The sequence below is a fragment of the Agrobacterium sp. NPDC058088 genome, from assembly GCF_042885035.1.
Lineage (GTDB): Bacteria > Pseudomonadota > Alphaproteobacteria > Rhizobiales > Rhizobiaceae > Agrobacterium.
The window spans coordinates 173,015-230,685 of record NZ_JBHVSU010000007.1 but is presented as its reverse complement, the minus strand read 5'-3'; the positions used below and the strand labels follow the sequence as shown (position 1 = coordinate 230,685).

54 protein-coding genes (2 of these 54 running past the window's edge) are annotated in these 57,671 nt (G+C 59.1%); 37 read left to right on the top strand and 17 right to left on the bottom strand.

The genetic code is table 11. From position 1 onward, the window contains the following. A protein-coding gene (locus ACFVTJ_RS18950; RefSeq protein WP_386910025.1) for a sensor histidine kinase crosses the window boundary here: on the top strand, positions 1–1,802 show its 3' portion. 331 nt of this gene lie to the left of the window's left edge; only the last 1,802 of its 2,133 coding nucleotides appear in the window; its start codon lies off the left edge, out of view; the stop codon is at positions 1,800–1,802. 174 nt (positions 1,803–1,976) lie between these two features. On the opposite strand, the gene ACFVTJ_RS18945 is transcribed toward ACFVTJ_RS18950, so the two are convergent. Then, positions 1,977–3,065, bottom strand: coding sequence for a hypothetical protein (locus tag ACFVTJ_RS18945; RefSeq protein ID WP_386910023.1), 1,089 nt, complete (start codon positions 3,063–3,065; stop codon positions 1,977–1,979). A gap of 116 nt (positions 3,066–3,181) precedes the next feature. Here ACFVTJ_RS18945 and ACFVTJ_RS18940 point away from each other — a divergent pair, with 116 nt between their 5' ends. From ACFVTJ_RS18940 to ACFVTJ_RS18895, 10 genes are all read left to right on the top strand, one after another. Next, positions 3,182–3,397: a hypothetical protein gene (locus ACFVTJ_RS18940; RefSeq protein WP_386910021.1), complete on the top strand. Its 216-nt coding sequence runs from the start codon at positions 3,182–3,184 to the stop codon at positions 3,395–3,397. A gap of 161 nt (positions 3,398–3,558) precedes the next feature. After that, positions 3,559–4,068, top strand: coding sequence for a cytochrome P460 family protein (locus ACFVTJ_RS18935; protein ID WP_386910019.1), 510 nt, complete (start codon positions 3,559–3,561; stop codon positions 4,066–4,068). A gap of 151 nt (positions 4,069–4,219) precedes the next feature. Further along, entirely contained in the window at positions 4,220–5,995 is a 1,776-nt protein-coding gene (locus ACFVTJ_RS18930) for a cytochrome c biogenesis protein DipZ (RefSeq protein WP_386910018.1), read from the top strand. Between the two features lie 45 nt (positions 5,996–6,040). Then, positions 6,041–6,799, top strand: coding sequence for an alpha/beta hydrolase (locus tag ACFVTJ_RS18925; RefSeq protein ID WP_386910016.1), 759 nt, complete (start codon positions 6,041–6,043; stop codon positions 6,797–6,799). Between the two features lie 201 nt (positions 6,800–7,000). Further along, on the top strand, positions 7,001–8,047 hold the full coding sequence (locus tag ACFVTJ_RS18920; protein WP_386910014.1) for an alpha/beta fold hydrolase: 1,047 nt from the start codon (positions 7,001–7,003) through the stop codon (positions 8,045–8,047). 95 nt (positions 8,048–8,142) lie between these two features. Beyond that, positions 8,143–8,883, top strand: coding sequence for a response regulator (locus ACFVTJ_RS18915; protein WP_386910012.1), 741 nt, complete (start codon positions 8,143–8,145; stop codon positions 8,881–8,883). Next, positions 8,880–10,196 carry a sensor histidine kinase gene (locus tag ACFVTJ_RS18910; RefSeq protein ID WP_386910010.1) on the top strand — a complete coding sequence of 439 codons (1,317 nt, stop codon included), beginning with the start codon at positions 8,880–8,882 and terminating at the stop codon, positions 10,194–10,196. Before ACFVTJ_RS18915 ends, ACFVTJ_RS18910 begins: the two co-directional genes overlap by 4 nt. A 140-nt stretch (positions 10,197–10,336) precedes the next feature. Continuing rightward, positions 10,337–10,753 (top strand): organic hydroperoxide resistance protein, encoded by a 417-nt coding sequence (locus ACFVTJ_RS18905; RefSeq protein WP_386910009.1) that lies wholly within the window; start codon positions 10,337–10,339, stop codon positions 10,751–10,753. Between the two features lie 275 nt (positions 10,754–11,028). Further along, entirely contained in the window at positions 11,029–12,447 is a 1,419-nt protein-coding gene (locus ACFVTJ_RS18900) for an aldehyde dehydrogenase family protein (protein ID WP_386910007.1), read from the top strand. Positions 12,448–12,622: 175 nt separating this feature from the next. Further along, entirely contained in the window at positions 12,623–13,945 is a 1,323-nt protein-coding gene (locus tag ACFVTJ_RS18895; RefSeq protein WP_386910005.1) for an epoxide hydrolase family protein, read from the top strand. Between the two features lie 142 nt (positions 13,946–14,087). On the opposite strand, the gene ACFVTJ_RS18890 is transcribed toward ACFVTJ_RS18895, so the two are convergent. The 4 genes from ACFVTJ_RS18890 to ACFVTJ_RS18875 all read right to left on the bottom strand — a co-directional run bounded on the left by ACFVTJ_RS18890 (position 14,088) and on the right by ACFVTJ_RS18875 (position 16,205). Beyond that, positions 14,088–14,294 carry a hypothetical protein gene (locus ACFVTJ_RS18890; protein ID WP_386910003.1) on the bottom strand — a complete coding sequence of 69 codons (207 nt, stop codon included), beginning with the start codon at positions 14,292–14,294 and terminating at the stop codon, positions 14,088–14,090. Positions 14,295–14,417: 123 nt separating this feature from the next. After that, positions 14,418–14,621, bottom strand: a complete 204-nt coding sequence (locus ACFVTJ_RS18885; protein WP_386910001.1) for a hypothetical protein — start codon at positions 14,619–14,621, stop codon at positions 14,418–14,420. A gap of 65 nt (positions 14,622–14,686) precedes the next feature. Beyond that, positions 14,687–15,667, bottom strand: coding sequence for an alpha/beta fold hydrolase (locus ACFVTJ_RS18880; RefSeq protein ID WP_386910000.1), 981 nt, complete (start codon positions 15,665–15,667; stop codon positions 14,687–14,689). Between the two features lie 19 nt (positions 15,668–15,686). After that, a complete protein-coding gene (locus ACFVTJ_RS18875) occupies positions 15,687–16,205 on the bottom strand; it encodes a Dps family protein (RefSeq protein WP_386909998.1) in 519 nt (172 codons plus the stop codon). 416 nt (positions 16,206–16,621) lie between these two features. On the opposite strand from ACFVTJ_RS18875, the gene ACFVTJ_RS18870 reads away from it, so the two are divergent. The 11 genes from ACFVTJ_RS18870 to ACFVTJ_RS18820 all read left to right on the top strand — a co-directional run bounded on the left by ACFVTJ_RS18870 (position 16,622) and on the right by ACFVTJ_RS18820 (position 27,569). Further along, a complete protein-coding gene (locus tag ACFVTJ_RS18870) occupies positions 16,622–18,916 on the top strand; it encodes an FdhF/YdeP family oxidoreductase (protein ID WP_386909996.1) in 2,295 nt (764 codons plus the stop codon). 259 nt (positions 18,917–19,175) lie between these two features. Beyond that, a complete protein-coding gene (locus ACFVTJ_RS18865; RefSeq protein ID WP_386909994.1) occupies positions 19,176–20,756 on the top strand; it encodes a sensor histidine kinase in 1,581 nt (526 codons plus the stop codon). After that, entirely contained in the window at positions 20,749–21,405 is a 657-nt protein-coding gene (locus ACFVTJ_RS18860; protein ID WP_386909992.1) for a response regulator transcription factor, read from the top strand. Before ACFVTJ_RS18865 ends, ACFVTJ_RS18860 begins: the two co-directional genes overlap by 8 nt. 65 nt (positions 21,406–21,470) lie before the next feature. Then, positions 21,471–21,845: a response regulator transcription factor gene (locus ACFVTJ_RS18855; RefSeq protein WP_386909990.1), complete on the top strand. Its 375-nt coding sequence runs from the start codon at positions 21,471–21,473 to the stop codon at positions 21,843–21,845. A gap of 296 nt (positions 21,846–22,141) precedes the next feature. Next, on the top strand, positions 22,142–22,606 hold the full coding sequence (locus ACFVTJ_RS18850; protein WP_386909988.1) for a hypothetical protein: 465 nt from the start codon (positions 22,142–22,144) through the stop codon (positions 22,604–22,606). A 1-nt stretch (position 22,607) separates the two neighbouring features. Beyond that, positions 22,608–23,855 (top strand): oxalate decarboxylase family bicupin, encoded by a 1,248-nt coding sequence (locus ACFVTJ_RS18845; protein WP_386909986.1) that lies wholly within the window; start codon positions 22,608–22,610, stop codon positions 23,853–23,855. 80 nt (positions 23,856–23,935) lie between these two features. Further along, entirely contained in the window at positions 23,936–25,048 is a 1,113-nt protein-coding gene (locus ACFVTJ_RS18840; RefSeq protein ID WP_386909984.1) for an FAD binding domain-containing protein, read from the top strand. A 92-nt stretch (positions 25,049–25,140) separates the two neighbouring features. Further along, positions 25,141–25,950, top strand: coding sequence for a cyclase family protein (locus ACFVTJ_RS18835; protein WP_386909982.1), 810 nt, complete (start codon positions 25,141–25,143; stop codon positions 25,948–25,950). Positions 25,951–26,090: 140 nt separating this feature from the next. Continuing rightward, positions 26,091–26,528 carry a curlin gene (locus ACFVTJ_RS18830; protein ID WP_386909980.1) on the top strand — a complete coding sequence of 146 codons (438 nt, stop codon included), beginning with the start codon at positions 26,091–26,093 and terminating at the stop codon, positions 26,526–26,528. A 63-nt stretch (positions 26,529–26,591) separates the two neighbouring features. After that, positions 26,592–26,990 (top strand): curli-like amyloid fiber formation chaperone CsgH, encoded by a 399-nt coding sequence (csgH, locus tag ACFVTJ_RS18825; RefSeq protein WP_386909978.1) that lies wholly within the window; start codon positions 26,592–26,594, stop codon positions 26,988–26,990. A 165-nt stretch (positions 26,991–27,155) separates the two neighbouring features. Then, positions 27,156–27,569, top strand: coding sequence for a curlin (locus ACFVTJ_RS18820; RefSeq protein WP_386909976.1), 414 nt, complete (start codon positions 27,156–27,158; stop codon positions 27,567–27,569). Between the two features lie 50 nt (positions 27,570–27,619). Here the strand turns inward: ACFVTJ_RS18820 and phrB are convergent, their stop codons facing one another. The 3 genes from phrB to ACFVTJ_RS18805 are packed head-to-tail and all read right to left on the bottom strand — an operon-like array spanning position 27,620 to position 30,281. Beyond that, entirely contained in the window at positions 27,620–29,143 is a 1,524-nt protein-coding gene (gene phrB / locus ACFVTJ_RS18815; RefSeq protein WP_386909975.1) for a (6-4)DNA photolyase, read from the bottom strand. A gap of 49 nt (positions 29,144–29,192) precedes the next feature. Continuing rightward, positions 29,193–29,753, bottom strand: coding sequence for a GNAT family N-acetyltransferase (locus ACFVTJ_RS18810; protein WP_386909973.1), 561 nt, complete (start codon positions 29,751–29,753; stop codon positions 29,193–29,195). Between the two features lie 60 nt (positions 29,754–29,813). Continuing rightward, positions 29,814–30,281, bottom strand: coding sequence for an Lrp/AsnC family transcriptional regulator (locus ACFVTJ_RS18805; protein ID WP_386909971.1), 468 nt, complete (start codon positions 30,279–30,281; stop codon positions 29,814–29,816). Between the two features lie 120 nt (positions 30,282–30,401). Here ACFVTJ_RS18805 and ACFVTJ_RS18800 point away from each other — a divergent pair, with 120 nt between their 5' ends. From ACFVTJ_RS18800 to ehuA, 11 genes are all read left to right on the top strand, one after another. Next, the gene (locus ACFVTJ_RS18800) at positions 30,402–31,880 is read left to right on the top strand and encodes an NAD-dependent succinate-semialdehyde dehydrogenase (RefSeq protein ID WP_386909969.1); all 1,479 of its coding nucleotides are present in this window, start codon (positions 30,402–30,404) and stop codon (positions 31,878–31,880) included. Between the two features lie 13 nt (positions 31,881–31,893). Continuing rightward, entirely contained in the window at positions 31,894–33,297 is a 1,404-nt protein-coding gene (locus ACFVTJ_RS18795) for an aspartate aminotransferase family protein (RefSeq protein ID WP_386909967.1), read from the top strand. Between the two features lie 158 nt (positions 33,298–33,455). Further along, positions 33,456–34,904 carry a PLP-dependent aminotransferase family protein gene (locus ACFVTJ_RS18790; protein ID WP_386909965.1) on the top strand — a complete coding sequence of 483 codons (1,449 nt, stop codon included), beginning with the start codon at positions 33,456–33,458 and terminating at the stop codon, positions 34,902–34,904. A 68-nt stretch (positions 34,905–34,972) separates the two neighbouring features. Continuing rightward, on the top strand, positions 34,973–35,992 hold the full coding sequence (gene eutB, locus ACFVTJ_RS18785) for a hydroxyectoine utilization dehydratase EutB (RefSeq protein ID WP_386909963.1): 1,020 nt from the start codon (positions 34,973–34,975) through the stop codon (positions 35,990–35,992). After that, a complete protein-coding gene (gene eutC, locus ACFVTJ_RS18780; protein WP_386909961.1) occupies positions 35,989–37,002 on the top strand; it encodes an ectoine utilization protein EutC in 1,014 nt (337 codons plus the stop codon). Before eutB ends, eutC begins: the two co-directional genes overlap by 4 nt. Then, complete coding sequence (gene doeA / locus ACFVTJ_RS18775; RefSeq protein ID WP_386909959.1) at positions 36,999–38,177, top strand: ectoine hydrolase DoeA; 1,179 nt, start codon at positions 36,999–37,001, stop codon at positions 38,175–38,177. The genes eutC and doeA overlap by 4 nt, the downstream gene beginning before the upstream one ends. Positions 38,178–38,181: 4 nt before the next feature. Continuing rightward, complete coding sequence (doeB, locus tag ACFVTJ_RS18770) at positions 38,182–39,195, top strand: N(2)-acetyl-L-2,4-diaminobutanoate deacetylase DoeB (RefSeq protein WP_386909957.1); 1,014 nt, start codon at positions 38,182–38,184, stop codon at positions 39,193–39,195. Between the two features lie 61 nt (positions 39,196–39,256). Continuing rightward, complete coding sequence (gene ehuB / locus ACFVTJ_RS18765; RefSeq protein ID WP_386909955.1) at positions 39,257–40,108, top strand: ectoine/hydroxyectoine ABC transporter substrate-binding protein EhuB; 852 nt, start codon at positions 39,257–39,259, stop codon at positions 40,106–40,108. Positions 40,109–40,168: 60 nt separating this feature from the next. Then, complete coding sequence (ehuC, locus tag ACFVTJ_RS18760; RefSeq protein ID WP_386909953.1) at positions 40,169–40,834, top strand: ectoine/hydroxyectoine ABC transporter permease subunit EhuC; 666 nt, start codon at positions 40,169–40,171, stop codon at positions 40,832–40,834. A 12-nt stretch (positions 40,835–40,846) separates the two neighbouring features. Beyond that, on the top strand, positions 40,847–41,539 hold the full coding sequence (gene ehuD, locus ACFVTJ_RS18755; protein ID WP_386909951.1) for an ectoine/hydroxyectoine ABC transporter permease subunit EhuD: 693 nt from the start codon (positions 40,847–40,849) through the stop codon (positions 41,537–41,539). Continuing rightward, positions 41,536–42,315: an ectoine/hydroxyectoine ABC transporter ATP-binding protein EhuA gene (ehuA, locus tag ACFVTJ_RS18750; protein WP_386909949.1), complete on the top strand. Its 780-nt coding sequence runs from the start codon at positions 41,536–41,538 to the stop codon at positions 42,313–42,315. The genes ehuD and ehuA overlap by 4 nt, the downstream gene beginning before the upstream one ends. Positions 42,316–42,343: 28 nt before the next feature. Here ehuA and ACFVTJ_RS18745 read toward each other — a convergent pair whose 3' ends face one another. The 8 genes from ACFVTJ_RS18745 to ACFVTJ_RS18710 form a co-directional block, all read right to left on the bottom strand. After that, positions 42,344–43,339: a hypothetical protein gene (locus ACFVTJ_RS18745; RefSeq protein WP_386909948.1), complete on the bottom strand. Its 996-nt coding sequence runs from the start codon at positions 43,337–43,339 to the stop codon at positions 42,344–42,346. Positions 43,340–43,516: 177 nt separating this feature from the next. Then, entirely contained in the window at positions 43,517–44,386 is an 870-nt protein-coding gene (locus ACFVTJ_RS18740; protein WP_386909946.1) for a sugar phosphate isomerase/epimerase family protein, read from the bottom strand. Between the two features lie 65 nt (positions 44,387–44,451). Then, complete coding sequence (locus ACFVTJ_RS18735; RefSeq protein WP_386909944.1) at positions 44,452–45,117, bottom strand: nucleoside triphosphate hydrolase; 666 nt, start codon at positions 45,115–45,117, stop codon at positions 44,452–44,454. Positions 45,118–45,148: 31 nt separating this feature from the next. After that, on the bottom strand, positions 45,149–46,000 hold the full coding sequence (locus tag ACFVTJ_RS18730; RefSeq protein ID WP_386909942.1) for a sugar phosphate isomerase/epimerase family protein: 852 nt from the start codon (positions 45,998–46,000) through the stop codon (positions 45,149–45,151). Position 46,001: 1 nt separating this feature from the next. After that, a complete protein-coding gene (locus tag ACFVTJ_RS18725; protein ID WP_386909940.1) occupies positions 46,002–46,997 on the bottom strand; it encodes an ABC transporter permease in 996 nt (331 codons plus the stop codon). Beyond that, positions 46,994–48,010, bottom strand: a complete 1,017-nt coding sequence (locus tag ACFVTJ_RS18720; RefSeq protein WP_386909939.1) for an ABC transporter permease — start codon at positions 48,008–48,010, stop codon at positions 46,994–46,996. The genes ACFVTJ_RS18725 and ACFVTJ_RS18720 overlap by 4 nt, the downstream gene beginning before the upstream one ends. Further along, a complete protein-coding gene (locus tag ACFVTJ_RS18715) occupies positions 48,003–49,493 on the bottom strand; it encodes a sugar ABC transporter ATP-binding protein (RefSeq protein ID WP_386909937.1) in 1,491 nt (496 codons plus the stop codon). Before ACFVTJ_RS18715 ends, ACFVTJ_RS18720 begins: the two co-directional genes overlap by 8 nt. Before the next feature lie 115 nt (positions 49,494–49,608). Beyond that, positions 49,609–50,586, bottom strand: coding sequence for a substrate-binding domain-containing protein (locus ACFVTJ_RS18710; RefSeq protein ID WP_386909935.1), 978 nt, complete (start codon positions 50,584–50,586; stop codon positions 49,609–49,611). A gap of 239 nt (positions 50,587–50,825) precedes the next feature. Between ACFVTJ_RS18710 and ACFVTJ_RS18705 the strand changes: the two genes are divergently transcribed. Next, positions 50,826–51,905: a substrate-binding domain-containing protein gene (locus tag ACFVTJ_RS18705; RefSeq protein WP_386909934.1), complete on the top strand. Its 1,080-nt coding sequence runs from the start codon at positions 50,826–50,828 to the stop codon at positions 51,903–51,905. Positions 51,906–51,952: 47 nt separating this feature from the next. On the opposite strand, the gene ACFVTJ_RS18700 is transcribed toward ACFVTJ_RS18705, so the two are convergent. Next, entirely contained in the window at positions 51,953–53,380 is a 1,428-nt protein-coding gene (locus ACFVTJ_RS18700) for a putative bifunctional diguanylate cyclase/phosphodiesterase (RefSeq protein ID WP_386909932.1), read from the bottom strand. A gap of 251 nt (positions 53,381–53,631) precedes the next feature. Here ACFVTJ_RS18700 and ACFVTJ_RS18695 point away from each other — a divergent pair, with 251 nt between their 5' ends. The 3 genes from ACFVTJ_RS18695 to ACFVTJ_RS18685 all read left to right on the top strand — a co-directional run. Further along, positions 53,632–55,515 carry a sigma-54-dependent Fis family transcriptional regulator gene (locus ACFVTJ_RS18695; protein ID WP_386909930.1) on the top strand — a complete coding sequence of 628 codons (1,884 nt, stop codon included), beginning with the start codon at positions 53,632–53,634 and terminating at the stop codon, positions 55,513–55,515. Between the two features lie 156 nt (positions 55,516–55,671). Beyond that, positions 55,672–56,745 (top strand): 2,3-butanediol dehydrogenase, encoded by a 1,074-nt coding sequence (locus tag ACFVTJ_RS18690; RefSeq protein WP_386909928.1) that lies wholly within the window; start codon positions 55,672–55,674, stop codon positions 56,743–56,745. 113 nt (positions 56,746–56,858) lie between these two features. Then, a protein-coding gene (locus tag ACFVTJ_RS18685) for an NAD(P)/FAD-dependent oxidoreductase (protein ID WP_386909926.1) crosses the window boundary here: on the top strand, positions 56,859–57,671 show its start. Its footprint extends 990 nt past the window's final position; 813 of the gene's 1,803 nt are visible here — the first part of the coding sequence; the start codon lies at positions 56,859–56,861; its stop codon lies off the right edge, out of view.

Here is a 57,671-nt window from a genome sequence, read left to right as displayed (position 1 = left end):
ACGCCATTCCAAACGACGATATTGTCGAACTGCTCCAGGCCATTCGCCAACAGACCCTGTCGCTTGCGGCGGATGCGGATGCGGCCCAGCAGCATAAGGCAGAGGCGGCAGCCGCACTCGGCGAAATCGCAACGGGGCAGGCCGTCACCGAAGGGGACCTTCGCCAGCGCCTGAACGCCATCGTGCAGGCTGCGGCCAATTCCGCCAGCCTGTTCCAGCTGGGTGAATTGCAGCGTCGTTTCACAGCGGAAACCGGCTACTTCATGAATGAGCCGGCCGCGATGGATGATGCAGGAGCCGGAGGGCTTGCGCCCTACAAACGTGTGTTCGACGCCCAGACGCAATATCTTCTGGAGATGTTTGCAATACAGTCCTCCGTATCGAAACTCCACGTCGTCTCTCGCAACCTTTCCCATGCAACTGAAACGCAAAGCGAAGCCGTTGCGCATAGATTGACGGAAGGTCTCGCGTCCGCCTCGGCGGCTCTCACCCGGCTGATTGCCATGGTCGCGATCGCCTTTATCGTCGTCGTTATTCTCTCGACCCTCTCGATCCGCTCCGTCATGCGGGTATCGAACGGCATAACGGCACTTTCAGGCGGTATGAATTCCCTCGCCAATGGCGAGCAGAATGTCAGCCTGCCCACCTATCGAGGCTCGGAAACCGAACTCATCCGCCTATCGGACGCATTTCACGCCTTCAAGGACAGCGTCGACCGCGTTTCCCGCCTTCGCCGTACGGCGGAAGCCGCGGCCCGAACTATCCGCTCCACCTTCCGGACAATGAACGAGGGCATCGCGCTGTTTGACGCCACCGGACAACCTATCACGATGAACAGGCGCATCATCGAGCTTGTCGGAAAGCGCGGCGGTTATTCCAGGAAACTGCCATTGCGCGCCTTTGTCGAAACGATACCGGAGATCGATCCGGCCCTCTTGCCCTCTTCCTACGATCCCGGCGGCCTTGGCAGCCGGATCACCGTGCGCCACCGCACACAGGATCAGCAGGTCACGGAGATTGCCGTCTCCCGGCAACCGGACGGTGGCATCGTCCTTCTGGCCCGTGACGTCACCGCCCTCGACCGTCAGGAGGCAGAGGCTGCAAAGGCGCAGCGGCTCGACGGCATCATGCGCATGACCCATCAGCTCAGCCACGAAGTCGGCAACATGATCGGCATCATTACCGGAAGCCTCGGGCTTCTGGAGCGCGAAACAGGCTTCAACGAGCGCCAGCAGCGCAATATCAATCGCATCCGCAAAGCCGCCGATCGCGGCCGCCAGCTTGCCAGCAGCATGCTCTCGATCGGCAGTCAGCAGCCGATCCATCCTGCTTATGTGGATGTCGCCTCGCTGCTGAAGGGAATGGTGGATGTCCTCGAAATTGCGGTCGGTACGCGCAACCAGATCAACCTCCACCTTCAGGATGATCTACCAGTGCTGGCGCTGGACGCCGCCCTGTTCGAACAATCCATTCTCAACCTCTGCCTCAACTCCGCCGCTGCCATGCCGGGCGGGGGCATCATCATTATCGCGGCGCAGAAGTCGGACAATGCGGTTGAGATTTCGGTGGAGGACAACGGACACGGCATGGATCAGGATGCAGTGGACCGCGCTTTCGAACCCTACTTTACCACACGCTCCCAACAGGGCGGCACTGGCCTTGGCCTTGCCATGGTCTACGGTTTCATGCGTCAAAGCGGAGGTGACGCCAAAATCACGTCCCAGCCCGGCTGTGGTGCACGCGTATCGCTAATATTCCCGACCTTCGGCAAGCAGGACCATGGGCCTGATAGCGCGCGATAAGACAGAGTGCTGTCATTGCAGGTACGCTTACGTCTTTATTGCTTGATGCAGCCCCGGAAACAAAAAACCACCATCGCGACGATAGCGGTTGCAGCGGCCAATAAGATAAGCTTGAGCGTCTTGCTTGAGCGGGCCCCCGGTGTCGTGGAGGCCCGCTCTTATCACTTTCACTGGTTATTTGCGGTAGGAAAGTCCACCCCAGATGCGGCCCTCATCTCTATCGCGTCCGCCATGCACTGCACCGATATAGGCGGCAGCAGCTGAGACGAGTGCGGAGGCAGCTAGGAGAAACGCGGTAAGAATGCCGGCAATACGCGCTTTTTCAGCGGCATCGGCAGCTTTGTTCTTGGCGTCTTCAAGCGCTTTCTGCGCTTCTGCCTTCACAGCCTCGACCTGCTTTTGCGCTTCATCCACCTTCTTCTGAGCTTCGGTTCTGACGGCCTGTACGCGTTCAACCGTTTCGTTTACCCGTGCCTGGGCATCGGTCTGGCTGATATTCGTACGGGCAGCGATCTGATTGCTGAGCCAGGTTTTATCCGCATCGGAAATCTGGCCGGTTGCAAGCAGATTACCGAGAATACCGCTGACCTGTCGCGAAAAGTCACCGGCAGTTTGGTCACCCGGCACGGAAGTCGTCGGAGTGTCGGTTCTCAGAAGCGTATCGGTGAAATAATCGACGGGATTGGTCTTCAAGCCTTGCGGAAGCATCTGCTCGACGCTGGGAGCTGCCACTTGACCCGCACCTTGCGCGAGACCGCCAGCAGCGCTGCCAGCACCTGAGATAATGCCGCCTGCCAACTGACCGGCACCCTGAACTACTCCGCCAACGGCGGAACCCGTTGCTTCGACAGCGGTCTGCGCCACGCTTCCTACAGCTTTCGCGCCACCGGACAAGACGCCGAGCGCAAGGAATGCGGACACAACCGTTCCGAGACCCCAGACAACCAAACCATTGACGCCGTCACGGACGGTGAGTTCGTTCCTGTCGGCAGCACCGGCAGGGCGACGCATGCGGCCGGCAATGTAACCGCCAAGCATGTAGGAGCCAACCATCGAGAGAATGACAAAAAGAGCGGTGAGGATCAGCCACACGGTGCTGACTTCACCACCATTGTCGGCCGAAATGGAACTGAGTCCCAGACCACCCGCGAATGCGGTGAGGATCGCCATGGCGCCAGAGGAGATAACAGCACCGGCGAAAATAGCAGGCCAATCGACATAGCTGCGGTTAGGATTTGTTTCGATACCTATTGGATCAACCATCAACGTAGCCCCAGCAATGAGAGAATGAACAGGACGACAACGACTAGACCGACTAGATAGATAATAGAATTCATGTGGTATCTCCTCCGAAAGGACGATCATCCTCCGCGTAGCGGATGATTATTGGCAGCGAGAAATGCGAGCTGATTGCTCCCTCACCAAACTCGTCGCGCTCGAAAAAGTTTCACGATTGTTCATTGCAGGAGAAAGATACTGCAAAAATATCGAACAGCGGGATGGCTATAGGGAAATACCGCCGCCAGGAAGGTCATCGGGGACGAGATCCAGAAGGCGATCAGGCCGCGATGGAAGCCCCCAAGGACATGACCTGAGCGTGCCCTCGCCGGCAACTGAAGACGATGTGGCCCGCCCGAAGCGGAGCGGCAACGGGCCGTGATACGATCTGATACATAAATGCGGGTTTCACGACATATGCCGGATACCTGCGGCGCAGATCAATGCCTGGTCATTTTCGGATCAGGCAGGATTTGTCATGAAAACCCAGATTTTTTTCGCCGTCGCTCTCTCCGTTGCGGGAGCAGGCTTTGGGGCCGCTTATTCGAGCTACGCGGACACGCGGCCGGAAAACGCCTCTCCCATCTATGGCGTCACGCTTCCCGAAGGATATCGTGACTGGCGGTTCATCGCACCCGCCCAGGAAGCGCCGCCACTCGACGAGCTTCGTGCGGTTCTTGCAAACGATATCGCCCTCGATGCCTATAAGAGTGGAACCCTGCCCTTTCCCGATGGCTCGATATTGGTGAAGCTTGCTTACAAGCGGCAGCAATCGACGGAATTTCCCCCGGCCACGGTGCCTGGCGCAGCGACCACCGTGCAGGTGATGGTCAAGAACTCCAAAAAATATCCCGACAGCCATGGCTGGGGTTTCGGGCGGTTCGTCAACGGCAAACCGGTCGATGTCGCGCAGCACGAGACTTGTCTCTCCTGCCACGTGGGCAACGTCAAGGACCACGATTTTGTGTTCACGCGCTATGCGCCCTGACGAATGACGAAGCCCCGCGGCCAACTTTTACACTCGAATACAATCCAGGGAAATCCCGACATATCAGGGATACGCGAGGCCGGGAGAGTGGCTTCGTTACCGGGCGCCTTTACCCCCCGCGGCCCGAACTCCCATCTGAAAGGAAAAGATGATGACGCTGCTGGTCATTGCCTATCTCGGAGGGGTGCTGACAATTCTCAGCCCCTGTATCCTACCCATTCTGCCCTTCGTTTTTGCGCGGGCGGGGCAACCGTTCGTACGCAGTAAACTCCCCCTCCTCGTCGGCATGGCGGCAACCTTTTCCGCGATCGCGACGCTCGCCGCAGTGGGCGGCAGCTGGGCCATCAACGCCAACGAATATGGCCGGCTTGCCGCTCTCGCGCTGCTCGCCGTCTTCGGCTTAGGGCTGATCTCGACGCGTGCTGCCAGCGTCATCAGCCGCCCGGTCGTCAAACTCGGCGACCGCCTTGCCAATGCCGCCGGGAAGCCGGGAGCTGTGCCGACTATCCTGGGTTCCCTGATGCTCGGCATCGCCACCGGCCTCTTATGGGCGCCCTGCGCCGGACCGATCCTTGGATTGGTGCTAACCGGTGCGGCCCTGAAGGGCGCCAATCTTGGGACCTACCTGCTGCTTGCCGCTTATGCCGCGGGTGCTGCGACCTCGCTTGCCGTCGCCATGGTCGTCGGAGGCCGGGTATTTGCGGCCATGAAGCGGTCCCTCGGTTTCAGCGAGCGGATCCGGCAAGGGCTTGGTACGGCGGTTCTTGCCGGGGTCGCCGTCATCGCGCTCGGGCTCGATACGGGCTTCCTGTCGCAGCTTTCCTACGCGAGCACAGCATCCTTCGAACAGCAGGTCCTCGATCGGCTACATACCGCCAAAGCCCCTGAGCAGAAGATCGCGAAGGCGGGCAAAGCCGACGCCCCGGCCACAGGCGCCAGCGCTGCGCCGTTCAGGTCGGAACTACCGGTTGAAGGCCGGGCCCCATCCCTCGATGGCGCCGTCGAATGGCTGAATTCACCTCCGCTCACGCGTGAACAACTACGCGGCAAGGTCGTGCTCATCGACTTTTGGACCTATTCCTGCATCAATTGCATCCGCACTATTCCTTATGTGCGTGCCTGGGCGGAGAAATACAGGGATCAGGGCCTCGTCGTCATCGGCGTCCACGCGCCCGAATTCGCCTTCGAAAAGAAAATCGACAATGTCAGGCAGGCCGTCGCCGGCTTCAAGATCGACTATCCGGTGGCAATCGACAATGATTACAAAATCTGGCGCGCCTTCGATAACAGCTATTGGCCGGCACATTACCTAATCGATGCCATGGGTCAGATCCGCTACCACCATTTCGGCGAGGGCAACTACCGGGAGACCGAGGAGGCGATCCAGGATCTGCTGCGCGAGGCCGGCAGCAGCGCTCCCGCCAGCGACACCGTGAGCCCCGAGGCAAACGGTGCTGAAGCCGGCGCGGATATCAGGCACATGCTCTCGGGTGAAACCTATATTGGTTACCGGCAGGCACAGAGCTTTGCGTCAAACGAGGCGATGCGTGCAGACACGCCCCGCGATTACTCCGTCGCGGCACCGGCCCTGAATGAATGGGGACTTTCCGGAAAATGGACCGTTGGCGCGGAAGCGGCTTCCCTTGATGTGGCAGATGGCGGCATAGTCTACCGTTTCAGCGCCCGTGACCTGCATCTGGTGCTTGGGTCTGATCGTGCCGGAAAACCGGTCCGTTTCCAGGTGAGCATCGACGGCCACCCGCCGGGTGCGGACCATGGAGACGATACGGATGCCGATGGCAATGGCGTCGTCACGTCAACCCGCCTTTACCAGCTCGTCCGCCAGTCCGGCACCGTTGAAGCCAGAACTTTCGCCATTCGCTTTCTGGATCCCGGCGTGCAGGCCTATGCCTTCACCTTCGGCTGACCCCGATTTTCTTTCCACCCACAGGAACACCAAAGGAGAAACATGATGCACCACCGTCTTATGCCAAAATTTGCAATCGCCGTCGCAACCGCCCTGATCGCTTTTGCCGCACAGGCAGCAGAGGTGAAGAATATCGTCATAGTTCATGGCGCGCTCGCCGATGGCTCGGGCTGGCGCAAGGCGACGGACATCCTCGAAAGCCGAGGCTTCAACGTCACGATCGTGCAGGAGCCCATTACCTCCCTTGCCGATGACGTCGCGGCAACAAACCGCGTCCTCGATCTTCAACAAGGCCCAAGCCTGCTGGTCGGGCACAGCTACAGCAGAATAGTGATTTCAGAAGCCGGTAACCGAGCGGACGTGGCAGGTCTCGTTTATGTCGCCGCCTTCCAGCCGGAGAAGGGCGAGAGCCTTCTCGACCTCGCCGGATCGAAACCACCGGCTGGCAACGGCATCAAGCAGACGAGTGATGGCGCATTCCTTTATCTCGATCCGGCCGCCTTTGCGCAGGATTTCGCAGCCGACCTGCCTCGTGAGGAAGCGGCTTTTATGTCAAAAAGCCAGGTCTTCGCTGCCAAGGGCGCCTTTGCCGCCAAGGTCGACGAACCAGCTTGGAAAACAAAGAAGAGCTGGTCGATCGTCGCAACGCAGGACAGGTCGATCAACCCTGATCTCGAGCGCGACATGGCAAAGCGCGCCGGCAGTACGGTGACCCAGATTGCGGCGAGCCACGCGGTCTTCGCCTCCCAGCCCGAAAAGGTCGCGGATGTCATCGAACAGGCCGCCCGGCAATCCTCAAAGTAAGCGCACCTCCGTAAGATCAAATGCAGTCGCCCCAGACACCGGGGCGGCTGTTTGCGTTGGAAGGGCGAGCCAAATGTATCAGTCTGTATCCGGAATGCGCCCTGCTACAAAACCATTCACATTCGCCTTCCTTGGGACACATCGAGGATACACGGACCCCGTTACCTGTCCGGCATCCAACACGGACAGGAGAGATATCAAATGACTTCCGAGATCAATTTCCAACGCCGCCGCTTCTTCGGCATTGCTGCAATGACGGTTGCCGCCATCGAATTCGGGGCCACAGGCCTTGCTCATGCCAAGGGCGAACCGCCTGCGCCTCAGCCGTCAACCGGACGCGACGGAGCGAACTCCTTTGGCGCCCTTAAGCAGGTTGAAGCGGGTGTACTCAGCGTCGGTTACGCAGAAGCCGGCCCCGCAGACGGCCCAGTCGTGCTGCTGTTGCACGGATGGCCTTATGACATCTACAGCTATGTTGATGTCGCACCTATCCTTGCTTCGGCAGGATATCGGGTACTCATCCCCTATCTGCGCGGATATGGCACGACCCGTTTTCTCTCGGACGAAACCGCCCGTAACGGGCAGCAGGCAGCACTTGCGGTCGACATGATCGCCTTTCTGGACGCGCTCGGCGTCAAACAGGCCATAGTGGCTGGATATGACTGGGGCGCACGCACTGCCGACATCATGGCGGCACTCTGGCCAGAGCGTTGCACGGGCCTCGTGTCGGTGAGCGGTTACCTTATCGGCAGTCAGGAGATTAACAGGAAGCCGCTTCCGCCCAAGGCGGAACTCTCGTGGTGGTACCAGTTCTATTTCGCGACTGAACGCGGCCGTGCGGGCTATGCCGCAAACACCCGCGACTTCGTTCGCCTGATCTGGCAGACGGCATCTCCGACCTGGAAATTCAGCGACGAGACCTTTGATCGTTCCGCTCCCGCATTCGACAACCCCGACCATGTGGCGATCACTATCCATAATTACCGCTGGAGGCTGGCACTGGCCGAAGGCGAAGCCAAATATGACGATTACGAGCGCCAGCTTGCAAAATTTCCGGTCATCACCGTTCCGACGATAACGCTGGAAGGTGACGCCAATGGCGCGCCGCATCCGGACCCTTCCGCCTATGCGTCGAAGTTTTCTGGCAAGTACCAGCACCGCAATATCAGCGGCGGCATCGGTCATAACCTTGCGCAGGAGGCGCCGGAGGCATTTGCCAAGGCGGTTCTTGACCTCGCAAAGCTTTAGGCTTGCCGAAGCCCGCGAACCGTTGTCTTACTTCCTGTGACAGAGGATGACGCGGTAGCGGGCCACTCGAATTGTCCGGACGACGAAGGCACCCAATGGAACATATCGATCACATTCTTGTTGTCGACGACGACAGGGAAATCCGGGAACTGGTCTCCAGCTACCTGAAGAAGAACGGCTTGCGCACTACAGTTGCGGCCGACGGACGACAGATGAGAAGTTTTCTCGATGGTAACGCCGTCGATCTGATCGTGCTCGACGTGATGATGCCCGGCGATGACGGGCTGGTTCTCTGCCGAGAGTTGCGGGCCAGCAAGCACAAGGCCACGCCGGTGCTGATGCTGACCGCACGCGATGACGAGATGGATCGGATCATCGGGCTCGAAATGGGCGCCGACGACTATCTGTCGAAACCCTTTGCGGCCCGGGAGCTTCTCGCACGCATCAAGGCCATCCTGCGCCGCACCCGAATGCTGCCTCCCAATCTGCAGATCAGCGAGGCGGGACAGCTCCTGACCTTTGGTGATTGGCGTCTCGACACGATGGGCCGCCACCTGCTCGACAGGGAGGGCACCACAGTGGCCCTGAGCGGCGCTGAATACCGGCTTCTCAGGGTCTTCATCGATCATCCCCAGCGCGTCCTCAACCGCGACCAGCTCTTGAATCTCACCCAAGGACGCGATGCCGAGATCTTCGACCGGTCGATCGATCTTCTCGTGAGCCGCGTGCGCCAGCGGCTGGGGGATGATGCGCGGGAACCAACCTACATCAAGACGGTGCGAGCGGAGGGTTATGTCTTTTCGGTACCGGTGGAGATTTCGGAGCCAAGGACATGAACGGTCGGCACCTGCTTGTCGGCTGGTGGCCACGCTCGTTGCGAGCGAGACTCTTTCTCATCCTGTTCGCCGGCCTCGCCGTTGCCTATGGCCTGTCATTCAGCATCCTTTTTGCCGAACGATACATGTCGGCCAAGGCGGTCATGCTCGGCACGCTGGAGCAAGACCTTGCGGTATCGATTGCCATCGTCGACCGCCTGCCTGCGGGTGAGCGGGCCGACTGGGTCAATCGTCTCAGCCGCAGCAACTATCAAATCGTCCTTGGGCCCGGCCTTCCCGGCGTTTCCGACTTGTCCGGACGCGGCGCGGAAATCGCTCAGAGGATCGAGGAAGCGGTGGGACACAGGTTTCCCGTCAGGGTCGAGTCCATTCCCGGTGACGGCAAGAGGCTTCAGGCACATCTGACGTTATCTGACGGTTCGCCGTTGACGATCGATGTTACCCCACGCGGCGTGATGCCTTTGGCGGAATGGCTGCCTTATGTCTTCGCTGCGCAAATGGTGGTTCTCCTGCAGCTCACCTGGCTTGCGGTGCGGCAAACGACCCGGCCCCTCAGCGCGCTTGCTGCGGCAGCGGAAGCGCTCGATCCGGCCGAGAAGGGTTTGCCGATGAGCGAGAACGGCCCAAGCGAAGTTGCCCATGCCGCCCGCGCTTTCAACGCCATGCGTGATCGCGTCGCGCAATATCTCGAAGAACGCGTCCAGATTCTGGCGGCGATCTCGCACGACCTGCAGACACCCATTACCCGCATGCGATTGCGGGCCGATATGGCCGACGAAACGCCGGAAAAGGAAAAACTGGTCAGTGACCTGCGTGAAATCGAACGTCTGGTGCAGGACGGAATCGCTTATGCGCGCAGCGCTCACGGCAATGGCGAGAAAGCATCGCGTATCGACCTGGCTTCCTTCCTCGACAGCATCGCATACGACTATCAGGATACCGGAAAGGCCGTCACGGTCTCCGGCATCGTTCGCGGCACGGCGTCGACCAAGCCGCATGCATTGCGCAGAATATTGACGAACTTCATAGATAACGCCCTCAAATTTGCCGGTGGCGCCGAAATCACGGTGGACCGGCGCGCTGACGGCCGCGTGGTCATAACCGTGCTGGATCGCGGACCGGGTATTCCTGACCAGATGCTGCAAAATGCCATGCAACCCTTCTTCCGAATTGAAACGTCGAGGAATCGCGATACCGGCGGAACAGGTCTCGGACTTGCGATTGCGCAACAGCTCGCCGGAACGATCGGCGGCTCGGTGCGCCTCTATAACAGGCAGGGTGGCGGGCTCGCGGCCGAAGTGACCTTTCCCTGAGGAAGGCAGCCGGTGATACTGTCGGCCGCTACGTTTCGATACAGTTTCGCAATTTCCAGAAACATGCCGGATACGCTGATCCGTCACAACGCTCCTATCAGAAGACGCCGCAGCAGCGGCATAATGAAAAGGAGCCTCCCATGACCAAGATCGAGACTGTTCTTTATACCGGCAAGACCCACACGACCGGTGGCCGTGACGGATCGGCGCAAAGCGAGGACGGTGCGCTCGGCATCAAGCTCTCGCCTCCGGGCAGCGGCAAGCCGGGCACGAATCCCGAGCAGCTTTTTGCCGCCGGCTGGTCGGCATGTTTTATCGGCGCCATGACAAAGGCGGCGGCAAGACACCAGCTCCGGCTTCCGGCCGATACCGCCGTCGATGCGGAAGTCGATCTCGGCACGACGGGCGGTGAGTTCTTCCTGCAGGCTCGTCTGTCGATCAGTCTGCCCGGCATCGACCGCGCCGCCGCGCAGGCCATCATCGAGGATGCTCACCAAATCTGCCCATATTCGAAGGCAACCAGAGGCAATATCGATGTTTCGCTCAAGCTCGCTTAAGCCTGTTGTTTCCGCCCGTGCGTTCGTCATCGCCGTCGTGTTCGCGGCGATATTTGCGGCGCCGTGCATCTATGACGCAACATCCAATGAAGCCTCGCCGCTTGCAGGGTTTCTAAGCGTCGTTTCAGCAATGTAGAGCGCACGGAAACGGCTCGGGCCTGCCATAGCCGTTTCCGCCTTTGCCCGTTCTCACCCCAAGCGGAGCATACGAGACGTGCCCCGGCGGTGACCGGCTTCACCAAATCTCCTTTCCAATCTTGATTGAGGTCAGATCCATGCGATCGATTGAACACATCTATGTCGACGGTAAATTTGTAATGCCTGACGGCAACGAACGTCTGGAACTTTTCAATCCGGCGACGGAACAGAAAATCGGCGATGTGCGGCTTGGCAACGCTGATGACGTCAATGCTGCGGTGGCCGCCGCAAAACAGGCGTTTCCCGCAATGGCTTCATCCAGCAAGGCAGAGCGCATCGATATGCTGCGGAGCTTGCGCGACGCAATTTCAGCGCAACCGGACCCCCTCGCCCAAGCCATGACCGAGGAATACGGAGCACCGGCCTATTTTACGGCCTTCTCAGTTCAGAACACCGCGTCGATTTTCGATGTGATGGCTGAAACCGTGGCAAAGTATGACTTCGACCGGGTTGCAGGCAAAAGCATGGTCAATATGCTGCCGCGCGGCGTTATGGCAGCGATAACCCCGTGGAACAGCAATTTCGGATTCATCGCCACGAAGCTTGCACATGCGATCGGATCCGGTTCGACCCTTGTCATCAAGCCAGCCGAGCAGAGCGCGTGCCAGACGGATATCCTCGTCAGAAGACTGCATCAGGCCGGGCTGCCGGCAGGGATCCTCAACGTCGTCAACGGCACGGGTCCGGTGGTCGGCGCGGCACTGACGCAACATCCCGACGTGGCAACCATCAGCTTTACGGGTTCGACCCAGGCAGCGAAAATCATTCAGCGTGCTGCAATCGACGGCATGAAGAGAGTGATACTGGAACTAGGAGGTAAAGCGCCCACTATCATTCTGCCGGATGCCGATCTCGACAAGGCAATCCCTGTCGCCCTAATGTCAGGCTTTGCAAACAGCGGCCAGGCCTGCGTCGCGGGCACCCGCATCCTCGCACCACGCTCCCGACTCAGCGAGATTTCCGAGCGACTGAGGACGCAGACTGAAAAATTAAAGGTCGGGGACGGCCGTGATCCGGAGGTTCAGATCGGGCCACTCGCCAGCCTTGCCCAGTGGGAGAGGATTCAGGCCTATATCCGGCTTGGTATCGAAGAAGGCGCCACGCTTCTGACAGGCGGAGCGGGGCGACCGGCTGGATTTGAAAAAGGATGGTTCGCCCGCCCGACAATCTTTGCCGATGTAAGGAACGACATGCGCATCGCGCGTGAAGAAATCTTCGGTCCTGTCCTATGCCTTCTCGCCTATGACGATGAAGATGAGGCCGTCGAGATCGCCAATGACAGCGATTATGGACTGCAGGCCTATGTGCTGGGATCCGACCTCCGGCATGCCGAGCGAATAGCCGCAAGGCTGTTGGTTGGTCGTGTCGTGATCAACAGCGCTCCCCATGATCCCCGCGCGCCCTTCGGAGGCTTCAAACAATCCGGTATCGGCAGGGAAATCGGCACCTTCGGCCTCGACGGCATGCTCGAACCGCGCGCCGTTCTGACGCCATAAGCCCAAAGGTCCAGCGCGTCGCCAACGTCCGAGGGCTTTGTATCCGCAGGTGTCAGCTGGGCGAAATGCAACGTTGGGTGACGCAAAAGCGGGCCAAAGGAAACAGCCGGGATACGATCAACACATACCAGTTCCGGCCCGAAATGGGCGCGAAACCCATCAGATGGAGATAAATATGACCGACATCATCACCCCTGCAAAAAGAGGCCCCACAACCGCCATCGCCCTTGGGTCTGCCATGGCTATCCTCATCGCCTTCACGCCAGCTATTGCTGTCGAGAGCGGCAAACCACATCAATCCGACACTGCACCCGACGATGACGGCATCCGGCCGTTCCAGATCCGTGTTGAGCAATCACAGCTTGACGACCTAAAGACCAGGATCAGGAATTCACGCTGGCCGGACAAGGAAACCGTGGGCGATATCTCCCAGGGCATTCAGCTGGCGCGGGTTCAGGACCTCGTTCAATATTGGGGCGGCGATTATGACTGGCGGAAAGCCGAGAAAGAACTGAACGCGTTCCCGCAGTTCATCACCAGGATCGATGGCGTCGACATTCACTTCATTCACGTCCGCTCGCGCCATCCCAACTCCCTGCCTGTCATCCTCACCCATGGCTGGCCAGGTTCAATCTTCGAATTCACGAAGGTTATCGGCCCACTGACGGATCCGACCGCTTACGGCGGCAAGGCAGAAGACGCATTCGACGTGATCATTCCCTCCATCCCCGGTTATGGTTTTTCAGGCCACCCGACCGATCTCGGCTGGGGACCGGAGCGCGTCGCTCACGCATGGGATACCCTTGTGAAACGACTGGGCTACACTCGTTATGTCTCCCAGGGCGGCGACCATGGTTCGGTCATTTCAGATGCGCTCGCACGCCAGGCTCCAAAGGGTCTGCTTGGCATTCACCTTAATATGCCGGCCACCGTTCCCGGAGCGCTGATGAAGGGTATCAACAGCGGTGATCCGGCACCGGCCGATCTTTCGACACCCGAACTAAATGCCTATAATGCGCTGCAGGAGTTTTTCGGCCGGAACGCGGCCTATGGCGCCATGATGGTGACACGACCTCAGACGATCGGATATTCGCTCTCCGATTCCCCCAGCGGCCTTGCATCGTTCATCTATGAGAAGTTCGTGCAGTGGAGCGACAGCAATGGTGAGCCCGAAAACGTGCTTTCCAGAGACGAAATGCTCAATGACATCACGCTCTACTGGTTGACCAGCAGCGGCGCGTCCGGCGCGCGCTTCTACTGGGAAAACAACAATAACAACTTCAGCGCGGACGCCCAGAAGACCCGGGACATCAAAATCCCCGTCGGCATCACGGTTTTCCCGAAAGAGATTTATCAGGCACCCGAGAGCTGGAGCAGGCAGGCCTATCCGTCACTCACCTATTATCATCAGGTGGATCACGGCGGACACTTCGCAGCCTGGGAGCAGCCCGATATTTTCTCGCGTGAGGTTCGGGACGCTTTCAGGAAGCTGCGCTAAGAGCCGTTACGTTAGAAGCGCGTCCCCCGGGCCGCGCTTCATCGCTATATTGCCCGGTTTAGCCCTAGGCATTTCAGCAGGAAAAAAGCCGTCCCTCGACAGACATCGAGGAACGGCTTTCCCTATATGAGGCAGAGACGTTTCAGGCCGCGACGGCGATCCGTCCGGCCATCCATTGATCCAGCGACGATCGGAGCATCGATCTGGGAACGGCGTCAGTGGATGCAATCGAGATCAGGTGTTTTGCCGCGTCGATTGCCATCGCGCTTCCGATCGGCAGGCGATTATCTTCGCAGAACTCGTTCAAAACCTTGCGGATCGACAGAAGCGATACTGCTTCGTTGGTCATATCGGATCTCCACCTTGATAGCGACGCTACGCCAATAGATGGAGAGGTGTTATGTCCGGAGTTTTCCAAAGAGGCCTGGAAATGGTACCGGCATGTAGCTTGACCGGTTTCAGATACAATAGGCTACTGCTGACGACGGCGACCGAATGGTCCGGTCGGCAATTCGGTTTCGTGACGTGACTGAGCTGTCCCCCGCCCTGCGTCGACCCGATTTTCCGCATCGGCCTGGCGGGGGAGAGGAAGCTCAAGCTGAATATTCTCCATCTCGGGCAGGCTTGCGATGCCGTCCCGAAGGGCAAGGTCTTCATAAGATGGCTTGAACGGCATCGAAATCTCCTACTTACGAGAAATTGGCCGCCACCCGCTTCTGCAGGTAGGGGCCGTTTACACGATCAGCCCTTCACGTAGGCCAGCAGATCGGGATTGATGATGTCGGCATGGGTTGTCAGCATGCCATGCGGATAACCCTTGTAAACCTTCAGCGTGCCGTTTTTCAGAAGCTTGACTGACAATTCGGCCGAATCCGCGATCGGCACGACCTGGTCGTCATCGCCGTGGAGAACGAGCGTCGGCACCGTGATCGCCTTCAGGTCCTCGGTCTGATCGGTTTCGGAAAAGGCCTTCACGCCGTCATAATGGGCCTTTGCGCCACCCATCATGCCCTGACGCCACCAGTTCTGGATGACACCGGGATAGATTTTGGCGTCCGGACGGTTGAAACCGTAGAACGGACCGGTCGGCACGTCGAGGAAGAACTGGGCGCGGTTCTCGGCCACGCCCTTGCGGAAGCTGTCGAAGACTTCGATCGGCAGGCCACCGGGATTGGAAGGCGTCTTCAGCATCAGCGGCGGAACGGCGGAGACGAAGATGGCCTTGGCGACCCGGCCCTGCGGTTCGCCGAATTTGGCGACATAACGTGCGACTTCACCGCCGCCCGTCGAGTGACCGATATGAACCGCATTCCTGAGATCGAGGTGTTCGGCAACGGCGGATGCGTCGGCGGCATAATGATCCATGTCGTGGCCGTCGCTAACCTGTTGCGAACGGCCGTGGCCGCGGCGGTCATGCGCCACCACGCGGTAACCGTTCTGAACGAAGAACAGCATCTGTGCATCCCAGTCGTCGGAGGACAGCGGCCAGCCGTGATGGAACACGATCGGCTGGGCATCCTTCGGACCCCAGTCCTTGAAATAGATTTCGACGCCGTCCTTGGTCTTTACGAATGATTCGGTCATTGGAAATGTTCCTTCGTTGCGGGATGGGATGGTTTTTGAAAATGCGGGCGACGGCACGGCCATCGCGGTGGAAAGCACGGCGCCGGCCAGCAGGACATGCCGTCTGGAAATCGCGAGCTCGATGGGATTGTCGGTCATTTCGTTTTCCTGCCCGGCTTCAGCGCGCGCGGCGGGTGGTTTCGAACAGGAACCAGGTGCGGCGCTCCGTTTCGTCGATCCAGTTTTCGATCAGGCTGGTGGTGGCGTGGTCATTGAGGTCGGAGGTCAGGCTGTGCGTCTGCCGCAGGATGGCGGTCAGCTGCTGGTTGTCCTCGCGCAGTTCGGCCAGCATATCCTCCGGCGTGACGAAGTCGGCGTCATTATCGAGGAGACGCTTGACGCGGGCGATATGGCCTATGGAGCGGATGGTTGTGCCGCCGATCTTGCGCGCCCTTTCGGCAATGTCGTCGGTCATTGTAAAGATCTGAGCGCCCTGTTCGTCCAGCAGCGTGTGATAGTCCCGGAAATGCGGTCCGGAAACGTGCCAGTGGAAGTTCTTGGTCTTGATGTAGAGCGTGAATACATCCGCTAGAAGCGCGGTCAGCGCAGCGGCGATGTCGCGGCTCGCCTCCGCTCCGAGATCGGTCGGCGTTGCGAGTGGAAGCTTGCGGTTCTTGGCAGCTGTGGTCGTGTCCATGATCGTTCTCCTTTGGCAATCGACCGCTCGTTGTTGAGCGCCCCTGTTGCGGCTGTCTGATCGGCACGGAGAATAGGAAGAAGAATGGGTCCGGAGAAATCGGCTGCTTGTACAGTCCAGCCGATACCTAAGTGTAGTTACGGCCAAGCCGGGCCTGCGATAGTTTCTGCCTGTCGCCCCCGCCCCAGGGCGATCGGCTCGCAGAAGCCAGAAACTCCGGTGTCCCCCTCCCCCGGAGCGCGGATCTCCCTCCCGATCCGCCAAGGCCGCCCCTGTTGCAGGAGGCGGCTTTTTTTCGTTCCAGTCGCGCGTCTGGAGGCAACCTATGCCTGAGTATTATGTTTACGCCCTCGCAGTTGCGTTAGCGTCACTCAACATGAGTATCGTCAATTCGCACAATCGAAGGAATCTCCAACATGGCAGAAGAACGACCGGAAGGTATTGAACGATACGATCATCCCGCCGGTGGCTGGGATGCATTGAAGGCCGTCGCGAAGACGCTCGCACATCAGCAGATCATTGCGCAGGGCACCATGACGCTGCTCAAGGCCAATCAGCCGGAGGGTTTCGACTGTCCCGGCTGCGCCTGGCCCGATCCCAAACACACCTCATCCTTCGAATTCTGCGAAAACGGCGCCAAGGCCATCACCTGGGAATCGACCGCGAAACGATCCGGGCCGGAGTTCTTCGCGCAGCATACGGTTTCCGAACTGTGGCAATGGACGGATCACAAGCTTGAGGATGCCGGCCGGCTAACCCTCCCCCTGCATTACAATGCCGCGAGCGATCGCTATGAGCCAATAGCCTGGGACGATGCCTTCCTTCTGATCGCGCAGGAACTCAACAGGCTCGATGATCCCAACAAGGCGGAATTCTACACCTCCGGCCGGGCGTCCAACGAGGCTGCGTTTCTCTATCAGCTTTTCGTTCGTGCCTATGGGACGAATAATTTTCCTGACTGTTCCAACATGTGCCACGAGGCCACCAGCGTTGGCCTTCCGCAGTCCATCGGCGTGGGCAAAGGCACGGTGACGCTGGAGGATTTCGATCATGCCGACGCGATCTTCAGCTTCGGCCACAATCCCGGCACCAACCATCCCCGGATGATGACGACGCTGCATAATGCCGCCAAACGCGGCGTACCGATCGTCGTCTTCAACCCGCTGAAGGAACGGGCGCTGGAACGCTTCGCCGCACCGCAGGACCCGATCGAAATGGCGACGCTGTCCTCGACGCCCATCGCCTCTGCCTACCATCAGCTCCGCACCGGCGGCGATCTCGCCGCGCTCAAGGGCATCATGAAAGCGGTTTTCGAGCTGGATGGCGAAAACCTTGATGCAGGTGGCGGCGGCGTGCTCGACCGAGCTTTCATCGAGGAACACACGACCGGTCTCGACGCGCTGCGCGCCGACATCGACGCGACCCCCTGGGACATCATCTGTTCCGTCAGCGGATTGACGAAAGAGGCGATTGAAAGCGCTGCCCGGATTTACGTGAACGCCTCTAATGTCATCATCTGTTACGGCATGGGCATCACGCAGCACGCCAAGGGTACCGGCAATGTGCAGCAGATCGCAAACCTGTTGCTGCTGCGCGGTAATATGGGCCGCCCCGGTGCCGGAATTGCGCCCATTCGCGGTCACTCCAACGTGCAGGGAGACCGCACTGTCGGCATCACCGAAATCCCGAACAAGGCGCTGCTCGACGGCATGGAGCGCGCTTTCGGTTTTCGCCCGCCCGCGGAGAAGGGCCATAATGCTATCGAAGCCATCGAGGCGATCATTGCCGGAAAATCCCGGGCGCTCGTCTGCCTTGGCGGAAACCTCGCCGTGGCCATGTCGGATACCGGCGCAACCTTCGAGGGCATGCGCAAACTCGATCTTGCCGTCCACATTGCAACAAAACTCAATCGTTCGCATCTTCTGACGGCAAAGACATCGCTGATCCTGCCCTGTTTCGGTCGCACCGATCTGGATACGCAGGCTTCTGGTGCGCAGGCCGTGACCGTCGAAGATTCGATGTCGATGGTGCATGCCTCGCGCGGCTTTCTCAACCCGCCAGGAGAGCTTGTTAGATCGGAGCCGGCCATCATTGCCGGCATTGCCAAGGCGACCATTGGAAACCGTTACGGAATTGACTGGGACGGGCTGATTGCCGATTACGACCGCGTCCGTGACAAGATCGAAGTGGTCTTTCCCGATTTTCGGGATTTCAACAGCCGCGTACGGGTGAAGGGCGGTTTCCGCCTTGATGTCGCGGCGTCCTTCCGTCGCTGGAATACGGAGAGTGGCAAGGCGAACTTCCTCGTCGCCGCTGGGCTTGAGGAAGATCCGCTCATCTCCAATCCGGACGCCCTCGTCCTGACCACCATCCGCAGCCACGACCAGTACAATACGACGATCTATGGCATGGATGACCGCTATCGCGGTGTCTTCGGTCGTAGGGACGTCATCTTCATGAACCGGCAGGATCTTGCCGAGCGCGGCCTGAAGGATGGCGATCGCATCGACATTCACGGCATCGGCGTAGAAAGCGCAGACAGACATCTCGTGCGGGGCTTTACCGCCGTCGAATACAATATCCCCAAGGGTTCGGCGGCCGGTTATTATCCGGAGATGAATGCGGTGGTGGCGCTTGGCCATTATGATCGCCTGTCCGGAACGCCCTCCTACAAGGGGGTTCCGATCACCATAAGCCCGGCGTCGACCTGACAAGCGCGAGACAGGCGCGCAAGGCGGCGGTCGCTGCGCGCTTTTCTTGCCGCTACCGGTGTCAACATCACGGAAACGTCGCCACTGGCCATCTTGCTTGGCCTGTGGATGCCGGTTCGTCTATGCAGATTTTTCGATTTAGCGCCGCACTGTTTTCCCGCTATCCTGATGCTTCGACGACGGGGCGACCAAGACCTATGTATAGGTCAGGTTGTGCTTAAAAACCCGTATTGTCTTCAAAAATCGCATCGGGGGAACAATGTCGATTGCATCAATGATGTTTCGTGCTCGCGAGCCGGAAGGCGGAGCGCATCATCTCGCCTTTGGCCTTGGGGCGCTGGCGCTGGCGGCCGCGGTATTTTACGTCGATACATATACCGACATAGAAGGCGCGATCGCGGTGCTTTATGTGATCACGGTCCTTTTGGCCGCACAGGCTCTGAGCTGGTCGGGACTGATCGCAATCTCCTGCATCTGTGCCATTCTTTCCCTTTTGTCCTATGCCGCGACGCACGCAGAGGACGCGGATTTTCAATCGGCCCTTCGATTGGTCGTCGCCCTTGCCGCACTTGCCGTCACGACCATTCTGCTTCTGAAAACGGAAACCGCGCGGCTGGCGATGTTGTCTGCCAACGCAGCGCTGAAGGAAAGCGAGGAACGCTATCGATCGATTTTTGATCGCACGCGCGTTGCACTCTGGGAGCGGGACTATTCGAAGCTCCACACCCTGTTGATGGGCCTCAAGCAGCAGGGCATCACCGACATGCACGCCCATGCACGCGCCAATCCGGGTTTTGCGCAGAAATGCATCGATCTCATCACGGTCGTTGCTTCCAACGAAGCCGGCAAGGAAATGCTCGGCTACGACTCCTCGATCCGCGGCACCCTCCAGCAATCGATCGTTTCATCCGCCGGCAAGTTCGTTGATGTGTTGCAGGCGATTATCGACAACCGGCGTGTCTTTGAAGACAAGGTTATGGTGCGCACCGAAAGCGGCGAAGACAAGCTGGTTCTTCTTTCCATCAGTTTCCCTGCGGAAGCGGCGTCCTTCAACCGCGTCGTGGTCAGCATGGTGGATATCACCCAACGCGAAATGGAGCTGAAGGCGCTGGCAGAAGCACAGGCGGAACTGACAAAGGCTTCCAAGGCGGCGGCTGTCGGCGCCATGTCTGCATCGCTCTCCCACGAGTTGAACCAGCCGCTCGGCGCCATCATCGTCAATGCCCAGACATTGCTGCGCTGGCTCGATCGCGATCCGCCCGATCTCGCGGCCGCCCGCCGCTCAGCCGAACGCATGATCCGCGACGGCCAGAGGGCCAGTGACATCATCCAGAACACGCGTAGCCTGCTCGCCCATACGAGCGGCAAAGTGGAGACCTTCGACCTCGATGAATTCATCGATGAAACACTCAGCCTTCTCGAACATGAGCTGGAACGCAGCGGGACCACGGTCCATGTGGAAAAACAGCCCACACCGCCGATAACGGCCGTCAGGATCGAATTGCAGCAGGTTCTCATCAACCTCTTCACCAATGCCATTCAGGCCATGGACGAGGCAGGCATCGGCAATCGCACCATCACGGTACTGAAGGAACGTAAAGACAGCGACAATATTCGGATTGCGGTTCGCGACAATGGGCCTGGTTTCCCGCTTCAGATGAAAGACAAGCTGTTTTCACCCTTTTTCACGACGAAGGAGACGGGAATGGGCATGGGGCTTTCCATATGCCGCACCACATTGGAAGCACGGGGCGGCAGGCTCACCGGTGACAATCACCCTCTCGGCGGGGCGGTCTTTACCATTTCCATGCCGATCAGCCAGGAGATGGAACATGCCTGAACCACGCAAGACAACGAAGGAGCCGCCCTCACCCGTCGTCTTCATCGTCGATGACGACGTGTCGATGCGGGAAGCCCTGACCGATCTTTTCCGCTCCATGAAATTCGACGTCGAAGCCTTCGACAGCGCCGCCGCTTTCCTAGAAAAAGCCAATCTGAACCGGCACGGCTGCCTGCTGCTGGACGTGCGGCTTCCGGGCACAAGCGGTCTTGATTTCCAGATGCAGCTGGAACGCGTGGGTAACAGGATGCCGATCATTTTCATGACCGGCTTCGGTGATATTCCAATGAGCGTGCGAGCAATGAAAGCGGGAGCCGTCGATTTTCTGACCAAGCCGTTCAAGGAACAGGACATTCTGGATGCCGTCGCGCAGGCGATGGAGCGGGATGCGTCACGACGACGCGAAAGCGCCCAGAACGAGGCTGTCAGCTCTCTTGCCGATCAGCTGACCCCAAGGGAGCGCGAGGTCATGGGCGCTGTTGTCCGCGGCCTGATGAACAAACAGATCGCTTATGAACTCGGTATCAGCGAGGTCACCGTGAAATTGCACCGGGGCAATGTCATGCGCAAAATGGAGGCCAGATCGGTCGCCGACCTCGTGCGTAAAGCGGAACTGATCGGCGAGAAGCTCCGACCACCTGTATCTTAGTATGGTATCTTTCAAAGGGGCCTGAGGGCATAGAGGAAGAAAGATAACAGAAAAGGTCGCTTTCATTGCCCCCCGTTCCCGTCATTGCCGTCGTCGACGACGATCCAGCCATCCGTGAAGCGATGGATGATCTCATCATATCCTTCGGTTACGAATGCCGCCTGTTTGCTTCTGCCGAAGAATTCCTGGAATCGAAGCAGCAGGCGGGCATCGACTGTATCGTCGTGGATGTAAAAATGCCCGGTCTGTCCGGCATCGAACTGCAGAGCGAGCTGAACCGACGCGGCAGCCATCCGCCGATGATCTTCGTAACCTCCTACGAGGATGAGCGAACCCGGAATGCTGCCCTGAGCGGTGGCGCTCTGGCCTTTCTTCGCAAGCCGGTCAATATCGGCAAGCTGATCGGATGCCTGGAATCCGTTCTCAATCCGCAGCCCTGACCGCAGCGTGCCGCTCGGCCGCAATAGGGCGACTGGACCACCTTCCATCGCGCTGACCGCTCCCGCCTGACGAACATCCGTGACGACTTCATGCTCAGACGCCCTGCCGTCCGAGCATATTTTGCCGTTGAGCAAATGCCTTTCGGCAGTTGTCCTGCCGCCAACACCTTCCGCTATACGAACTAGACCTCAGTATAGATGCTGGCGCCGTCATCCCGCCGTAGCCTTTGTCCCAGTCAAGCGCCTCCCTACCGGACGGCCCTTGCGACACCATCACCCATTTTGTGGAGCAGGGTATGACCTCCATCAGTCAGAATGCAGACAGGCGCGAACCTCATCATCTCAAAGTCGCAATGGTGCTGGCATTGGGTGCGGTCGCGGTGCTCGGTGGCAATGCTCTCCTGATCAGGAATACCGAACCGGTGCTTGCAGCCTCCGAAGAGGTCGCATTGGCGAGCGGCTTCCGCATCTTCACGCCGCAGACGATTGGCGGGCTCGCCGGACTTTCCGCCCCCGTGGCGGCCGACAGCAATGCGCGTGAAGGCGTGGCTGTTCCGGCGATTGACAGGACGTCCTGCGTCGCCACTCGCGCCGCCCAGAAGACGGACCGGCACGACACGTTCGATCCCAGAGCCTTCTGTCAGTTGCAGCACCGCCTCTTCAATGCCGAGCTGATCGACCGCATCGCGGTGCTCCAGCTCGCATCACAACTCCACCCTATCGACACCTCGTCCCAACTCGCCATGAACAAGGAGTTCTGAAATGGAAACGTTGACCAGACGCGCAGTCCTCGCAATCGGCGCTGTCGGCGGCACCGCCCTTGCCGCCAGCACGGCAGGAGCAGCATCGTTCGGCAATCCCGATCAGCCCGCCGAGGGAGCAATCAATGCCAATGCCGCCGGCCTTAGCGATCCCGGCCCGAAGAACCCTGCAATCAACGACCAGTTCCCTTCTTTCCAGAGCCCACCGGCGACCGATGTCGGCGACATGCAGCTTTTCTGGGGCTCGTTCAACAACGCCGCCAAACGTATCCAGAACGGCGGCTGGGCCCGCCAGGTGACCAAGTCGGATTTCGCGATTTCGGATGCCGTCTCGGGCGTCAACATGCGGCTGGGACCGGGCGGCATTCGCGAGATGCACTGGCACCGGGCGGCAGAATGGGCGATCGTGACCAACGGGCGTTGCCGCATCACCGTGCTCGATACGCAGGGTCGCGCCTATGTGCAGGACGTCGAGGCTGGTGATCTTTGGTATTTTCCTGCCGGCTATCCCCATTCGCTGCAAGGGCTTGGGCCTGACGGATGCGAATTCGTCATCGTGTTCGATGAGGGCGACCAGTCCGAATACGGCACCTTGCTGCTGACCGACTGGCTGGCGCATACCTCACCCGAACTGCTGGCCAAGAATTTCGGGGTCGCGCCGGACGTCTTCCGCAACATTCCGCTGCAGAATCTCTGGATCTTTCAGGGCAAGGAGCCGGGACCGCTCTCCAGTGATCAGGAAGCCGTTGCCGGAGCCGGTCTCCCTCCTTTCCCCTTCACCTACAAACTCGGGACATCAAAACCGCTGAAGGAAAACGCAGCCGGCGTCATTCGCCTTGCGGATAGCAGCGCCTTCACCGTTTCCAAAACCATTGCCGCCGCCATCGAAACCATCAGGCCGGGCGGCGTGCGTGAAATGCACTGGCACCCCAATGCGGACGAATGGCAATACTGGATCAAGGGTGAAGGCCGGATGACCGTGTTCGACGCGGGGCCACGCAGCCAGACCGCCGATTTCCGTGCCGGCGATATTGGTTACGTGAAAAGAAGCCAGGGCCACATCATCGAAAACACCGGGAAGACCGATCTGCAATTCGTCGCGGTCTTCAAGGCTGCCGAATACCAGGAGGTCAGCCTCTCATCCTGGCTAACGCACACCCCGCCGGCGCTGGTGGCGCAGCACCTGAACGTTAGCATTGAGGATGTGGCGAAATTTCCCGCCAACCAGCCTGCGATCATGCCCGGCTGAAAATATTGACCGGCGTTTCGGCAGACCCGATCCGCCGGGAGTTCCGCACCAATACAAAACTCGAAAGACAGGAACGGGCCATGAAACCATTGACAATCCGGATCGCCGGCGGCTCGCTTGCCGGCATCTTTACGGCAATATTGCTTCAGGAGGACGGGCACGATGTAAGAGTGTACGAACGCTCATCCTCCGGCCTTGCCGGGCGTGGCGCGGGACTGGTGCCTCAGCAGGACCTGTTTGAGGTTCTCGGCCAGATCGGCTGCGAAGACGTCGCCCATGTCGGTGTGGTCGCGAAGGAACGCATCTACCTCGATGCTGGTGGCCGCGTGGCCCAGCGCCAATACACGCCGCAGATGCAGGTATCGTGGGACTACCTCTTTGAGCGCGTATCCTCGCGCCTCCTTGCCGGCACCTATCGTCTCGGCCATCATGTCAACGCGGTTCTTGAACGTCCCGAAGGGGTGATACTGTCCTTCGCCGACGGCACGGACGAGCGCGCCGATCTGGTAATCGGCGCGGATGGTTTGGGTTCGGCAATCCGGAGTGCCGTCAACCGTCATTCGGAAAATGCCTATGCAGGCTATGTCGCCTGGCGAGGGCTGATCCCCGAAACGAAATTGCCTGCCGATGCAGCCCTGCTGCTGGAACGTTTCGCCTTCTACATCGCCCCTGGAATTCATGTTCTCGGTTATCTTGTGCCCGGGCCACTTGGCGAAACGCGGCAGGAACAGCGGCGCTACAACTGGGTCTGGTATCGCCCGACAGCGACGGATGAGCTTGCTCGAACCTTCACCGGCCGTGACGGCAGGCTTTTCCAACATTCCTTGCCGCGCGGCGAACTGTCGGAGAACCGCCGAAAGCAATTGCGCGAAGACGCCTTTTCGCTTCTGCCGCCACAATTGGCGCTCGCGGTGGAAGCGGAGGAAAACCCATCCATCCAGGGTATCTTTGACTATGAAGCCGAACAGATGGTGTCGCAGCGTATCGCGCTGGTCGGAGATGCCGCCTTTGTCGTCCGTCCTCACACGGCCATGGGCGTCTCCAAGGCCGCGGGCGACGCAATGGCGCTGCGCGATGCCCTGCGGCAAACGGGGAATCTGCCCGGTGCCCTCTCTCACTATCAGAGAGCCCGCCTGCCGGTGGGCAGGTCCATTGCCGCCTATGGACGGCGGCTCGCCGAAACCGCGATGTAAACACGGGTCAAAAATCAGCAACACTCCCGCCTTGCTTCACTCCACCTTTGCGCTACGCTTGCACAGGGATTTTTCAATGGAGGGACTGAGGCATGTGCAATAGCTGCGTGATCGAGAACGTGAAACGAAACATGCTGTCACGGCGTCTGCTGTTCAAGGGCGCTGTCGCCGGCGTGACGGCCATGGCGGCGGGCAGCCTCGCGGCCCCGGTGCTGGCACAATCACCCCGGCAGATCATCGATCTCACCCATAGCTACGATTCCACCTTTCCCACATTCGACGGCAAACCGGGAATAGAGTTCGAGTGGGCGGAAGAGATCGCCAAGAGCGGATATCAGCTTCACAAGCTCACGATCTACGAACATACGGGCACACATATCGATGCACCGTTCCACTTCAGCGCCAGCGGCGCGAGCGTCGATCAGCTGGAACCGCAGAAACTTGTCGCGCCGCTGGTCATCATCGACATCACCGACCGCGCGAAGGATGATGCCAATTCCACGGTTGAAGCCAAAGATATCGAGCGCTGGATTTCTGCAAATGGCGACATACCGGCAGGTGCAATCGTGGCTTTGCGCTCCGGCTGGGCCGCGAAAGTGAAGTCCCCGTCATTCCGAAATGACGACGCCGGAAAATTCGCCTTCCCCGGTTTCGGCAAATCCGCAACCGACCTTCTGCTTGAGCGCGATACGGTCGCTATCGGCGTCGACACGCTTTCGCTGGACCCCGGCAACTCCGCGGATTTCGCCGTGCATAATTCCTGGCTCCCGGCGGGTCGATACGGGATCGAAGGCCTGAACAACCTCGAGGCTCTGCCGGTCAAGGGCGCGACCATAATCGTCGGCGCACCGAAACATCGCGGCGGAACGGGTGGGCCGGCGCGTATCCTGGCTCTGGTCTGATAGCTGCACATCCGACAAGAGCAACCGGTGGGTGCCGGCGCATGAACTCCGACTGAATAGTCTCTTCAGCTTCCGTTCCAACGGGACCGTCTAAAACAAAGACGTTCAACCGCGGTCCCATCCGCCTGAGGAGACAAGTCATGATCCGGAAGTCTTTCATTGCAAGCGCACTCGTTGCTCTCGTTGGCCTCTCTGCCGCAGTGCCCGCCATGGCCAATGATGTGCGCATCGAACAATATGGCTGGTCCAACTCTGCCGGCGGCGCACAGGAAGGTTATGGCAACCGGATCCGCACCTACCAGAACGGCGGCTACAACCGGATCGTCGGACACCAGTATGGTCGTCACAACCTTTCGGCTGTCGGTCAGGAAGGGCATGACAATTATGGCTCCACCTACCAGAACGGCAGCCGCAACGTGGCCGGCATCGGGCAGTTCGGCTCCAATCACACCACCATCCTGACCCAGGACGGCAACGGCAACATTGCGGCCGGTGTTCAGGTTGGCCGCGGCTGCAGCGCCAATGTGAACCAGGGCGGTAACGACAATGTCGCAGCCTTCGTGCAGGCCTGCCCATAAGCGGCTGCGCGATGACGTGAAACTGGCCTAGATCGGAACATCAGATCATCAGGGAGACAAGCCATGCCCCATAATGCCAGACATCCACGCCGCCTGGCGACAATCCTTGCAGCTGCCCTGCTTCCTTTCGGCGCCGTTGCGGCCATATCGACCGCAAAGGAACCGGCCGACGGGCAGTTCTGCGAGATCAAGGCAACACCGCAAGCGGGCATGGTCAAGCTGGAGGCCGTTGCCAAGGGTGATGCCAGTGCCGGCGGGACTTACGCTTTCCACGTCGAAAAATCAGGCGGCGCCGGTAGTTCCGTCATCAACCAGGGTGGCGACTTCAACGCCGCGGCCGGACGATCGCAGCTGTTAAGTTCGGTGACGCTCGATGCGAAGGGAGCCCGCTACAAGGCGGTGCTCGATCTCGTGATCGATGGCAGGAACTATAGCTGCACGAAGCAGATCGGCAGTGACTAAGTTACCGCACGCCTCCGACTTTACCAAGAGGGCGCCCGTTCAGGCGCCCTTTTCTTTTGCGCGCACCGAGTGACTGAACGCGATGTGAATGGGTAATTCCGATCGGGTTCAGTTGCGGGATGCGATTATGGATCATCGGCAAGGCGCTGACAGATGGAGATAAGAATGACCCGCAACATATTGAAACTTCTTACCGTTATCCTGCTTGTCGGTGGCCTTACGCCGCTCGGATTTGCAGCGCCCGCCCATGCCGGCGGCCGTATCTCCTTCGATCTTGCACCCGGCAACAGCGCTGATGGCGACCTGCTTTCGACCGGGCTGCGCGCCTATTCGCTTTACCGCAACTTTAGGGATGCCGACATAAAGCAGTTGGGCCGTGGCAATGCGGCGGGCATCGCCCAGAATGGCGGCGGCAATCTCGGCTTTATCCGGCAACGCGGCAACGGCCATTCCGCGACGCTGCAGCAGAATGGCAACAACAATGCCTATGGCATTTTCCAGTATGGGCGCAACACAGAAACCAATGTGGTTCAGGATGGGGATAATGGCAGCGGGCTGACATTCAGTTACGGCTGGTAAATAGCAACGATGCGCGCGCGGCCTGATCCGGCATGTACTTCCCCCAAGCGTCAGTCCAGCCTTCGCAGGAAAGCGGCAGCCTTCGCCCTCAGATCGTGGCGAATGTCCTCGCTCATGCGGGCCCAGGTGGCGTAGGGTTGCGCCAGACGGTGATTGGATTTCAGCCTGTCACGATTGCGCGCAAGAAAATCCCAATAGAGAGCGTTAAATGGACAGGCTTTCTCTCCCAGCCGCTCCTTGGGATCGTAACGGCAGGCACCGCAATAATCTGACATGCGGTTGATGTAGTTTCCGCTGGCAGCGTAGGGTTTAGTGCCGAGAAAGCCACCATCGGCGAACTGGCTCATGCCGATGACGTTTGGCAGTTCAACCCATTCATAGGCGTCGGCATAAACTTCGAGATACCATTGATGGACGGCCTTCGGATCGATGCCAGCCAGAAGCGCGAAATTACCTGTGATCATCAGACGCTGGATATGGTGAGCATAGGCGTGCTCGATGGTTTCCGTGATAACGGTGGCCATACAGTTCATGTGCGTCTTGCCGGACCAGTAAAAACCCGGCAGCGGCCTGTCGTTTCCGAAGAAGTTGCTGTCGACATAGTCCGGCCCGGCAAACCAGTAGATACCGCGCATATATTCCCGCCAGCCTATGATCTGTCGAATAAAGCCTTCTGCGGCATTGAGAGGCGCCCCGCCGTCAAGATAGGCCCGCTCGACCCGCTGGCAGACCTCCAGCGCATCAAGCAATCCGCAATTGATGTAGAACGATAAAAGCGAGTGATTGAGAAAAGGATCGTCCTGCAACATGGCGTCCTGCGTTGCGCCAAAATTTGGAAGGAAATCGTCGATAAAGGACGCCAGGACGCGCTCGGCTTCTTTATGAGTGACCGCAAAGCCGAAGTTTTTCAGCGTGCCGAAATTGTTGGGAAACATCCGCGCGACAGTATCAATCACTTCCCTCGTCACCTCGTCCGGCTCGAAGACGGGATGTCTGGGTCTCAACAGGTCGGGCTTTGCCGGATTGCGGTTCTCCGCATCAAAATTCCAGCGACCACCGACCGGTTCGTCACCCTGCATCAGCAGCCTGGTCTTTCGCCGCATCTCACGATAGAAATATTCCATCGTCAGGCTTTTCCGGCCTTCGGCCCAGCGCTGAAACTCCTCGTGGGTGGCAAGGAAGCGCCTGTCGGGTCTGATATCGACCGGAAGGTCGAAGGCGGCTGCGAGCGCCTCTAGTTCCGACTTGACGCGCCATTCGCCTGCTTGCGTGACGCATATCCCTGACGGACTTAACTCGGCAATGGCCCGCGCGATCTCACCGGTGAACGATCCCGCATTGCACTCGTCATCAATCCTCGTGTAACGCACCCTGTATCCAGCATCGCGCAACTCGAACGCGAAATGGCGCATGGCGGAAAAAATGAAGGCGATCTTCTTTTTGTGGTGCCCGACATAGGTGGCCTCGGCCATCACCTCACAGAGCAGAATTGTATCAAGCGCCGTGTCCGCCCCCTCCAGCGACGAGATCGTGTGGGACAATTGATCGCCGAGGATCAGGATCAGTCGGGACAATGGCGGTTTCCTTCAAACGGACGCCGCTGCGACGTCATTGGCGAACATATCAAGACCCGGACGCCCACTCCCTGTTCAGCACCGCGTAGATGAACTCGTCACCCCATACGCCGTCGAACCGGTCGTTCTCGATCAGATGCGCTTCCTTGCGCATGCCCAAACGTTCAACGACGCCGATTGATCCACGGTTAAACGCATCAAGACGCGCAAAAATGCGGTGATAACCAAGCGCCCTGAAACCAAAGCTTATCATCGCCCTCACTGCTTCCGTGGCGTAACCTTTTCCGGAAAACGCCGGGTTGAAGATGTATCCGACTTCAGCCTGCAAGGCACCGGCGCTGGCAATTTTGAGGAGCACCTCGCCAACAAGCGCCGCATCCTCGTCTCGGAAGACGGCAAGTCGCAGGGTATCGCCGTCTTTTTCAAACGCAGCCGCAAGCACGCCTGAGAACTGCGCTTCCAGCACTTCGGCCGATGGGGGCGAGGCGTACAGGAAGCGATAGACGTCGCTGCGCGTGTGATACGCGGCGTAGGCGGCGAAATCGTCGGGCTGGAAACGGCGAAGGGTTAGCCGCCCGGTCTGGATGGGTAGAGAGGTCTCAGGAAACATTCATCAGGCCTTTTCAACGATCCCGGACATCTGGTGGCGCGACATGTGAACCGCAAGTCATCAAACCTCGATCGGAAAGGAAAAACCGGCTTTTACCCGGTCCATGACGACCATGGTCTTGAAGCCTTTGATATCGTGGTTCTCATAAAAGAACCGGCGGGTGAAAGCCTCGTAGTCCTCCATGTCCTTGGCGGTAATGACCAGAATGAAATCCGCGTCGCCCGTGACGTAATAACCGATCATCACCTCGCGGGTCGCGCGGATGGCCGCCTTGAAGCGGTCGACAATGTCGGCGCGCTCGCGCTCGAGTGAAACGAGTACGATCATGGTAATGCCTCGCCCCACCGCCTTCGGCGAGACGATGGCGACATCTGCTTCAATGACGCCTTCTTCACGCAGGCGTTTGAGGCGCCGTTGGCACGCGGTTGGCGAGAGGTTGACGATCTTCGCCAACTCCTCCGAGGTCAGTCGGTTGTTCTTCTGAACGGCCTCGAGCAACGCCCGGTCGGCTCTATCGATATCGGTCATGCACAATTCCTGCGTGGTTACCCCATAAAGAGCACGATTCCTGCATGAAAGCGTAAGGAAACGCCGCCGATCGATCATGCCCTGCCGGTAAGCTTCCCGCAATGGAAAAGGAGCCTGCCCATGAAAGCCATCGCCGGCGTTGCGCTTAAAAGCCTGAAAAGGCCTGACCTCGTTGAGCATCGCGCATTGCTGGATGGGCAATGGATAGAACGGCGGGAAACGCTTCTCGTCACCGATCCGGCAAATGGCGAGCCTCTGCTCGATGTTTGCGCGTGCACCGAAGATGACGTTGACGTTGCCGTGGAAGCTGCTGGCAGGGCGTTTGTGACGTGGCGGGACATGCTGCCGGTCGAACGCGGTGACATTCTACGGACGTGGGGCGGGCTGATGCGCGACAACGCCCGCGATCTAGCGACCATTATCAGCGCCGAACAGGGAAAGCCGCTATCTGAATCGCTCGGCGAAATTTCCTACGCCGCCGCCTTTCTCGACTGGTTTGCGAGCGAAGGTGAGAGATCCTACGGCGAAACAATTCCAAGCCACCTCAAAGGCGGTAATCTTTCCGTGCGGATGCAGCCGATCGGTGTGACGGTGGCCATCACCCCCTGGAACTTTCCCTCGGCGATGATCGCTCGCAAGGCGGGCGCTGCCCTTGCTGCCGGCTGCACGATGATTGTCAAACCGGCGCCTGAAACACCGCTTTCGGCACTGGCCCTGGCGAAGCTCGCGCAGGAGGCGGGCATGCCGGCCGGCGTATTGCAGGTTTTGCCGGGAGAAGCCGCGCCACTTGCGCGCCGCCTGCTGGAGCACACGGAGGTAAGGGCGTTTTCCTTCACCGGGTCGACTGAAGTGGGACGGCTTCTCCTCACGCAATCGGCAGCGACTATCAAGAAAGCTTCGCTGGAACTTGGCGGCCACGCACCCTTCATCGTCTTCGCTGATGCGGACTTGCCCCAGACCGTGACGGGCTGCCTCGCCGCCAAATTCGCCACATCGGGACAGGACTGCCTTGCGGCAAATCGCATCTATGTTCAACGCGGGCTTTATGACCGCTTCATTGAACGGTTTGCCGACGCGACCTCCCGACTGACCGTTGGCCACGGCCTTGAACCGGGCATCGACATCGGGCCGATGACACGGCCGTCCGTCGCCGAAAAGTGCCGTCAGCAGATCGCGCAGGCGCTGTCTGCCGGCGCACGCCTCGTCTGCGGCGGGCAGGACAGCCCGCTCGGCGGCAATTTCGTCACCCCCACCGTGCTCGCCGATGTGACGGACGACATGCTGATTTCGCGCGAAGAAACATTCGGGCCGGTCGCCGCCATCTTGCCCTTCGATGATGAGCGGGAGGTGGTTCGCCGCGCCAATGCCACGGAGATGGGGCTTGCGGCCTATGTCTACACCAACGATCTCGGCCGGGCGATGCGACTGACCGACCAGCTGGAATACGGCATGGTTGCCGTCAACACACCTAAATTTACCGGCGCGCCGATCCCCTTCGGCGGCTGGAAACAATCCGGCCTAGGTCGCGAGGGCTCGCGTCACGGCCTAATGGAATATCTCGAACCCAAATATGTCTGCTTCGGCAATCTGGCTGCCTGAAAGGAACCCGCCTATGACCATCGACATCAAAAACATCGCGGAAATGGATCGAAATGCGGTTCTGCATCCCTTCACGCAGCTGAAGGACTTCGCCAGCGGCAAGCTCGGGGAGCCGACCATCGTTGAAACCGGTAAGGGCATCCGCATTCAGGACGCGCACGGTAATCAGTTGATCGATGGCTTTGCCGGGCTTTATTGCGTCAATGTCGGCTACGGTCGCACCGAGGTGGCGGAAGCCATTTCCCGTCAGGCCTATCGGCTCGCCTACTATCACTCCTACGCCGCCCACACGACAGACGAATTGGCGATGCTCTCTGACCGGCTGGTGAAGATGGCACCCGGCAAGATGAGCAAGGTGTTTTACGGCATGTCGGGCTCGGACGCCAACGAGACCCAGGCCAAGCTCGTTTGGTATTACAACAATCTGCGAGGCAAGCCGCAGAAGAAGAAGATCATTTCCCGTGAGCGGGGATATCACGGCTGCAGCGTGGTTTCCGGCTCCATGACCGGCATGAGCTTTTATCATGACCACATGGACCTGCCGCGCGCTGGCGTGCTGCACACTGGCGTACCGCACCATTATTGGGGCGCGGAAACCGGTGAAACAGAGCTGGAATTCTCAAAACGGCGCGCTGACGAACTGGAGGCGCTCATTCTAAGCGAAGGCCCCGACACAATCGGCGCCTTTATTGCCGAACCGGTGCTCGGCACGGGCGGCATCACGCCGCCGCCAGAAGGCTACTGGTCGGCGATACAGGACGTTCTCAAAAAATATGATGTCCTGTTGATAGCCGATGAGGTCATCACCGGCTTTGGCCGCACGGGCTCGATGTTCGGTTGCCAGCATTATGGCATCGAACCGGACCTCATCACCGTCGCCAAGGGTCTGACCTCAGCCTATTTCCCGCTCTCAGGTGCCATCGTGGGGGAAAAAGTCTACAAGGTCATGGAAGAAGGTGCTGACCGCGTCGGCGCCTTCTCCCACGGCTATACCTATTCCGGCCACCCGATCGGCGCGGCGGCTGCAAACGCCGTGCTCGACATTGTGGAAAAGGAAGATCTGCCCGGCAACGCGCGCGCCGTCGGCAACTATTTCCAGGAACAGTTGAAGGCGAAGTTCGCCCAACTTCCAATCGTCGGCGAAGTACGAGGCGTGGGTCTGATGGGCGCCATCGAATTCGTGGCGGACCGGGAAAAGAAGACGCGATTTTCCCCGGGTCTTGCGGTTGGCGCACGCGTTTCGAAGGCGGCACGCAACGGGGGACTTATTGCGCGTGCCATGCCACATGGCGATATTCTGGGCTTTGCACCGCCGCTCGTCACAACGAAGGCGGAGGTGGACGAGATCATCGCCATCGCCGAATCCGCCGTCCGCAGCGTTATGGACGATTTGGTGAGGGCGGGAGAAAAAATCTGACGCAGCATCGGCGTCGAACAACCGCAACTGCTGCTCATTCCGACGGCAACTGCGCCTCTTTGCAGCGCAGTTGCCGTCTGCGCTGCATAAGGCTTCATCTTTTCACCAAACCGTGCATAATGTCATGAAATAATCTTCGTCTAAAACGAGACAATTTCATGCGCCGTCAAGCCAATCCGATGAACTCCGATCCGGTTTCCGCAACCAAACCGGTGGCGTGGCGCCCGTCGCTCACCAAGCAGAAAGGCGAAACCAAACATTCGGCACTGACAGAGCGCATCATCGCCGATATCGACGCCGGCGTTCTGAAGCCGATGGACCGCATGCCGACCCACCGCGATCTGGCCCGCGAACTCGGACTGTCTGTCCAGACCGTCAGCCTGTCCTACAAGGAGGCTGAACGGCTGGGTTATCTCAGTGGCGAGATCGGCCGAGGCACCTTCGTGAAGACACGGGTCACGGACCGCGCGGGCCGTATGATGCTCGACCACAGTCCGACCGAGATACTTGATCTCTCCATTATCAGGGGCGTCTATCTCGACGAGCATGAAAACGCTTCACGCGCCATTCTGCGGGAGATGGCAGACGGCGACAATTCCGGCTTCATGCGCCCATGCCGCCCTGTCGCAGGCCTCGAGAGCCACCGGGAAACCGCGCGCACCTGGCTTGGAATGATGGGTGTTAGCGCAGGGGCGGAACGTATCCTCGTCACCAATGGCGCAGCTCACGGTATTTTCCTCGCTCTGAGCTGCATCATTCGCTCGAACGACGTGGTTCTCTGCGAAAACCTGACGGACCATGGCATTATCGGCCTGTCGAACATCCTCGGCTTCAGCCTCAAGGGCCTGCCCACGGATGACGAGGGCATATTGCCGGATGCGCTTGAAGCTGCCTGCGCAGCCGGAGGCGTGCGAGCGCTGGTACTTATTCCGACCTTGAACAATCCCACTGGACATGTGTCGGGCGCGGCGCGACGGCAGGCGATCGCCGCGATCGCTGAACGTTATGGCATCTTCGTCATTGAAGACGAAGTCTATCGGCCGATCATCGAAGATGATCTGCCATCCATCACTGAAATGCTGCCTGATCTGGGCTTTTTCGTCACCAGCTTTACCAAGACGGTCCTGACCGGGCTGCGCGTCGGTTATCTCGTCGTGCCGCCGGCCTACTCCATCCGCGCCGCCTCTATCCTGCGTGTATCGAGCTGGAGCGGAACCTATCTCACGGCCGAAATCGCCACGCGCTGGGTCGAAAACGGCACTGCCTTGCGGCTGCTGGATGTGCAGCGCGCAGAAGCGAGGGCGCGGCAGAAAATTGCCGTGGATATCTTAGGTCAGCATATCGCTTCGACCCATCCCCTTTCTTTCTGCGCCTGGCTGAAAGTCCCGACGCGCTGGACGGAGGACGGCCTGGTGCGCGCGCTGACGACCCAGAATGTCGCGGTGACGCCATCGGAACCCTTCATCGCCGGTCCCGGCCATGGCGGCGGCATCCGCATTTGCCTCGGCGGCCGCCTCAATCATGCAACCCTCATCAAAGCTTTGACCACGGTGCGGCAGACCTTCGAACAACTGCCGCCCGTCTACGATATCGGTTCGATCGGCTGAGGCTGTCGATCGAAAATCATTGAATCATTACAATATAATAATTGACATGATTTTACTTCGCTCACAACATGACAATCATGAAGAGCGAAAACCTGTCCATATCGGTGTACAAGAACCCGCTGCCAGTCTCACTGGAAGCGATAGAGCAGGCTGCGGTGCGGCTTGAGGGAAGGATTGAGCGAACACCGTTGGTTCGCTCGGACAATCTTTCGAAACGCGTTGGATATCCCGTTCATCTGAAGCTTGAAACCCTTCAGCCTATCGGCGCCTTCAAGCTGCGCGGCGCTATGAACGCCATTCTCTCTCTTGACGACGAGAAGCGCCAGCGGGGCCTCGTCACCGCCTCCACCGGCAATCATGGCCGGGCGGTGGCCTATGCGGCAGAGAAACTGGGTATTCCTGCCACGATCTGCATGTCGTCGCTGGTGCCGGCAAACAAGGTGGAAGCGATCCGGGCGCTGGGCGCAGAGATCCGGATCGTGGGCAGGTCGCAGGATGACGCGCAGGAGGAAGTGGAGCGGCTGACCAAAAGCGGCGGGCTCACCGCTATCCCGCCGTTCGATCATGCCGACGTCGTGGCTGGCCAGGGCACGATTGCCCTCGAAGTCATTGAAGACATGCCAGACCTCAAGACAATTCTCATTCCTCTCTCGGGCGGCGGTCTCGCGGGCGGTATCGCCGTCGCGGTGAAAGCGCTAAACCCAAGCGCGCGGGTCATCGGCATTTCCATGGAGCGAGGTGCGGCCATGCATGCGTCGGTCAAAGCCGGCCGGCCCGTCTCGGTCCGTGAGGAAGAAACGCTGGCAGATTCGCTCGGCGGCGGGATCGGACTGGCAAACCGCGTGACATTTTCCCTTTGCCAGCAACTCCTCGATGAGATCGTGCTGGTTTCCGAAGATGAAATCGCGAACGGTATCCGTCATGCGGCACGCGAAGAGGGGCTGATAGTTGAAGGCGCTGGCGCCGTTGGTTTTGCGGCAATTCTCTCCGGCAAGGTCAACATCAGCGGCCCGACCGCCATCATCGTATCGGGCGGAAACATCGACCGAGCAATCCACAAGAGTATCGTCGACGGAGGCGTCGCATGAGCCGTATTACCATTCTCACGGAGAAAGACCTGCGCGCCGTCGTGAAGCTCGACCTTTCCGCGGTCGACTGTGTCGAGCAGGGCTTTGCCGCCCTTGCAACGCAAGCTGTTGCCATGCCGCCGATCATGCGGCTCGATATTCCCGAATTTCACGGCGAAGTGGATGTGAAAACTGCCTATGTACCGGGCTTCGACGGCTTTGCCATCAAGGTCAGTCCTGGCTTCTTCGACAATCCGAAGCTTGGTCTGCCAAGCCTCAACGGTCTCATGATCCTTTTCAGCGCAAAGACGGGACTGGTAGAGGCCCTGCATCTCGACAACGGTTACCTAACCGACGTGCGCACCGCTGCGGCCGGTGCAGTCGCGGCGCGGCATCTGGCGCGAAAGGACGCGTCCGTCGCGACGATTTTCGGGGCGGGCATGCAGGCGCGCCTGCAGCTCGAGGCCCTGATGCTGGTGCGCCCAATCAGATCTGCGCGGATCTGGGCACGAAACCATGACAAGGCTGAGAAACTCGCTAGCGATTTTGCGAGCGAGCACGGCATCGAAGTTTCCGCCGTGGCTGATCCACAGGCAGCGGTGCGAAACGCTGACATCATCGTCACCACGACACCGGCCGAAAAGCCAATCCTGCAAGCCGACTGGCTGCAACAAGGCCAGCATCTGACCGCAATGGGATCGGATGCCGAACACAAGAACGAGATCGATCCGGCCGTATTTGCCGGAGCGCGCTATGTCGCGGACCGGCTGTCGCAGACCCGCATTCTCGGGGAGCTGCATCACGCCATTGCCGCCGGTCGCATTGCGGCAGATCAGTCTTTCGCCGAGCTTGGGGACGTGATTGCAGGCAAGGCGCAGGGCCGTCTGTCGGCCAACGACATCACCTTTGCCGATCTGACCGGCACCGGCGTGCAGGACACAGCCATCGCCAATCTCGCCTTTGCCCGCGCTAAAGACGTGGGCAGCGGCCAAGTCATCGAAAACAGCGTAAAAATGGGAGACGCAGCGTGAGTGTAACGCTGAACTTTACGCGCGAGGAATATGCCGCGCGCCTGGCTAAAACCCGTAAAGCCATGGAAAGTGCCGGTATCGACCTGCTTGTCGTCACCGACCCGTCCAACATGCATTGGCTGACGGGTTATGACGGCTGGTCCTTTTACGTCCACCAATGCGTGCTGGTGCCGCCGGATGGCGAGCCGATCTGGTATGGCCGCAAGCAGGATGCCAATGGCGCCAAGCGCACGGCTTACCTGGCACATGACAATATCATCGGTTACCCCGATCACTATGTTCAATCGACCGAACGGCACCCGATGGATCTGTTGTCGCAGATCATCGAGGAACGGGGCTGGTCCGGCCTCACGGTCGGTGTCGAGATGGACAACTATTATTTCTCGGCAGCAGCCTTTGCATCGCTGCACAAACATCTGCCAAATGCGCGCTTCAAGGACGCCGCCGGTCTCGTAAACTGGCAACGCGCGGTGAAAAGCCCGACCGAGCTCGACTATATGCGCAAGGCCGGCAAGATCGTCGAACTGATGCACAAGCGTATTGTCGACGTTGTTGAGCCGGGCATGCGCAAATGCGATCTCGTGGCCGAAATATACGATGCCGGCATTCGTGGCACCGCCGAATTCGGCGGCGACTATCCTGCGATCGTGCCGCTCCTTCCTTCCGGTGCCGACGCCTCCGCGCCGCATCTGACATGGGACGACAAGCCAATGCGCTCGGGCGAAGGCACCTTCTTCGAAATCGCCGGTGCTTACAGGCGTTATCATTGCCCGCTGTCGCGCACGGTCTTTCTCGGCAAGCCGACACAAGCATTCCTTGACGCGGAAAAAGCAACGCTCGAGGGCATGGAAGCCGGTCTTTCCGCAGCCAAGCCGGGCAATACCTGCGAGGACATCGCCAATGCCTTTTTTGCCGTGTTGAAAAAATACGGGATCATCAAGGACAACCGCACCGGCTATCCGATCGGTCTTTCCTATCCGCCTGATTGGGGCGAGCGCACCATGAGCCTCCGGCCCGGCGACTGCACGGAGCTGAAGCCAGGCATGACGTTCCATTTCATGACCGGCCTCTGGTTGGAAGACATGGGGCTCGAGATCACCGAAAGCATCGCCATCACCGAAACGGGTGTCGAATGCCTGTCCAACGTGCCGCGGCAACTCTTCGTGAAAGGCTGAGGTGATGTTGACGACTGCGCTTCGCCCCTCCCCGATCATGCCCTCCGTCGATTTCGACGCCAAGGGCGTGCAACACGGTCATTTGCGGCTGCCCTACAGCCGCGATGACAGTGCCTGGGGCTCGGTGATGATCCCGATCTGCGTTATCGCCAATGGTGAGGGGCCGACCGCCCTTTTGACCGGCGCCAATCACGGCGATGAATATGAGGGGCCAGCAGCGCTTTTCGAACTCGCCCAGACGCTCGATTCGGCCGAAGTCAAAGGCCGCATCATCATTGTTCCAGCGCTCAACTACCCGGCCTTTCGTGCGGGGACGCGCACCTCGCCCATCGACCGGGGAAACCTCAACCGCAGCTTTCCCGGCCGACCTGACGGCACCGTGACGGAGAAGATCGCCGATTACGTCACCCGTCATTTGATACCGCTTGCGGATATCGTTCTCGATTTCCATTCCGGCGGGAGGACGCTTGATTTCCTGCCCTATGCAGCGGCTCACGAGTTGCCCGACAAGACGCAGGAGGCCCGGTGTTTTGATGCCGTGGCCGCTTTTGCCGCCCCTTATTCGATGAAGATGCTGGAAATCGACGCCGTCGGCATGCTGGACACGACCGTCGAGGAAATGGGCAAGGTCTTTGTCACCACCGAACTCGGCGGGGCCGGCACGGCGAGCGCCAAATCGGTCGATATCGCCCGGAAAGGCATCGTCAATCTGCTGCGCCATGCGAGTATATTGGCCGGTTCGCCCGTTTCCGCACCAAGCCGCTGGCTGGATATGCCCTCCAGTGATTGCTTCACTTTTGCTGAAGACGACGGTCTCGTTGTCTTCGTTCGCGATCTGGGAGACGCGGTCACGGCAGGTGAAACAATTGCCCGGGTTTACCCTATAGGCAAAACCGGCCTCGCGCCTGTCGATTACCGCGCCTCCATCAGTGGCGTGCTCGCTGCACGCCACGTGCCTGGCCTCATCAAGGCCGGAGACTGCCTTTCCGTCATCGCCACGGTCACGGAGAACACCTAGCCAGAAGAAACACCGTGAGATCCGAAAACGGACCACGCAACCCAACCAGAGGAGTTAGAACATGCGTATGACAAAACTTGCCGGCCTTTCCGCCCTCGCCCTCACCATCGGCGTGACATCAGCCAGCGCGCTGACCGTCGAGGAAGTCAAAAGCCAGGGCTACGTTCGCGCCGCCACGGCCAATGAGGTGCCCTATTCCTACATGCAGCCGGATGGAACCTCCGCCGGCATCGGCCCGGATGTGGCCAATGCGGTTCTGAAATCGATGGGCATCGAAGAGGTCAACTGGACGGTGACGCCATTTGGCACGCTGATCCCCGGCCTCAAGGCCCGTCGCTTTGATTTTGCCGCCGCCGAACAGAATATCTCGCCCGAGCGCTGCAAACAGGTGGCCTTCACCGAGCCGAACTCGTCCTATGGCGAAGGCCTGCTGGTGAAGAAGGGTAATCCGAAAAAGCTCACCACCTATGCCGACATCGCCAAGGACCCTTCGTTGAAGGTGGCCGTCGTGTCGGGTGCGAACAATGTCGACTTCCTGCGCGCCGTTGGCGTCAAGGAAGAACAGATCGTCTTCATCCCAGCCAATGCCGATGCCATCCCAACCGTTCAGAGCCGCGCCGACGCCTATGCGGCCACGGAGTTGACGGTTTCTGAACTCGCCAAGGGTCAGGCGAACGTCGAGCAGGTGAAGCCTTTCACCGATCCGGTCGTGAAGGGTGCGCCGGTGCGAAACTATGGCGGTTTCGCTTTCCGCCCGGAGGACAAAGAGCTGCGCGACGCCTTCAACGCCGCCCTCGTCGAATTCCGCAAGACGGATGACTACAAGAAAATCCTCGCCAAATACGGCCTCTCCGAACAGAGCATCGCGGCAGCGGCCGAAAAGAAGGTCGCCGATCTCTGCGCCGGCAAATAATGCCAGCCGGCGCCCGGGCATAACCGGGCGCCGTTCCTCAGGAATTCGGGAAAACTCCAGATGGACATGACTGCCTATCTGCCGATGTTGTGGCAAGGCGCCGTCGTCACGATGACGATTACGGTGGCAGCCCTTGTTGTCGGCACGGTACTCGCCTTCTTCTTCGGCATTCTGCGCGTCGAGGGCGGACCCATTCTGTCGGCAATCGCGCTCTGTTATACGGAAGTGTTCCGCGGCACTTCGCTGCTGGTGCAGCTATTCTGGTTCTATTATGCCCTGCCCCTGGTCGGGTTGAGCTTTGATCCGGTAACGACGGGGGTGCTGGTGCTTGCCGCCCACGCCGGCGGTTACGGCGCGGAAATCGTTCGCGGCGCGCTGTCCTCCGTCTCGGTGCAGCAGCTGGAAGCCGCACGCGCGCTGAACTTCACGCGGATGCAGACGCTGTTTCGCATCTCGCTGCCGCAGGCGGTCGTGGAAATGATGCCAGCCTTCGGTAATCTCGCCATCGAAACGCTGAAGCTTTCGTCGCTCGTCTCGCTGATCTCGATTGCCGACCTCACCTTCGCGGCGCAGTCGATCCGCAACCTCACGCTCGATAGCGCCAGCATCTATTCGGTCACGCTGCTTTGTTACTTCGCGATGTCGTTGATCCTGATGGTCCTCATCCGGGTGATCGAACGCTTCGTGCGGCGCGGCAATGTCTTCCCACGCACGCGTCATTCGTAAGGATATCTTCTCATGATGTATGGTTACGAATGGGACACCACTACCTGGCTCACCTACACGACCTCCATCCTGCCCATCATTCTGATTGGGCTTACGGTAACACTGAAGGCGGCCACCGCCGGTTTTGCCATTGCGCTGGTGCTAGGTCTCGTTTTCGCCCTTCTGCGCCGCAGCCGGGTGAAGATGATCGCCTGGCCGACCGCGCTTGTTGTCGAATTCCTGCGGGATACGCCGCTTCTGGTGCAGCTGTTCTTTCTTTACTACGTGCTTCCGGATTTCGGCATCGTCCTGCCCGCGTTTCTGACCGGCGCGCTGGCGCTTGGGCTGCAATATGCGGCTTACACTTCCGAGGTCTATCGCGGCGGCATTGAGGCGGTGCATCACGGGCAATGGGAGGCAGCGACGGCGCTTAATCTCACGCACATGCAGACCTACAGGGACATCATCATCCCGCAGGCCATTCCGCGCATCGTTCCGGCCATGGGCAATTATCTCGTCGCCATGATCAAGGAGACGCCGGTGCTTTCAGTCGTCACGGTTCTTGAAATGATGGGGCTTGCCAACATGATCGGCGAACGCACCTTCGAATATCTGGTGCCGCTGACGCTTGTCGGCCTGATCTTCCTCCTTCTGACCATAATCTGCTCGGCAGGCCTCAGCCGCCTGCAAAGGGCGCTTCCAAAAGCAGGAATACCCTTGCGATGACCAACAACACCAATCAGCCACTGATCGAATTTTCCGATGTCACGAAACGCTTCGGCATCCTGACGGTGCTCGACCAATTCAATTTCAACGTCGCGAAGGGTGAAAAAGTCACCCTCATCGGTCCTTCCGGCTCCGGCAAATCAACGGTTCTGCGCATTCTGATGACGCTGGAGCCATTCCAGGAGGGAAAGCTGACCCTTTCGGACATGTCCTACCACGAGCCGGGAGGCAAAGGACCTTTCAAGGCCTCGGAAAAACATCTACGCCAGATCAGGAACCACGTCGGCATGGTTTTCCAGAGCTTCAATCTCTTCCCTCATATGACCGTGCTGCGCAACATCGTGGAAGCGCCGGTACGGGTTCTGGGCATCAGCCGGGGAGAGGCGGAATCGCGCGCAATCGAATTGCTGAAGATGGTCGGGCTGGCGGATAAAAAGGATCATTATCCGGTGCAGCTTTCCGGTGGCCAACAGCAGCGTGTCGCCATTGCCCGCTCGCTTGCGATGCGTCCGCGTGTTCTGCTTTTTGACGAGCCCACTTCGGCGCTGGACCCGCAACTGGTTGGCGAGGTGCTTTCCGTCATCCGCGACCTGGCGCATGAGCACGACCTGACCATGCTCCTCGTTACTCACGAAATGCGGTTTGCCCGCGAAGTCTCTGATCGCGTCTGCTTCTTCGACAAGGGCCGTATCTGCGAACAGGGAAAGCCGGACGAGATTTTCGGCCAGCCTAAGGAAGAACGGACGCGCGAGTTTCTGTCATCTGTTTTACGGTGAGTTTGCAGCGTTCGCAGATAACCCGCGTTTAGTCACTGAGGGTCGCCAGAACCTCGCCATGACGGCTCAGCACGATTGACTGTCTTGAACCCGACGGAGACTGAGTATCGTCGGAGGGCTGCCTCATCCACCAGGCACCAGGATAATCGTCACGAATATGCCGGGAATTCAGGCGGATTTCCGTGCCGGGCGGATAAGGATATTTCCCGACCATTTTTTCTTCAGAAAGCCTCGCTCTCCGGATTTCGTAAAGGTTTCGCTCGCCATCAAGCGCAAGTGTCACGTCCTGAAGATCGAAATCGTCGATACGGACGACCCGGCCTTCCGGCGTATCGAGAACCCATCTGTCCGAATCCACAAAACCATCGGTATAGACATTGCCGGTGGAGGAACGAAGCGACGTGCCTTTCGGCAAACGGATACCATCAACGACATTGCCATCGGCAAGAACGCATGTGCTGAAAGCGGATATGCCGCCATCGGACTTCAGGTCGAATTGTACAGGCTGTGTCGCGTCACAGCGCCAGCCACTCTGGCTGGTCACGCCGTTGCCGATTATCCGCATATTGTCGGGCGTAAAGCCGATCGTCTCGTAGTTCTCGTTGGTTTTGATCGAAATATAACGGGTAATCTCCACGGCATCGATATCCGCAACGGACACGGGATGCGGAAAAAGGGCGCGATTGAAGGATTCCGGTGTGTTGGCGACCGCCAGTTCCAATTTCGTGCCCTTGGGCATATCGATCTGGCCAAGGCGTGCCGGCGCCGATAGCTCCGGCCGATAGCTTGCCGCCCTCTCGTTTTCATAGGCATTCATCTGGAGATAAAAATCGCCGATCTGCCACAAGGTGAAGAGAGCGACAGTGGTTACCAGCCCATAGGGCAGGATCAACGGGCGCTTCCAGCGTCCTGCAGCATATCGAACGAGAAGACTTAAGGTCCAGACGACCCAGACGAAGGTCGTGGCGAGAAGGAAGGCGAGGAGAAGCAAAGCTTCTACAGATGGGAGTGCAACAGGGATCATAAAAACCAGCGGCCTTGGGCGGATCGTCCTGATCCTGAAGAGACGCTGGAGCTTTAGCCCCAAGCGATCGTCTGTTCAACTCGCCCATGACGGCTGGGACGGCAATCCGCCCATAGCGATGACTGCCTGGACCGGGCGATGGCGGATGCGACCGCCCGGCCAAAATATTTTCGCAAATCAGCCACCAAGGACGAAGCGGGAGAATGCCAGCGAATTGCGGGCATCCTCGTCCATTTTCGCGATGTCGGCGCCTTCACTGAGGTCACGCCAGACCTTGATATCCGAGCCGATGGTGCCACCGGTCTTCACGAACGGCTCCATGATGACCGCGCCGGTGTAATTGATTTCACGCAGCGCAAGGCCGATTTCGTGCCACGGCATTCTGCCCTTGCCCGGCACGCGGCGATTGCTCTCGCCGGTATGGAAATGCCCGAGCAGTGGGCCGGCGGTGCGGATGGCCTCGCCGAAACTGTCTTCCTCGATGTTCATGTGGAACGTATCCAGCATGACTTTCACATTGTTCTTGCCGACATCCTTCACGAAAGCGACGCCTTCGGCCGCCGTGTTGAGGACGTGGTTTTCAAAGCGGTTGAGGACTTCGATGCACAGGTTGATACCGAGATCATTGGCGAAATCGGCTATGCCGTTGATGCCCTCGACGCCGCGCGCATAATCACCTGCCTTGTCGACGGGCTGCGAATAATCGATCGGCCAATAGGAATGCAACGCGCCGCCAATGGTGTGAATGTCAAGCTTGGCAACATTGGAAAGGGTGCGTTCGAAGAATGCCTTGCCGGCAGCACGCACCGAAGCATCCTCTGACGAAAGGTTCTTCGTTTTCGACGGACCGATGCCGGCGGTGAGAATGATGCCGTTATCCCTAGCGCTCTGCCTGATGGTCGCAAGTTCGGCGTCACTATATTCGTTGATATGATGCGCAGCGACTTCGATGATATCGAAACCAAGCTTGGCGACCTTTTCGATATAGGGGCCAAACTTGGCGCTCCACTCATGTTCCCAGTAGGAATAATAGATGCCGTGTTTCATGGTGTCTCTTTCGCTTTTCTGTTTCGCTTGACTTTGGACAGGGAGGCGCAATCGTTCCGGCGGGCTCAGAACCCGGCGCTTTTTCCCGGATTTCTGACGCGGAGATCGGGCTCCGCGCTTGTGGAGATAATGAAGCGGCCATTGGGGAGATCGTTCTCCTCCACCTTCCTCATGATCTCATCTTCGCCGAGGCCGAAGCTCAGCCAGCGGTCTCGCAGACGCGCACGCAGATCGTCCTCGTCGACATCGACGAAGACAGTGAGATCGAAGATCGGTTTGAGACGATCCCATGGTGACTGGCTGGCGAGGAGATAATTGCCTTCGCAGACGATGATATCGACGGATTGCGGGATAAGACGGCCGCCGGCGCGGGCGATCTCGATCGCGCGATCAAAGACCGGAACCGCAACGACATCATCCTCATTGTCTTTCAGACGCTTCAGCATATGGCGCAGTCCGTGAGCGTCGAAGGTATCGATGGCGCCTTTGAAGGGCCGGCGGTTCATCTCCTCAAGCACCGCATCGTCATAGTGAAAACCGTCCATCGGAAACAGCGCGGCGGACACGCCTTCGCCCGCGTTCAACGCATCGACCACACACTCGGCGATGGTTGATTTTCCCGAGCCGGGGGCACCGGCAATCGCGATCATGACGCGCCGACCATTCGAGCCGGCAAAACGCTCCAGCGTTAGGCCTGCAATTTCACCGGAAATATCATCAATTTTACTCAAGGTGTTCCTCGCCTCGAAGAGTGATTATCGGCTACTGGAAAATCCGGTACTGATTTGCCTTGTCGCGTAGAAAGGCCAGTCCCTTTGCGAGGGACTCTTCGGCGCTGGCCGCGACGGGCCGCCACGTCGAAATCGCGCCCGCCATCTCTTCCGGCATCGCGGCAAAGCCCTCAAGTGCAAGGACGCCATTGAACCTTATGGCTGCGAGAGCCGAAAACACCTCGTCCCAGGCGACGTTGCCGAAACCCGGCGTACCGCGGTCGCTTTCCGACATATGCATGTATTTCAAGTGATTGCGGGCAGTGATGATGCCGTTGGCGATGCCCTTTTCCTCCATGTTCATATGGAAGGTATCGAGATGGATAAAAACGTTGTCGGCACCCATACGCTCCACCAGCGCTACCGCCTGTTCGGCGGAATTGAGCAGATGGCTTTCATAGCGGTTGACGGTCTCGATGCCGAATTGCAGGCCGAGTGTTTTCGCGTGGCGCGCAGCCGCGGAAAGCGCCCTCGTCAGATTGTCATATTCGCCCTGCGTCGGCGGAAAACCGGTCCGCTCATTGGTGCCGCCATAGGTGACGCCTGTCAGCGCCTTCGCCCCCATCGCGGCGGCCTTGTCGAGTGCCGCCTTGAGATGTTCGACGGCGGCTTCGGGACGAACCGACGCCCAGGCCGGCTCCGGAAGCACGAGCGAACAGACCGCGCTGCGATCATGCCGTTCCAGCAGGATGCGCGTATGTTCCGCATCAACTGAGGCGATATCGACAAGCGGAATTTCGATGAAATCCTGTCCATAAGCAGCGGCACCGGCTATGGCGCGGGCGGCGTTTTCGTGGCCCCATTTCAGAGACCACATCATTGCGTGAACACCGAAGCCTTTCACGTCATACCTTCTTTCTGAGAGATGCGAAGTAACTCGAAAACAGGCCGCGCGCCGCCATGACGACGATCATCAGCACCCCCCAGAGGGCCGTGGCGAGATGCTGGTTGGCGCCGAGAAGATTAAGGCCGGACGACAGGAGCTGCAGGACGATGAGCGCGACAAAAACGGGAAGCACACGACCGAAACCGCCAAAGGGATTGATACCGCCGAGAAAGGCCGCGAGCACCGTGATCAGCAGATAGGACTCCCCGTGACCGACACGCACGGAGTTGAAACGGGCGAGCATGATGATGCCGGCGACCGCACACATAAGACCCGAGAGCGTGTAGACGAGCACCTGTATCCTGCGCGTATTGAGGCCGGAATAACGCGCGGCTTCGATGTTCGAGCCGATCATCAACAGGCCGAAGCCGAGTTTGGTGCGCGTCAACAGCACATGCCAGAGGCCGACGCAGACGATGAAAATCAGAAGCGGGATCGGCAGGCCGCCAATCGTGCCGTGACCGAGCGGCGCCATATAGGCCGGAAAACCGGAGACATCGCCACCGCGCGTCAGAAATTCGCCTAGGCCGCGCAAAAAGATCATCATCGACAGCGTCACGAGAATGGGATGTGCCCGGGTGTAGGCGATCGCCGCTCCCGTCATCGCTCCGGCAGCCCCGCCGGTGATAAGTGCGGCAATGCAGGCAAACAGGAATGCACTCGGCGGCGCATCCACCCCGCCATGGGCCTGCAGCACCCAGGCTGCCGCAAGCCCCGACAGATTGGCAGCAAAGGTGACGGAAAGATTGATCCCACCCGTCAGCAGCGGCAGCAGCATTGCCAGCGTGAGCAAACCAAGCTCAGGCAACTGAAAGGCAACCGATCCGAAAGTCGCAAGCGACAGGTAGTTGTCCGCAAAGATACCGAAAATGAGCATGACGGCGATGAAGGCAATCACCGGGCCCGCCATGTCGGCCCCGAAGATCGCATTGAATTTCCTGACGAGGCTGCTCATCGCTGGGCGCTCCCCTTTTTCGTGGATGTGCGAAGCGCACTCGGCAAAAGCTTGTCGAACCGGGTGGAAGAGAGCGTGATGGCGATGAGAATGATGGCACCGACGATCATCTTGAAGGCAAAGGGTGACACGCCCATCAGGTTGAGACCGTTCTGGGTGATCGACACCATAAGCACGCCGAGGACGCAGCCGATGACAGAGCCTTTGCCGCCGCCAAGCCGCGCGCCGCCGAGGACCGTTGCTGCAAGTACATCCAGCTCGCGGCCATAAAGCGCGTTGGGCACCACTTCCTGCGCATAATGCGCCTGCATGAGACCCGCAATGCCGGCCATCAGGCCGAGCCAGCCGAAGGAAATGTAATGCATGGCGCCGATATTGATGCCGAAGCGGCGAGCCCCCTCAGGATTGTCACCAAACGCATAAAGCTTGCGACCGACCGTGGTGCGCGAGATCATGAACCAGGTGGCGATGCAGCAGAGGATCATCACCACGACGGGCAGCGTCAGTTCCACCCAGGAACCATCCGGCATTTCACGCTCGTAAAAGACCACGCGCGTCGAGAGCCATTCCGGCAGATCGTAAATCGACACGCCCTTGGTGAAGAACATCAACAGCCCGAAGAAGATGTTGAAGGTGGAGATGGTCGCAACGATGGAAATGATGTTGAGCCGCCAGACGAGGAAGGCGTTGACGAAGCCGAGACCAAGGCCAACGGCACCGGCAATAATGAAACCCTCCGCCCAATTGCCACCGCCGAGCGCCATGAGCGCTAGAACCGTGACATATTGAACGACGGAAGCGGCGACCGCGAAGGAAATGTCGATGCCGCCGGAGATCAGCACAACGAGCAGGCCGACCGCAAAGATGATGTTGACCGCCGAGACATTCAGCACATCGAAAGCGTTCGAAATGGTGAGGAACCGATCAGTGGCGAAAGAAAGCCCCGTGCAGAGCAGGACCATGACCACAAGCAGCGTGAATTCGGTCGTATGTCCGAGAATGAGCCTACGCATAGATGGCGGACTCCAGTTCGCTCAGGGACAGGCGTCGCGGATCATAGGTCGCCTGGAACCGACCTTCGACCATGTGGATGACCCTGTCTGTGTTGAAATAGACTTCCGGCGGCTCGTCGGAGATGACGATGATCGACAGCCCTTCTGCGGCAAGCTTGCGGACGATCTCGAAAATGCCGGCGCGGGCGCCGACATCGACGCCCACGGTCGGCGCATCGAGGATGAGAATCTTCGGACCGATCGCGAGCCACTTGGCAATTGCCACACGCTGCTGGTTTCCGCCTGAAAGGGTACGGATCGGGTCTTCCGGCTGGCCGATCTTGACGCCGAGTGCTGAAATCCAGCGGGAAACGACATCCGCCTTTTTAGAGGGCGAGATGAGGCCACCGCTCAACAGCCGGTCGAGCGAGGCCATGACGAGATTGTCGGCAATCGACTGTGGCTGGTTTAGACCAAGCGAAAGCCGGTCTTCGGAAAGATAGGCGACGCCTGCCCGGATCGCATCCCGGTTGGAATGAAAATCCATTTTCTTTCCATCGATCACGATTTCCCCCGATTGCGGCCGATGCATGCCGAACAGCGTCAAAGCCAGTTCCGTGCGGCCGGCTCCCAAGAGGCCGGTTATGCCAAGCGTTTCGCCCCGCCGCAGATCGAACGAAACATCCTCGAACTCGCCGACGCGGGCCAACCCGCGCACGGACAGAACCACAGGCTTGTCATCGTGATCGGCGGCGATCACGGCGCTATCGAAATTGCGGCCGGTCATCAGCTCGGTCACCCGTGACTGGGTCATGCCTTCGACGGGGAAAACGCCGACAAGCGACCCATCCCGCAGCACGGTTATGCGATCCGAAATCTCGAGCACTTCCGCAAGGCGATGCGAGACGAAGACAACCGCGACACCCGAGGCCGACAGGTTGCGGACGATATCGATCAGATAATCAGTCTCGGACTGCGTGAGCGACGCGGTCGGTTCATCCATGAAAACAAGCCGTGCCTCACCAACCAGAGCGCGGGCAATCGCCACGATCTGACGCTGGGCAATCGGCAATTCCTTGAGCGGCCTGTCGAGATCGATTGAGACGCCGAGCCGCGCCAGCGCCTTTTCAGCGGCAGTTTCGATGGCTCGTTTATCGACAAGCCCATATTTTCCATTTACCGCGTATTGGAAACCGATGTTTTCGGCTACCGTCATTTCATCAAACAGCGCCAGATCCTGCCAGATCACCTGAATGCCCAGCGATTGCGCAAGTGTGGGGGTCATCGCGGTGATCGGCTTGCCATCGAAATAGAGTTCGGCGTCGCTTTCGGGCGTATAGACACCCGTAATGACTTTGATCAGCGTGCTCTTGCCACAGCCGTTTTCGCCGGCAAGGCAATGCACTTCACCCGGATTGACCTCGAAGGAAACACCCTTCAGGGCGCGCACGCCACCGAAGGTGACTTTGACGTTTTTAAGGGACAGGAGCGGTTCTGCGCTCATGATAGCGTATCTCTCCTTTCGCCGCGAAAGCATCGCAGACGTGGCGCTCGGCATACATTTTCGGATAGACGTCGCGCGGGCAGTTCCCGCGCGACGCCTTCGGCCTCGGGGAGGATCAGAGGCCCATGGAAACGAGCTTGTCGATGCTTTCCTTGTCGATCTTCAAAAGCTGGTCGACAACGATGGTGTTACCCTCAGGATTGATCGCGCCGAGACCTTCAATATTGTCTCCGGCCTTGGGTGTCTCACCCTTGGCAATACGGTCCGCGAGCGTGATGAAGACTTCACCGGCCTGCTTGGGGTTCCACATGAAGCCGCCCGTCAAAGCGCCCGACTTGATGAGCTTGGCACCCTGTCCCGGCGAGAACGGGCCGATGACGAAGACCTTGCCATCCTTGCGGCGCTCTTCAACCGCGCGTCCCGCACCGATCGGCCCCTGCGAGCCGAAGGCCAGAAAGCCCTTGAGGTCGGCATTGGCGGACATCAGGTCAAGTGCCGTTGAACGGCTCTTGTCGAGGTCTTCAGCGACGCCGTAGCGATCACCAACCAGCTTCATGTCAGGGTAGTTCGCCTTGATATAGGCGATGGCGGCATCGGCCCAGGCATTGTGAAGCGGAACGGTGAGAGAACCGACGAAGACGGCATAGGAGCCCTTGCCGCCCATCTTTTCCGCCAGCAGTTTGCCATGCGCTTCACCAAAGCCCTTGGCGGAGGCGAGTTCGAAATCCCAGTCGGCACCGAGCTGCTTCGGGGATTCATGGGTGATGACCTTGATGCCGGCGGCCTGGGCCTTTTTCAGCACGGGCTCCAGCACCTTGGCATCATTCGGCACCACGCCGATAAAATCGACCTTCTGGGCGATCAGGTCTTCGATGGCGCGAACCTGCAGGGCCGGATCGGCACTGGTGGGGCCAACCATGAAACCATCAACGCCGAGCTTCTTGCTCTGCTCCTTGATGCCGGCCTCCATGGCGTTGAACCACGGAATGCCGCCGATCTTGACGACGACGCCAACCTTCGGCCCTTCGGCGAAGGCCGTGGATGAAAGCAGTGCAAGCGACAGGCCGACCGCCGCAGCAAGAATTTTCTTCATTGAAATTCCTCCTCAAAAATTCGGCAAATGAAATCCGCCCGCAGCCCGTTTTTCCCGGACGCGTTCAAAATCTCTCATCTCGATTATTCGAGACTCTCCCTTGCCACTCCCATAGCAACCACCATGCACAATCGATATTGCTAATTTGCACAATCGATGGTGCAATAACCATATCATGAAGCGCCCTTCCGTCAAGAGGATGCGTGCTCTAATAATCGGAATCAGTTGGGGAGATAACAGTGCCGGGCATAAGTTCGAAAAAAGCCACCATTTATGACTTGTCGATATTGTCGGGCGCTTCCGCGTCAACGGTCAGTGCTGTGTTGAACGGATCGTGGCGCAAGCGGCGGATTTCAGAAGAAACCGCAGAAAAGATACTCTCCCTCGCCAAGGCCCAGCGCTACACCACCAACCTGCAGGCGCGAGGCCTTAGAAGTTCGAAATCCGGCCTCGTCGGGCTTTTGGTGCCGGTCTATGACAACCGGTTCTTTTCATCGATGGCGCAAACCTTCGAGGGGCAGGCCCGCAAACGCGGCCTGTCGCCCATGGTCGTCTCCGGGCGGCGCGACCCCGAGGAAGAGCGACGCACCGTCGAAACCCTGATCGCCTATTCCATTGACGCTCTCTTCATCGCCGGCGTGACCGACCCCGATGGCGTTCACCAGGTCTGCGCGCGCGCGGCCCTTCCGCATGTAAACATCGACCTGCCAGGCAAATTTGCATCCTCCGTCATTTCCGACAACCGGCATGGCGCGGAAATGCTGACAGGGGCAATCCTTGCTCACGCGGCAAAAGGCGGCCCTCTCGGCCCTGAGGATGTCATCCTGTTCGGCGGCCATGACGATCATGCCAGCCGCGAGCGTATCGACGGCTTTCATGCCGCGAAAGCAGATTATTTCGGCGTTGAGAGCGCTGACGACATCGAGATCACCGGTTATTCGCCGCACATGACGGAACTGGCTTTCGAACGTTTCTTCGCCCGCAGGGGCCACCTTCCGCGCTGTTTCTTCGTCAATTCCTCGATCAATTTCGAGGGGCTGCTGCGTTTCATGGGGCGCCATGACGGCGAGGTCTTCGGCGACATCGTCGTCGGCTGCTTCGACTACGATCCTTTCGCGTCATTCCTTCCCTTCCCGGTCTATATGATCAAGCCCGACATCGCGCAGATGCTCGAAAAAGGCTTCGACCTGCTGGAGGAGAACCGTACTGAGCCCGAAGTTTCCATCATCGAACCACAGCTCATTCCCCCACGAACCGCACTCAAGGGGCCGCTGGACGACATATGGGATCCGGTTGCATTGCGGCACATCGCGAAGTGAAATGCCGTCTCTCAGGTCAGAGGCTTATTGTCACGGATCGATATGTCTCAGGCTGAACCAGGCTCGGCTGCATATTGCTCGAACTCCTCAAGAGGGGTCGGTCGCGCAAAAAAATAGCCTTGAAAAAGCTCGCAGCCATAGGACAGCATCATGCGCAACTCCGCCTCTGTCTCCACGCCTTCGGCGAGGACCTCCAGAGAGAGGTCGTGTCCCATCCGCACGATGTTCTTGGTGATTGCCGAAAGACGCCCGCTTTCGCTCACGCCCTTTACGAAGCTGCGATCAATCTTGAGCTGTTTCAATGGCAATTGACGGAGATAGCTTAAAGACGAATAACCGGTTCCGAAATCATCCAGCGAGATCGTAAATCCAGCACGGTGCAGGAGCTTCATCTTGGCAATGGCAGCTTCGATATCTGAAAGAAAAACACTTTCAGTCAGTTCCAGCTTAAGCAGCCGCGATTCAACGTCGTGGGAGGAGACGGCTTCGAGAAGCTGAGCGGAAAATTCACCATCCAGGAAATGGTCAGCGGTAACGTTGACCGATAAGGTGAGATGACGGGTTGAGGCATTTTCCTGCCACCTTGCCAGCGTCCTGCAAGCCTCCACGATCACCCATGCACCGATCGTCGGCATAAAACCGGTGCGTTGCGCAAGCGGAATGAACTCCGCTGGCGATATATAACCCCTTTTCGGATGGTTCCACCGCAAAAGGGCTTCCGCCCCGACCAGGGAACCATCGGAACGCACCTGCGCCTGATAAAAAAGCTCAAACTGCCCGTTGGAAAGCGCAGACCGCAGCTCCAACGCATTTTTCGTCTGGCTGCGAAACTGCGCTTGCATGGCCGCAACGCCTCCGCACAGCATGCCCGTTGCAAAGATGCCGTTGAACCATGCGCTGACGCTTCGCACATCCTGCGATAGCGGACTACTGAACGGCAAGCTTGTAGCGGACGCACAGAGAAAAACGAAAGCCATAAGGCCGGCTGAAATGACCAAAAATTGTAGTAACGATTGCTGGCGTTGAAAATTCATGTAGCCGACGAAGACGATGACAAGCAGATAGAGGTGCGTCGTTCTCGGCACCACAGCGTCCTGCACGTCGATAAAAAGCGAATACCAGCAGACAAACACGGTGCAGGCGATCTGCGCGAGGATAAGACCGCACGAAAAATGGCCCTTCAGGCAAATCAACCAGCACGGAATGACCGCCACGCCAAGCACAAGAAGGCTGATCGCGATATTCCACCGTTCCGTCAGAGCGAAGAACACGAACCAGCCCGTCGCTAGCGCGAGGCCGAGCCATGCTGCGATGCGGCACAGGAGAAGAAGGTGCTGCGAATATTCCTCTCGGTCTTTGTTTTTTTGAAACGGCATGCTGGCCTTGCTTTGGTGAAGAGCGGCGAACTCGCTCCATGCGGGAAACGCCGGAAGGAAGCTAGGCTGACAGACACGAACCTTCGACTTTTCAGGCAATGCGGTTAAACAAAGCCGAATCGAATGCGATAAGTTCTCATCAATACTCTTTGTCGTTGCAGAGCCCTTTGGTCTCCGGAAAGGAATCGTTCATCTCACGCGCAAAGCCGGTAGACCTCAACCACTCTTGAAGTCGTATCCCATGGCCTTGGCCATCTGCCAAAAAATCGCCGGAAGATTAGCCAGGTTTCATAAAACTGGTTATGATCGCTGAAAAATCACGGGAGGCGGCTGTCCAGAGCCGGTGGTTTATGGGTTTTTCGGATCACATCAAGGAAATCGAGACCGTCGGTCAGGGCAGAAATACCGGCCGGGATGCGGTGGTGCTGGAATCCTGGCGACGCTGCCTCGACACCTATCAGCTTGATCCGACCAAGGCGCGTGAAGCGGTCATTGTCTCCGAAACACGTCTTCGGGAGCATCGCCAGCAGGCGGAAGATCTCGTGCACATTGCCCGCTCCGGCCTGGAACGGCTTTACAGACAGGTGGCGGAGCAGAATTACGTCCTCCTCCTTTCGGATCGGCAGGGCGTGACGGTCGAGTTCCTGGGTGATCCCTCCTTCAACAACAATCTGCGCAAGGCTGGGCTTTACCTCGGCTCTGAATGGTCGGAACCACGCGCCGGAACCTGCGCCGTTGGTGCCTGCATCGCAACCGGTGAATCGCTCACCATCCACCAGACCGACCATTTCGATGTTACACATACGCCGCTCTCCTGCACCGCAGCCCCGATCTACGATACGCAGGGCGCACTTACCGCCGTGCTGGACATCTCGTTGCTCAGTTCGCCGATCCTGAAGACCAGCCAGAACATGGCTCGCCATCTGGTTTCTTCCACCGTGCGGAGAATCGAGCTTGCCAATCTGATGGCCAACAGCCGGCATGACCTCGTTCTGCGCTTTGCAGGTGCGCCGGAATTTCTTGATGTCGATCCTGAAGCCGCCCTGTCGGTCGACGGCTCCGGCCGGATCACGGGCATGACGCACGCCGCCGCCCGCCTTCTCGCCGCATCGCGGGGGCTTGACTGGCGCGCGCCCGAGCGTCTTCTCGGACAACGACTGGAGGAATTTTTCGAAGCCGATTTCGATGAGCTTGCCTCCCTCACCCGCTCCAGCCTCCCGCAGGACAGGCGCATCGTCGTCAGAGACGGGAGCGTGCTTTATGCACACGCGATCGAACCGCAACAGCGCAGGTCCACCGTTCGGTTTGCCCGCTCAAGGCCGCAGCCTGCGATCGAGAGGATCGGCGGTGACGGCCCCGCAGTTCGAAACCTCAGGCGGAAGGTGGAGAAACTTGCGCCCGCAAGACTGCCGATCCTGCTGCAGGGCCAGACCGGCACCGGCAAGGAACACCTCGCCCGCATCATCCACGATGTCAGCGGTGCTTCCGGCCGCTTCGTCGCCGTCAATTGCGCTGCCATTCCCGAACAGCTGATCGAAAGTGAACTGTTCGGCTATCTGCCGGGAGCCTTTACCGGCGCTCTGGCGAAAGGGCGCAAGGGGCTGGTGGAAGAGGCGCAGGGCGGAACGCTTTTCCTCGACGAAATCGGCGATATGCCGTTTGCGGCGCAGAGCCGGCTTTTGCGCGTTCTGGCGGAGGGGGAAATCCTGCCCGTTGGTGGTTCCACGCCGCAGAAGGTGGATTTCAGAGTGATCTCTGCATCTCACCGTCCCTTAAGCGACATGGTGCGCGCCGGTACATTCCGCGAAGATCTCTATTACCGGCTGAACGCGGCGGTCCTGACTCTGCCGGCACTTAACGAGCGCGACGATTTTCCTTGGCTTCTCGACAGGATACTCGAAAAACACGGCCTGCCCGGTCGGCCGCTGACGCTCTCCAACGCCGCCCGCTTGGCGATCCTGCACCACAACTGGCCAGGCAATATCCGCGAGCTGGACAATGCGATCGCCTTTGCGGCAGCCCTCTGCGACGACGGGCTGATTACGGCGGAAGACCTTCCGGAGCATCTTACCACAGTATCCTCCGCCGCCATGGTCGATAGCCGCGGCACTGATCTCCGCGCATTGCTGGCCGCCTGCAACGGCAATATTTCAGAGGCAGCCCGGCGGCTCGGTGTCGATCGCACGACCCTCCACCGCCGCATGCGGCGCCTTGGCATCGGAAAACCTCACTGAAGGTGAGGCGTAAGCCACAGCTGTAGCGCCACAGCTGTGGCAGTTGCGAAACAGGCCTTTGCGTAAAACTCAGCGATTTCAGGCCTTCCGTGGAGAGGATGCTGCTGGCATGGGCATTGCACCTTCTCTAGCATCAAGTGCCACCGAGGAGAAAACATGCGCGCGCTCAGATTTCACGCAGCCAAGGATTTGCGGATCGAAGACATTCCCGAACCGAAACGGCCGGGACCGGGACAGGTCCTCGTCCGCAACCGTTTCGTCGGTATCTGCGGCACCGACCTGCATGAATATAGCTACGGCCCGATCTTCATTCCTACCGAACCGCATCCATTTACCGGTGCCCATGGCCCGCAGATCCTGGGCCATGAGTTCGGTGGCGTCGTTGAGGCGATCGGCGAAGGTGTGACCTCTGTCAGCGTCGGTGACCGCGTCTCCATTCAACCGCTCGTCATGCCGCGATCCGGCGATTATTTTGCCGACCGTGGCCTTTTTCATCTCAGCACGCAGCTGGCACTTGTTGGCCTCAGCTGGGATGGCGGCGGCATGGCGGAGGCCGCATTGGTAAACGAATATAACGTCCAGAGAATTCCGGACGAAATGACCGACGAAGAGGCAGCACTGGTGGAACCATCGGCCGTTGCCGTTTATGCCTGTGATCGCGGTGGCGTTACCGCCGGCAACAGTGTTCTGGTAACCGGCGCCGGTCCGATCGGCATGTTGACGCTTCTCGCGGCCCGCGCAGCCGGCGCTGCCCAACTTTTCGTCTCTGATCTGAATGATGCCCGCCTTGAGCTCGCGCGGAGCGTCATCCCCGATGTCATCACCATCAATCCAAAGCGCGACAGTGTCGGTGATGTCGTTCGCTCGGCAACCGAGGGACAGGTCGGCTGCGACGTGGCGATTGAATGCGTGGGCAATGAACATGCGCTCAAGGCCTGCGTTGACGCCGTGCGCAAGCAGGGTGTCGTCGTCCAGACGGGGCTGCACCCGCGTGAAAACCCGATCGACTGGTTCCAGGTGACGTTCCGCGATCTGGAAATCAAGGGCTCGTGGGCCTATCCGACCCATTACTGGCCGCGCGTCATCCGGCTCATTGCCTCCGGCCTGCTGCCGGCGACGAAGATCGTTACCAAACGCATCACGCTGGATACGGCCGTAACCGAAGGCTTCGATGCCCTGCTGGATCCGGCAGGCACGCATCTGAAGATCCTGATCGATCTTTCGAAATAGGCCCTCCGCCTGCGCATGCCGGGAAGAGGAGCCCGGTGTGCGCAGCCGATTGCCTGCCGGAGCGGCGACACCGCCGCTCCACCATCAGACCAAGCACCATGGAGGAGATGAATATGCTTGATGTCAGTCCCGCCACCAAAATCGACACCGTTCTTTCAAAGCTCGGAAAGGCGCTTGAAGCCGGCGACATAGACGCCGCCGTCAACCTGTTCCAGGCCGATTGCTACTGGCGCGATCTCGTGACCTTCACCTGGAACCTGAAGACGCTGGAGGGCCGCGAACAAATCCGCGACATGCTGACCACCCAGCTTGCGGCGATCAAACCCACAGGCTTCGTGCAGGATGTGAAGGAGCAGGCTTCGGACGGTGGTGGCATCACCGAAGGCTGGTTCGAGTTCGAGACCGGGGTCGCCCGCGGTTACGGCCATATCCGCCTGAAGGACGGGCTGATCTGGACCCTGCTCACCACCATGAGCGAACTGAAGGGTCACGAGGAGCCAAAGGGCATCCGCCGGCCCATGGGCGCCGAGCACGGCCACGACCGCAACCGCCGGACCTGGAAGGAAAAGCGCGAGACTGAGGCCGCCGAACTCGGCTACTCCGAGCAGCCCTATGTCGTCATCATCGGCGGCGGACAGGGCGGCATCGCGCTTGGCGCGCGCCTTCGCCAACTCGGCGTGCCGACGATCATCATCGAAAAGAACGAGCGGCCTGGCGACAGCTGGCGCAAGCGCTACAAATCGCTCTGCCTGCACGATCCGGTCTGGTACGACCACCTGCCCTATATCCCCTTCCCGGAAAACTGGCCAGTCTTCACACCGAAAGACAAGGTGGGCGACTGGCTGGAAATGTACACAAAAGTCATGGAGCTGAATTACTGGGGCTCGACCACCTGCAAATCGGCGCGATATGACGAAGCGACGGGC

Bases quoted from the DNA above. Each gene is read 5' to 3' on its own strand.
- ACFVTJ_RS18715 (WP_386909937.1), bottom strand. From the start codon at position 49,493: ATGAGCGCAGAACCGCTCCTGTCCCTTAAAAACGTCAAAGTCACCTTC.
- ACFVTJ_RS18925 (WP_386910016.1), top strand. From the start codon at position 6,041: ATGCACCACCGTCTTATGCCAAAATTTGCAATCGCCGTCGCAACCGCC.
- ACFVTJ_RS18835 (WP_386909982.1), top strand. From the start codon at position 25,141: ATGTGCAATAGCTGCGTGATCGAGAACGTGAAACGAAACATGCTGTCA.
- ehuC (WP_386909953.1), top strand. From the start codon at position 40,169: ATGGACATGACTGCCTATCTGCCGATGTTGTGGCAAGGCGCCGTCGTC.
- ACFVTJ_RS18795 (WP_386909967.1), top strand. From the start codon at position 31,894: ATGACCATCGACATCAAAAACATCGCGGAAATGGATCGAAATGCGGTT.
- ACFVTJ_RS18890 (WP_386910003.1), bottom strand. From the start codon at position 14,294: ATGACCAACGAAGCAGTATCGCTTCTGTCGATCCGCAAGGTTTTGAAC.
- ACFVTJ_RS18875 (WP_386909998.1), bottom strand. From the start codon at position 16,205: ATGGACACGACCACAGCTGCCAAGAACCGCAAGCTTCCACTCGCAACG.
- ACFVTJ_RS18870 (WP_386909996.1), top strand. From the start codon at position 16,622: ATGGCAGAAGAACGACCGGAAGGTATTGAACGATACGATCATCCCGCC.
- ACFVTJ_RS18725 (WP_386909940.1), bottom strand. From the start codon at position 46,997: ATGAGCAGCCTCGTCAGGAAATTCAATGCGATCTTCGGGGCCGACATG.
- ehuB (WP_386909955.1), top strand. From the start codon at position 39,257: ATGCGTATGACAAAACTTGCCGGCCTTTCCGCCCTCGCCCTCACCATC.
- eutC (WP_386909961.1), top strand. From the start codon at position 35,989: ATGAGCCGTATTACCATTCTCACGGAGAAAGACCTGCGCGCCGTCGTG.
- ACFVTJ_RS18690 (WP_386909928.1), top strand. From the start codon at position 55,672: ATGCGCGCGCTCAGATTTCACGCAGCCAAGGATTTGCGGATCGAAGAC.
- ACFVTJ_RS18865 (WP_386909994.1), top strand. From the start codon at position 19,176: ATGTCGATTGCATCAATGATGTTTCGTGCTCGCGAGCCGGAAGGCGGA.
- ACFVTJ_RS18945 (WP_386910023.1), bottom strand. From the start codon at position 3,065: ATGGTTGATCCAATAGGTATCGAAACAAATCCTAACCGCAGCTATGTC.
- ACFVTJ_RS18695 (WP_386909930.1), top strand. From the start codon at position 53,632: ATGGGTTTTTCGGATCACATCAAGGAAATCGAGACCGTCGGTCAGGGC.
- ACFVTJ_RS18805 (WP_386909971.1), bottom strand. From the start codon at position 30,281: ATGACCGATATCGATAGAGCCGACCGGGCGTTGCTCGAGGCCGTTCAG.
- eutB (WP_386909963.1), top strand. From the start codon at position 34,973: ATGACAATCATGAAGAGCGAAAACCTGTCCATATCGGTGTACAAGAAC.
- ACFVTJ_RS18845 (WP_386909986.1), top strand. From the start codon at position 22,608: ATGGAAACGTTGACCAGACGCGCAGTCCTCGCAATCGGCGCTGTCGGC.
- ACFVTJ_RS18905 (WP_386910009.1), top strand. From the start codon at position 10,337: ATGACCAAGATCGAGACTGTTCTTTATACCGGCAAGACCCACACGACC.
- ACFVTJ_RS18740 (WP_386909946.1), bottom strand. From the start codon at position 44,386: ATGAAACACGGCATCTATTATTCCTACTGGGAACATGAGTGGAGCGCC.
- ehuD (WP_386909951.1), top strand. From the start codon at position 40,847: ATGATGTATGGTTACGAATGGGACACCACTACCTGGCTCACCTACACG.
- ACFVTJ_RS18915 (WP_386910012.1), top strand. From the start codon at position 8,143: ATGGAACATATCGATCACATTCTTGTTGTCGACGACGACAGGGAAATC.
- ACFVTJ_RS18885 (WP_386910001.1), bottom strand. From the start codon at position 14,621: ATGCCGTTCAAGCCATCTTATGAAGACCTTGCCCTTCGGGACGGCATC.
- ACFVTJ_RS18790 (WP_386909965.1), top strand. From the start codon at position 33,456: ATGCGCCGTCAAGCCAATCCGATGAACTCCGATCCGGTTTCCGCAACC.
- ACFVTJ_RS18850 (WP_386909988.1), top strand. From the start codon at position 22,142: ATGACCTCCATCAGTCAGAATGCAGACAGGCGCGAACCTCATCATCTC.
- ACFVTJ_RS18895 (WP_386910005.1), top strand. From the start codon at position 12,623: ATGACCGACATCATCACCCCTGCAAAAAGAGGCCCCACAACCGCCATC.
- csgH (WP_386909978.1), top strand. From the start codon at position 26,592: ATGCCCCATAATGCCAGACATCCACGCCGCCTGGCGACAATCCTTGCA.
- ACFVTJ_RS18930 (WP_386910018.1), top strand. From the start codon at position 4,220: ATGACGCTGCTGGTCATTGCCTATCTCGGAGGGGTGCTGACAATTCTC.
- ehuA (WP_386909949.1), top strand. From the start codon at position 41,536: ATGACCAACAACACCAATCAGCCACTGATCGAATTTTCCGATGTCACG.
- ACFVTJ_RS18810 (WP_386909973.1), bottom strand. From the start codon at position 29,753: ATGTTTCCTGAGACCTCTCTACCCATCCAGACCGGGCGGCTAACCCTT.
- ACFVTJ_RS18820 (WP_386909976.1), top strand. From the start codon at position 27,156: ATGACCCGCAACATATTGAAACTTCTTACCGTTATCCTGCTTGTCGGT.
- ACFVTJ_RS18900 (WP_386910007.1), top strand. From the start codon at position 11,029: ATGCGATCGATTGAACACATCTATGTCGACGGTAAATTTGTAATGCCT.
- ACFVTJ_RS18800 (WP_386909969.1), top strand. From the start codon at position 30,402: ATGAAAGCCATCGCCGGCGTTGCGCTTAAAAGCCTGAAAAGGCCTGAC.
- ACFVTJ_RS18830 (WP_386909980.1), top strand. From the start codon at position 26,091: ATGATCCGGAAGTCTTTCATTGCAAGCGCACTCGTTGCTCTCGTTGGC.
- ACFVTJ_RS18860 (WP_386909992.1), top strand. From the start codon at position 20,749: ATGCCTGAACCACGCAAGACAACGAAGGAGCCGCCCTCACCCGTCGTC.
- ACFVTJ_RS18880 (WP_386910000.1), bottom strand. From the start codon at position 15,667: ATGACCGACAATCCCATCGAGCTCGCGATTTCCAGACGGCATGTCCTG.
- ACFVTJ_RS18940 (WP_386910021.1), top strand. From the start codon at position 3,182: ATGATTATTGGCAGCGAGAAATGCGAGCTGATTGCTCCCTCACCAAAC.
- ACFVTJ_RS18710 (WP_386909935.1), bottom strand. From the start codon at position 50,586: ATGAAGAAAATTCTTGCTGCGGCGGTCGGCCTGTCGCTTGCACTGCTT.
- ACFVTJ_RS18910 (WP_386910010.1), top strand. From the start codon at position 8,880: ATGAACGGTCGGCACCTGCTTGTCGGCTGGTGGCCACGCTCGTTGCGA.
- ACFVTJ_RS18840 (WP_386909984.1), top strand. From the start codon at position 23,936: ATGAAACCATTGACAATCCGGATCGCCGGCGGCTCGCTTGCCGGCATC.
- ACFVTJ_RS18720 (WP_386909939.1), bottom strand. From the start codon at position 48,010: ATGCGTAGGCTCATTCTCGGACATACGACCGAATTCACGCTGCTTGTG.
- ACFVTJ_RS18920 (WP_386910014.1), top strand. From the start codon at position 7,001: ATGACTTCCGAGATCAATTTCCAACGCCGCCGCTTCTTCGGCATTGCT.
- ACFVTJ_RS18745 (WP_386909948.1), bottom strand. From the start codon at position 43,339: ATGATCCCTGTTGCACTCCCATCTGTAGAAGCTTTGCTTCTCCTCGCC.
- doeB (WP_386909957.1), top strand. From the start codon at position 38,182: ATGTTGACGACTGCGCTTCGCCCCTCCCCGATCATGCCCTCCGTCGAT.
- ACFVTJ_RS18935 (WP_386910019.1), top strand. From the start codon at position 3,559: ATGAAAACCCAGATTTTTTTCGCCGTCGCTCTCTCCGTTGCGGGAGCA.